Below are 40,615 nucleotides of genomic sequence, written 5' to 3' on the forward strand. Positions count from 1 at the left end.
TTTATCCGGAGTCAATATGGTGATTTGGGTGGATGCCGATGCGTGTCCGAACGTAATCAAAGAAGTGTTATTTCGCGCCGCTGAGCGCACGCAAACCCCGCTGACGCTGGTGGCGAATCAGTCCCTGCGCGTGCCGCCGTCACGTTTTATCCGCACCCTGCGGGTGGAGGCGGGCTTCGACGTGGCCGATAACGAAATTGTGCGCCTGTGCAATCCCGGCGATCTGGTGATCACCGCTGACATTCCGCTGGCGGCGGAAGTGATCGCTAAAGGCGGTGCGGCGCTGAACCCGCGCGGCGAACGCTATACCGAAGCCACCATTCGTGAACGCCTGACGATGCGTGATTTTATGGATACCCTGCGCGCCAGCGGCGTACAGACCGGCGGGCCGGATTCGCTCTCTCAGCGCGATCGCCAGCACTTTGCCGCCGAACTGGATAAATGGCTGCTGGAGGTTAAGCGCCGCCGTGAAAGCAATCAGGGCAGCTGAAAGCTTGTCAACGGACGACGCATTCAGTAAGGTGGGCGTGCCATTTTATCTTTACACTTTAAAGTGCATTTTTCTCGCTAAAATCAATGTTACCGCTGTTTTAAATTTCTCTGTAATTATTTATTTACACTTGCTGGCAGCAGATCATCATTTTTGTTTCATCATATCTCGTTCTGCATTGGGCGGAACCAGGGGGATCACCAGGTCATGACGTTACCCATCTTTCTAACTGGCGCACGCGGTTGCGGAAAAACCACCATCGGCGTTCAGCTCGCCCGGGTCCGCGACTGCCAGTTTGTCGATACCGATCGCGTATTACAGGATCAGGCGCAAATGACCGTTGCCAGTATCGTTGAAAAAGAGGGCTGGTCAGGATTTCGCGCGCGGGAAACTGCCACCCTGCAAAGCGTCACCGCGCCATCGACAGTGATCGCCACCGGCGGCGGGATTATCCTCAGCGAATTTAACCGTCAGTTTATGCACGAACAGGGCATCGTGATTTATCTCTGCGCGCCGGTGGACGTACTGGCGCAGCGGCTGGAAGCCACGCCGAAAGCCACTCAGCGTCCGACGCTAACCGGCAAGCCCATCAGTGAAGAAGTGAGCGATATTCTGGCCGAGCGCGATGCGCTGTATCGCGAGGCGGCGCACTATGTGGTTGATGGCGCTCTGGATCCGGAAAGCGTCGTGGCAGAAATCCAGACGGTATTATTACTGGCGCGCGCAAGCTAAACCTGATGCGCTACCTTTGGCTATACTCCAGGTACGACTGATAAAAACTGATAAAAAAGGAAGTGCTATGCCGACAAGACCGCCGTACCCAAGAGAAGCGCGTATCGTGACCGTTGAAAAAGGAAATCAGGAAGAAACCGTGACCTGGTATCAATTACGATCCGATCACCCGAAGCCCGATTCGCTGATCAGCGAGCATAATACCGAGCAGGAAGCGCTGGATGCTAAGCGCCGCTACGAAGATCCTGATAAATCCTGATCCCTTTCCCCCGCGTCGCGGGGGGAATTTTATAAACCTTTCGGGAAATTACAGACGTTTATGTAAGCGTTTACAAAAATAGTCACGCTCCGGTCATATCTGCTGCTACGCTTTTTTCTGCGACGATCATTGCCGGTTTTACTCCCGCCCTCTGGCGTGAGCAATTGTCAGTCCTGAATAACTGAAGTGAAGAAGGCGGAAAGAACCATGAGTGCGACTCTGGCCATCCTCACCATTGGTGTGGTGCCCCTCAATGCTGTGCTGCCGCTCTTAACTGAGCACATTGCTGAAGATCAGATCACCCACGTTAGTTTGATGGGCAAGATGGATCCTGAAGATGCCCTTGAAGATTACGCCGCCGCGCCGGGCGAGGACGAGATCCGCGCACTGCTGAACAATGGCGAGGTGGTAAAAGTCTCGCGCCAGAAGGTGAAGCGCGATCTGCAAAGCGTCATCGAACTGCTCGATAAGCAGGGCTATGACGTCATCCTGCTGATGTATAACGATAAAATAGAAGGGCTGAAATCCCGCAACGCTATTCTGCTGGAGCCGCAACGCATTATTCCGCCGCTGGTTGCCTCCATTATTGATGGTCATCAGGTGGGCGTGCTGGTGCCGATGGCAGAGATGCTTGGCGAACAGCAGCAAAAATGGCAGGCGCTTTCAAACGAGCCGCTGTACGCCATTGCCAGTCCACAGGACACTATCGGCTCGCAGCTGGTGGACGCAGGTAGAACGCTCATCGATCAGGGCGCTGACGTGCTGATGCTCGACTGCCTCGGTTTTCACCAGGCGCACCGCGATCTGCTGCAAAAATCCCTCGACGTTCCCGTTCTGCTCTCTAACGTGCTGGTCGCCCGTCTTGCCTCTGAGCTGCTGATGTAACAGCGATTTTACGTGACAGTCATAAAGCCTGGCCCCTATAGTGGATTTCCATACACTACACAGATAAGGGCCAGTCTATGCTTCAGAGTAATGAATACTTTTCCGGTAAAGTGAAATCCATTGGTTTTACCAGCAGCAGCACTGGCCGTGCCAGCGTCGGCGTCATGGCGGAAGGCGAATACACCTTCGGAACCGCCCAGCCGGAAGAAATGACGGTGGTCAGCGGCGCGTTAAACGTGCTGCTGCCGGGAGAAACGGAGTGGAAAACCTATGCGGCGGGGGAAGTGTTCAATGTGCCCGGCCACAGCGAATTCCATTTACAGGTGGCCGAGCCGAGCGCTTATCTTTGCCGCTATCTGTAATGCAGCGATCTGTCCCCTCAGGCGAGGGGGCAGATCGACAGGATCAGCGCTGCGCTTCGCCGCCTAATCCTTCCACCAGATTCTGAATTAACGCCGCCAGTTCCCCGGTCATCAGGATAAAGTCAGCATCATAGCGCTGGGCATAATCCTCGCGATCAATGTCTTCATTCTGATCGCGCAGCTCATCGGAAAACTTCAGGCGTTTGATCGAGCCATCGTCGCACATCATAAACTGAATACGCTGCTGCCAGTCGAGCGCAAGCTTAGTGACCAGCTTTCCGGCTTCAATATGCACGGCGATTTCATCGCAGACGAGATCCTGCTTTTTACAGCGGATCACGCCGCCATCTTCAAGGATCGCTTTCAGTTCGGCTTCATCCTGCAACTGGAATCCCTGCGCCGCGCTGCCGGAGCGTACCCATTCGGTCAGCGTCAGTTCAACTGGATTTTCCAGCGTCAGCGGCACCACCGGCAGGGAGCCGAGGCTTTTACGCAGCAGCGCCAGCGTATCTTCCGCTTTTTTGGCGCTGGCGCAGTCCACCATGATCAGGCCGTTAACCGTATCGATCCACATCATCGTCTGGCTGAAGCGGCTGAAGGCGCGCGGCAGCAGCGAATGCAGCACTTCATCTTTCAGCGAATCTTTTTCGGTCTTCTTCAGCTTGCGGCCCTGATCGGCTTCAAGTTTGGCAATTTTGGCTTCCAGCGCCTGTTTGATCACCGGCGACGGCAGGATCTTTTCTTCTTTGCGGGCGCAAATGATGATCTGGCCATTATTGGTATGGGTCAGTGCATCACTGTGCGAACCCATCGGCGGCACCCAACCGGTTTTCGCCATATCCTGGCTACCGCAAGGTGTAAAGGTTAGCGCGGCTAACTGTTTTTCCATCTCTTCAGCGCGCAATGAAACATCGCGGCTAAGACGGTAAACCATCAAATTTTTGAACCACAGCATGATAATTTTCACGGCCTTGTCGTTAAATGCAGCGGGCATGATAACGAATTGTCACTTTCGATGCATTGCTAATACGGGGCAGGGATCCTACTCTGTTGATATTCCGCGAAAAACAAGGAGATTTCCGTGCGTATAGGAATTGATTTAGGTGGTACAAAAACAGAAGTGATTGCGCTCAGCGACAGCGGCGAACAGCTGTTCCGCCACCGTCTGCCAACGCCAAAAAACGACTACGGGCAGACGATTGAAACCGTTGCCACGCTGGTTGAGCTGGCCGAAAAGGAGACCGGGCAAACCGGCACCGTCGGCATGGGGATCCCCGGCTCCATTTCGCCCTATACCGGGGTGGTAAAAAACGCCAACTCCACCTGGCTTAACGGTCAGCCTTTCGATAAAGATCTCAGCAAGCGGCTTAACCGTGAAGTACGGCTGGCGAACGACGCCAACTGCCTGGCGGTATCCGAAGCCGTCGATGGCGCAGCGGCGGGGGCGCAAACCGTGTTCGCGGTGATCATCGGCACCGGCTGCGGTTCCGGCATCGCCCTAAATGGCCATGCGCATATTGGCGGCAACGGCACCGCAGGCGAGTGGGGCCACAACCCGCTGCCGTGGATGGACGAGGACGAACTGCGCTATCGCGATGAAGTGCCGTGCTACTGCGGTAAACAGGGCTGTATCGAGACCTTTATTTCCGGCACCGGTTTTGCCACCGATTACCACCGCTTAAGCGGGCAGTCGCTGAAAGGCAATGAGATTATCCGGCTGGTGGGCGAGCAGGATCCGATCGCTGAACTGGCGCTGAGCCGCCACGAACTGCGGCTGGCGAAATCACTGGCCCATGTGATAAACATTCTGGATCCGGACGTGATCGTGCTGGGCGGCGGCATGAGCAACGTCGATCGTCTGTACAAAACCGTGCCAACGCTGGTGAAAAACTGGGTATTCGGCGGTGAATGCGAAACGCCGATCCGCAAAGCGGTACACGGCGATTCCAGCGGCGTGCGCGGCGCGGCCTGGCTGTGGCCGCAAAATTAATCATTGCACGGCAGCCGCCCCATGACCTTTCAGGCGGCTGTACAACACCAGTGAGATCATGGCCGATAACGACAGCAAGGCTGCCGGTAAGGCCACATATTCATACGTCAGCCCGGCGGTCAGCATCATCCCGCCGCAAAACGCCCCTACCGCGCTGCCCAGATTAAAGGCCATTTGTCCACCCGCCGCTCCCAGCATTTCACCGCCTCTGGCGTTTTGCAGCAGCAGGATTTGCAGCGGCGCAGACAGGGCAAAAAGTCCGGCGCAGCTGATAAAGGCCAGGCTCAGGGACGCGGTTTTGTTCCACGCGAAGAAGAAGATCAGCGCCAGCGCAATGGCAATCACCAGATCGGTCGTCATGGCGATGCGCAGCGGCGTAAACCAGCGCGACAGCTTGCCGCTCAGCATATTACCCAGCACCATTCCCAGTCCCACCAGCATCATGATCGCCGGCATGGTGGTTTCTGCGTAGCCGGAGACGAAGATCATCAGCGGTTTGATATAGCTGAACCAGGCGAAAACCCCGGCGTTGCCGAACAGGGTGGCGGCAAAAATCAGCCAGGGCGCAGGGGATTTGAGGAAGCGGAACTGCGCGGAGAGGGTGGTTTTGGCCTCGTCAGCGATATCCGGGATCCACATCAGGATCGACACCATCACCGCAATGTTAAAGGCCGCAATCAGCCAGAAGGTATAGCGCCAGCTGAATTCATGGCTCAGCCAGGTGCCAATCGGCACGCCGATCAGATTGGCAATGGTCATGCCGGAGATCATCCCTGCGACGGCGGCGGTGACGCGTCCGGGCTGCGCGACTTTGGTGAGAATGATCGCCCCGACGCCAAAAAACGCGCCGTGGGGAAAACCGGACACCAGTCTGCCAATCGCCAGCATTACATAGGACGAGGAGAGGGTGAAGATCACGTTGCCTGCCAGACACAGCAACGCCAGAAACACCATGATATGTTTCAGCGAAAAACGGTTAGAGAACAGGGCGATGATCGGCGCGCCCAGCACCACCCCCAGCGCATACCAGGAGATCATATGGCCCGCGGCGGGAATGCTGATCTGCACATCCTTCGCCAGTTCCGTCAGCACGCCCATAATGCCGAACTCTGCCATTCCCAGCCCGAACGTCCCGAGCGCCAGCGAAACAATGACTTTTTTGATACTACCCGACACGGCAATCATCCTTACGAAAAACCCCCGCCCGGCTGGACGAGGGGAAACGCCTTATTCTACGGCCCAGGCTTTATCCAGCTTGCTGTAACCCAGCCCGTTAATTTTACGTACCTTGATCTGCACCGGGATGCGCTCTTTCATCGCCTCGACGTGGCTTATCACGCCGATGGTTTTCCCGGTGGCGTTAAGGGCGTCCAGCGCATCCAGCGCGGTGTCCAGCGTTTCGCTGTCCAGCGTGCCGAACCCTTCATCAAGGAACAGTGAATCAATACGCGTTTTATGGCTGACCAGATCCGACAGCGCCAGCGCCAGCGCAAGGCTGACGAGGAAACTCTCTCCGCCGGACAGGGTACGGGTATCGCGCACCGCGTCCGCCTGCCAGGTATCCACCACTTCCAGCTCCAGCGCTTCGCTGGCCTTGCGCTTGAGCAGGTATCGCCCGTGCAGGCGGGTGAGCTGATTATTCGCCAGCCACACCAGATTATCGAGCGTCAGCCCTTGGGCGAATTTACGGAATTTATCGCCTTCTTTCGAGCCGATCAGCGCATTGAGATACGCCCAGTCTTCCACATATTCCGCATTTTGCTGGATGCTCTGCATCAGCGCTAACTGCCGCTGGCGGTTTTCGGCGTCCTGTTTCAGTTGCTGGCGGATCTCGCCCTGGCGGGTGGTGTTTTCCCGTAGTTGCTGCACCACTGCGGAAAGCTGCGCGGCCAGCGCATCGATTTCGGCGTCGTCCGCCAGCGTCGGTGGACGGGACGCCAGATGCTGCGCCAGCGTGCTTTCGGCCTGGCTATAGAGCGTGCTTTGCTGCTGATGCGCCCGCTCAAGCTGCTGCTGACGCTGCTCCAGCGCCTGCCGCTGCGCATCGTCCAGCAGCGCGCTCAGGAAAGCGGCCTCGTCTGCAAAAGGACTGGCGGCCAGCGCCGCGCTGAACTGTGAGCGCGCCTGTTCCTGCTGTGTGTCGAGCTGGCGTATCTGCTCCTGCAACAGGCGCAGCTGGCCTTCAAGCGTACTGGCCTCGCTGTAAAGCGTCTGCCAGTTGCCCAGCGCGGCGGCGTGTTGGTGCTCCGGAAGGGGCGGCGGCGTGGTGCCGTCATCGGCGAGCGTTGCCAGCAGGCTGTCGAGGCGGCTCAGTTGTTCCCGCAGCTGTGGCAGTTTGTCATGCTGCTGCTGCCAGCGCTGCGACTCTTCCTGCCGCGCCGCCAGCCAGGCTGCTTCGTCGCTCACTGCCGGCCGCGTCAGGCCCAGCTGTGCCAGCGCGGTGTCCAGCGCGTCCCGCTGCCGGGCGATCTCCGCCGCCAGCTGCGCATCCCGCTGCTGCTCTTTATGCAGCCTTGCTTCCAGGGTTAAGCGTTCATTCAGCTGGCGCAGCTGCTGCTCATGCTGATCCTGCTCCGCCAGCCAGCCGCTCACGTCGTCCTGCGGCGTCAGCGCGATGTTCAGCGCCGCGCACTGCTGCTGCCAGCGGGCGTGAAGCGTGGCGCTTTCCTCCTGAATCGCTGTAAGGGCCGCGGCGAGTTTGTCCCGGTGCTGACGCTGGGTATCCAGCTGGCCTTTCAGGGCAAAACCCTGTTCGCGCAGGCTTTCCACCTCTTTTTTCAGCGCCGCCAGCCGCTGCTGATTTTCGCCCGGCTGCAATGCCTGATAGGCCGCCACGGCAGGATGCGACGTGGATCCGCACAGCGGGCAGGGCGTATCCGGTTGCAGGTTCGCGCGTTCCGCTTCGAGGCGCAGGATCAGCTTTTCCTGCTCCACCAGCTTTTCCACATCGCTTTCATGCTGGCGCTTGTCTTTATATTGCTGACGAATAGCCCCAAGCCGCAGATCCCAGGCGGCGATCTGCGTGTCCATCTCCGCCAGTTCCTGCTGCTGTTGCGCCTGACGTTTTGCCAGCGCAACAAACTGCGGGTGCAGCATTGCCAGCTGTTGACGCCCGCTACGGCCCGCTAAGTGCTGTTGTAAATGAGCGCTTACTTCTTCCAGATTCAGATTCAGCGGGGAAGGCGGCAGGGCGGCGAGCGCCCGTTCTGTTGTACGGAGTGTATTTTGCAGCTCCGCCCGCTGTTTTTCATCCCGCTGCTGCTGGGCAAAGGTCAGACGCCAGCTCGCCAGTTCCGCGCTCCATAAGCGAAAACGATCGTGTTCGCTGAGCCACTGCTGCACCTGTGCCACATCGTTTTTCAGGGTGGTAGCGGTGATATTCGCCAGTTGCCAGGTCTGTTGCAGCCCGGTGCGCACCTGTTGTAAGCGAGTATTCACATTTTCGTGCTGGCCCTGTGCGAGGCGTAACGCCTGCTGGCGCTCCTGTAACTGCTGCCAGTGGGGACGTAATTTTTCCGCAGGCAGGGCGCGGGTCAGCTTTTCCAGTTCCGGGGCGGCGGCCTCTAATGCCGCATGCGCGGCGGTCAGCGCCTCGTGCGCCCGCTGGCGTTCGCCGCTCAGCCGGTGGCTTTCACTCAGCCACTGATGATGTCCCTGCGCCTGCTGCTGCCCGGCGAGCAGCTGTTTTTCTTCGTCAGTAAGTGCCTGCAAACCTGCGCTGAGCGTCTGTGCCTGTTCGTCGCTTAACAGCTGCACGCCGTCGGCCTGGGCCTGGAGTTTTTCCAGCTCCAGTCGCGCGGTTTTATGCTTTTCGAAGACCATCGCGGAGATCTGACCGTAGATCTCGGTGCCGGTCAGCTCTTCCAGTAGTTCGGCGCGCTCGCGGGGTTTGGCATTGAGGAAGGCCGCAAACTGGCCCTGGGAGAGCAGCATCGAGCGGGTGAAACGACCATAGTCCAGCCCGGTCAGGGTGGCGGTCAGATCCAGTTTGTCTTTCACTTTATCGGCAAGGATTTTGCCATCGGCGCACAGCGCCAGCTCCACGCGCGGCGCCTGCAAATTACCGTCCGGTTGATTGCGGGCGCGGTTCTGGCTCCAGAAAGCGCGGTAAGCCACGCCTTTGACCTCAAACTCCACTTCCGCCAGACATTCAGCGGTATCGCGGGTCATCAGATCGTTTTGCGACTGGGAGACGCTGCTCAGACGCGGCGTTTCGTGATACAGCGCCAGACAGATGGCGTCGAGCAGGGTGGTTTTGCCCGCCCCCGTCGGCCCGGTGATGGCAAACAGCCCATTACTGGCGAACGGCTCGGCGGTGAAATCGATTTTCCATTCCCCTTTCAGGGAGTTGATATTTTTCAGGCGCAGACTGAGGATCTTCATGCGTCGTCTTCCTCCGTCAGGGCGTCAACGGTTTGCGCGAACAGCGTCTGTAAACGCGCGTTTTGCGCCTCGTCGAGGCTTTCCAGCGCCAGCCGCCGCTCAAAGACTTCTTCCACCTTCAGCTCACTCAGGGTTTCTCGCAGTTCGCCCGCCAGCAGACGTTCGCGCTGCTCGCGGCTGCGGCGCACCAGCAACACTTCCACCGGCAGATCCCCGGTAAGCGCCTGGATTTTCCGTTGCGCGTCCGCCAGGTATTCGTCGGTGGTGATTTCAATATCCAGCCACACCGGCGGGCTGACCGGCTGGTCGCGCCATTGCTCAAGCTGTTCGCCGATAGCCGCCAGATCGCCTTTGATCACCGCCAGTTGCTGGGTAACCGGCACCGTCAGCGGCGTCACCTCCGCCAGCCTGCCGTCGCTGAAGGTCACCAGGTTGACGCTTTTCGGCCTGCCGGTTTCATCAAAACTTAACGCGATGGGGGAGCCGCAATAACGGATATGTTCCTGACCGCCCACCAGCTGCGGGCGATGAATATGGCCGAGAGCAAGATAATCCACCGGCGGGAAGTTCTGCGCCGGAAAGGCGTCCAGCGTGCCGATATAAATATCACGCACCGCGTCACTTTTGCTGGCCCCGACGGTAGTCAGATGGCCGCTGGCGATAACCGGCAGCCTCTGTTCACCACGCAGGGCGCAGGCGTCCTGATACTGCTGCTGGTAATACGCTGTGATGCTGGTCAGCAAAAGCTGTTGTTTCTGACTGCCGGATAACCCGGCCTGGCTTAGCACGACGTCGCGCGGGCGTAAAAACGGCACCGGGCAGAACACCGCCCCCGGCGTGCCGTCCCGGCGTTTAAGCATAAAGGGCGCGCTGCCGGCGGTGGCGACCACGGTGGTGTTTAAAAAGGCGAGAATTTCGCGGGATTCGTTAAGCGTGGCGACAGAATCGTGGTTACCCGCCAGCACCACCAGGTGACAGCCGGTTTGCTGCAAATTCACCACAAAGCGGTTGTAGAGTTCGCGGGCGTAGCTCGGCGGCGAGCCGGTATCAAAAATGTCGCCTGCGACAATAATCACATCCACCTGCTGTTCTTCCGCGGTTTTCAGCAGCCAGTCAAGAAAGGCGGCATGTTCAGCGGCCCGGCTTTTGCTGTAAAAGTTTTGACCCAGGTGCCAGTCAGAGGTATGAAGAAGACGCATAACGATCCCATGGCAAAAAAGCGTGAAGCCGATTATAAACGTTAAGCGGCGTGAAGATAGTTATCGGTTTTTTCGCGAGTGTCATAAAACAACGGCTTGAGTCATCAGGCAGTCATCATTTTCATAAATCTGTCATAAATCTGACGCATAATGCCACCGCAACATATACTGGCGACTTAATAAATACAGGGCAAATTATGGCGAGACGCATTCTGGTCGTGGAAGATGAAGCTCCAATTCGTGAAATGGTATGCTTTGTCCTCGAGCAAAACGGCTTCCAGCCTGTCGAAGCGGAAGATTATGACAGCGCGGTGAACCAGTTGAATGAACCCTGGCCCGATCTCATTTTGCTCGACTGGATGCTACCGGGCGGTTCCGGTATTCAGTTTATCAAACATGTGAAGCGTGAAGCCCTGACCCGTGATATTCCGGTGATGATGCTTACCGCCCGCGGCGAGGAAGAAGATCGCGTGCGTGGTCTGGAAACCGGGGCGGATGATTACATCACCAAGCCGTTCTCGCCAAAAGAGCTGGTGGCGCGTATTAAAGCCGTGATGCGCCGCATCTCGCCGATGGCGGTAGAAGAGGTGATCGAAATGCAGGGGTTGAGCCTGGATCCCACTTCCCACCGCGTGATGACCGGCGAAAATCCCCTCGATATGGGGCCTACCGAATTTAAGCTTTTACACTTCTTTATGACCCATCCTGAACGTGTCTACAGCCGGGAACAGTTGCTGAACCATGTGTGGGGCACCAACGTTTACGTTGAAGATCGCACGGTTGACGTGCATATTCGCCGCCTGCGTAAAGCGCTGGAACATAGCGGCCACGATCGTATGGTACAGACCGTCCGCGGCACGGGTTATCGTTTTTCGACCCGTTTCTAACATCTGAAGGGAGTGTGACGCGTGCTGGAACGGCTGTCATGGAAAAGGCTGGTGCTGGAGCTGGTGCTGTGTTGCATCCCGGCGCTGGTGCTCGGCGCCATATTTGGTTATCTGCCGTGGTTTTTGCTGGCGGCCGTCACCGGATTACTGGTCTGGCATTTCTGGAACTTACTGCAACTCTCCTGGTGGCTCTGGGTGGACAGAAGCATGACGCCGCCGCCGGGCCACGGTAGCTGGGAGCCGCTGTTATACGGGCTGCACCAGATGCAGATGCGTAACAAAAAACGCCGTCGCGAACTGGGCAGCCTGATCAAACGCTTCCGCAGCGGCGCGGAGTCGCTGCCGGACGCCGTGGTGCTTACCACAGCAGAAGGCGTGATCTTCTGGTGTAACGGTCTGGCGCAGCAACTGCTGGGCCTGCGCTGGCCGGACGATAACGGCCAGAACATCCTTAACCTGCTGCGTTATCCCGAATTCACCCAGTACCTGAAGCGTCAGGAATTCCTTAAGCCCCTCAATCTGGTGCTGAATAATGGCCGCCATCTGGAAATTCGCGTCATGCCCTACAGCGATCAGCAACTGCTGATGGTGGCGCGTGATGTCACGCAGATGCATCAGCTGGAAGGCGCGCGCCGTAACTTCTTCGCCAACGTCAGCCATGAACTGCGCACGCCATTGACGGTGTTACAGGGTTATCTGGAGATGATGCAGGAGCAGACGCTGGAAGGCGCGCCGCGTGAAAAAGCGCTGCATACCATGCGCGAGCAGACCTCACGTATGGAAGGGCTGGTGCGCCAGCTGCTGACGCTCTCTAAAATTGAAGCCTCGCCGGTGCAACTGCTGAACGAAACCATTGATGTGCCGATGATGCTGCGGGTGGTGGAGCGGGAAGCGCAAACCCTCAGCCAGCAAAAGCAGACTATTGAGTTCCACATCGACAGCTCGCTGAAAGTGCTGGGCAGTGAAGATCAGCTGCGTAGCGCCATCTCTAACCTGGTGTATAATGCGGTCAACCATACGCCCCCCGCCACCCATATTGTGGTGAGCTGGAAGCGCGTACCCCACGGCGCAGAATTTTGCGTTGAGGATAACGGACCGGGGATCGCGGCCGAGCACATTCCGCGCCTGACGGAGCGTTTCTACCGGGTGGATAAAGCGCGATCCCGGCAGACCGGCGGCAGCGGGCTGGGGCTGGCCATCGTTAAACATGCGGTCAATCATCACGACAGCCGCCTCAACATTACCAGCACGCCAGGGCAGGGCACGCGTTTCAGTTTTATTCTGCCGGAACGATTGATCGCCAAAAACAGCGCCTGACGCCCCGACTGTCAGCTTATCTTTCCGCAGGCCAGCAATTGCTGGCCTGTTTGCGTTCCGGTTCACCTTTTTCTGACCGATTATTGTACGGCTGATGATTTTTTGTTCGCATGATAAGCCATGTGTTTTTCTTATACATAGCGTTTTGAACTGGTAACCATATAGGTAGCAGCAGATCCATCTGGTTTTACGATCCCGTCTTGCCTTTAAACGTTATAAGCGTTTAAATTGCGCCCCTGATACTGTCATACCGACTGTATTTGCGTGGTAAATCGAAAAACTATTCTTCGCCACGTCATGCGGGAAGCATATCCCGCTGAAATTGAGAGAAATTGCCGTCGTATTGTTCCAAAGGCACTGGCGAACATTTCATCGTTTCCAACACCACATCCACAGGCAGCACACGTTTATGACTCATCGCTTAAAACCACGAGACATCATGGCTCTGGGCTTTATGACTTTCGCCCTCTTTGTCGGCGCAGGTAACATTATTTTTCCGCCAATGGTCGGTTTGCAGGCGGGTGAGCACGTCTGGACGGCGGCGTTCGGCTTTCTGATCACCGCCGTAGGCCTGCCGGTGCTGACCGTAGTCGCGCTGGCGAAAGTGGGCGGCGGCGTGGATAGCCTCAGTATGCCGATTGGCAAAGCGGCGGGCGTGCTGCTGGCTACCGTCTGCTATCTGGCGGTCGGGCCGCTGTTTGCGATCCCGCGTACCACCACCGTCTCCTTTGAAGTAGGTATTGCCCCGCTGACCGGCGACGGCGCGATGCCGCTGATGATTTACAGCCTCGTCTATTTTGCGCTGGTGATCCTGGTATCGCTCTATCCTGGCAAACTGCTGGATACCGTGGGTAACTTCCTCGCGCCGATGAAAATCATCGCCCTGACGGTGCTGTCCGTTGCCGCGCTCGTCTGGCCGGCAGGCCCGATCAGCAGCGCGATGGATGCCTATCAGAATGCCGCGTTCTCTAACGGCTTTGTGAACGGCTATCTCACCATGGATACGCTGGGCGCGATGGTCTTCGGCATCGTCATCGTCAACGCTGCCCGTTCGCGTGGCGTGACCGACTCCCGTCTGCTGACCCGCTACACTATCTGGGCTGGCCTGATTGCCGGTGTGGGTCTGACGCTGCTGTATCTGGCGCTGTTCCGTCTCGGCTCTGACAGCAGCACGCTGGTGGAACAGTCCGCCAACGGCGCGGCCATTCTTCATGCTTACGTACAGCACACCTTTGGCGGCGCGGGTAGCCTGCTGCTGGCGGCGCTGATTTTCCTCGCCTGCCTGGTAACGGCGGTCGGCCTGACCTGCGCCTGCGCGGAGTTCTTCGCCCAGTATCTGCCGTTCTCTTACCGTACGCTGGCCTTTGTGCTCGGCGGCTTCTCGATGCTGGTGTCTAACCTTGGCCTGAGCCACCTGATCCAGATTTCCATTCCGGTGCTGACCGCCATTTATCCGCCGTGTATCGCACTGGTTGTATTAAGCTTTACCCGTTCATGGTGGCATAATTCGTCGCGCATCATCGCGCCGGCGATGTTCATCAGCCTGGCCTTTGGTATCCTTGACGGTATCAAAGCCTCCGCCATTGGCGGGGTGTTGCCAGCCTGGACCCAGCGTTTACCGCTGGCGGAGCAGGGGCTGGCGTGGCTGATGCCAACCGTTGTGATCGTGATACTGGCCGTGGTCTGGGATCGTGCCGCAGGGCGTCAGGTGACTTCCCGCGCACACTGATCAAGGGTTGCTTGTCATAACCACGGGGCTTACCATCCCGTGGTTTTTTTATTTATGTTATGGCACGGGAAACAATGGAAAGTACTAACAAGCTAAAGCGGGGGTTAAGCACCCGACACATCCGCTTTATGGCGCTCGGTTCGGCAATAGGCACAGGCCTGTTCTATGGTTCGGCGGACGCCATCAAAATGGCCGGGCCGAGCGTACTGCTCGCCTATATTATCGGCGGCGCGGCAGCCTATATCATCATGCGTGCGCTGGGCGAGATGTCGGTACATAACCCGGCGGCCAGCTCCTTCTCACGCTATGCCCAGGAAAACCTCGGCCCGCTGGCAGGCTACATCACCGGCTGGACCTACTGTTTTGAGATCCTGATTGTCGCCATCGCTGATGTCACGGCGTTCGGCATCTATATGGGCGTCTGGTTCCCGACGGTGCCGCACTGGATCTGGGTGCTGAGCGTGGTGATGATCATCTGCGCCGTCAACCTGATGAGCGTCAAGGTGTTCGGCGAGCTGGAGTTCTGGTTCTCGTTCTTTAAAGTCGCCACCATTATCGTGATGATCGCGGCGGGCTTTGGCATCATCATCTGGGGCATTGGCAACGGCGGCGAACCGACCGGCATCCACAACCTGTGGAGCAACGGCGGCTTCTTCAGCAACGGCTGGCTCGGCATGGTGATGTCACTGCAAATGGTGATGTTTGCCTACGGCGGCATCGAAATCATCGGCATTACCGCCGGGGAAGCGAAAGATCCGCAGACCTCTATTCCGCGCGCCATCAACTCCGTGCCGATGCGTATTCTGGTGTTTTATGTCGGTACGCTGTTTGTGATCATGTCCATCTACCCCTGGAACCAGGTGGGCACCAACGGCAGCCCGTTCGTGCTGACCTTCCAGCATCTGGGCATCACCTTTGCCGCCAGCATCCTCAACTTTGTGGTGCTGACCGCGTCGCTGTCGGCGATTAACAGCGATGTGTTTGGCGTCGGACGTATGCTGCACGGTATGGCAGAGCAGGGCAGCGCGCCGAAGATGTTTGCGAAAACCTCGCGCAACGGCATTCCGTGGGTGACGGTGGTGGTGATGACGGTCGCGCTGCTGTTCGCCGCCTGGCTGAACTACATCATGCCGGAGAACGTTTTCCTGGTGATCGCCTCGCTGGCGACGTTCGCCACCGTGTGGGTGTGGATCATGATTTTGCTGTCGCAGATCGCTTTCCGTCGCCGTCTGCCGCCGGAAGAAGTGGCGGCGCTGAAGTTTAAAGTGCCGGGCGGCGTACCAACGACCATCGCCGGTCTGCTGTTCCTGGTGTTTATTATCGCGCTGATTGGCTGGCATCCGGAAACCCGCATTTCGCTGTACGTGGGCTTTGCGTGGATCGCGCTGCTGCTCATCGGCTGGATGTTTAAGCGCCGTTACGACCGCAAAACCGCCTGATCTCCTGAACTTTTGCCGGGTGAGCGTCCTGCCGCCCGGCAATGCTTTTTGGCTTCCTCCTCCCCCATGCTCCTCCCCCAATTATCAGCAGTATGATGAGTGAACTTTCACTATGCTGTGGCAAGGTGGCGTCATTTTTCAGCAAGGGGTAAAGCGATGTTGAACGCCTGGCATCTTCCGGTAGCGCCGTTTGTAAAACTCAATAAAGATCAGCTTCTTATAACTTTGTGGCTGGCGGGCAACGATTTGCCTGCGCAGGTTAAACTGCGTACGGAAAAGGACAACGAAGAGACGTCCATCCTGATGCATCCGCTGCGCAGTGCACCGTACCCCGGCGTAACCGCCTGGCGCGCCGCCATCGACGTGTCCGAAGGGCAACCGCGCCGTCGCTACAGCTTTAAACTGCTGTGGGCGGATCGCCAGCGCTGGTTTACGCCGCAGGGCTTCAGCGATTTCCCGCCCGCACGGCTGGAACAGTTTGCCATCGATTGCCCGGATAATGGCCCGCAGTGGGTGGCGGATCAGGTGTTTTATCAGATCTTTCCCGATCGCTTTGCCCGCAGCCAGCCGCGTACGCCGGAGCAGGACAACGTCTATTACCATCACGCCGCCGGGCAGGAGATCGTGCTGCGCGACTGGGATGAACCCCTCACCGGCGAGGCGGGGGGATCGACCTTTTACGGCGGCGATCTGGATGGCATCAGCGAAAAGCTGCCCTATCTGAAAAAACTTGGCGCCACGGCGCTGTACCTCAACCCGGTGTTTGTCGCCCCCAGCGTGCACAAATACGATACTGAAGATTATCGCCACGTCGACCCGCAGTTCGGCGGCGATCAGGCCCTGCTGCGGCTGCGCGCCAACACCCAGCGCGATGGCATCCGCCTGGTGCTCGACGGCGTGTTTAACCACAGCGGCGACTCCCACGCCTGGTTTGACCGGCACAATCGCGGCACCACCGGCGCGTGTCATAATCCGGCCTCCGACTGGCGGGAATGGTACAGCTTTTCCGACGACGGCCACGCTCTCGACTGGCTTGGCTATGCCAGCCTGCCAAAGCTGGATTATCAGTCGGCCTCGCTGGTGGAGGAGATTTACAAAGGCGAAGACAGCATTGTGCGCCACTGGCTGAAAGCGCCGTGGAATATGGACGGCTGGCGGCTGGATGTGGTGCATATGCTGGGCGAGGCGGGCGGGGCGCGGAATAACCTGCTGCACATCAGTGGCATCAGCCAGGCGGCGAAAGAGACGCAGCCGGAAGCCTATATCGTCGGCGAGCATTTTGGCGATGCGCGGCAGTGGTTGCAGGCGGATGCCGAAGACGCCGCCATGAACTACCGGGGCTTTACCATCCCTGTGTGGGGCTTCCTCGCGAACACCGATATTTCTTACGATCCGCAGCATATCGATGCCGCCACCTGCATGGCGTGGATGGATAACTACCGCGCCGGGCTGTCGCATCAGCAACAGTTGCGCATGTTTAACCAGCTCGACAGCCACGATACCTCGCGTTTTAAAACGCTGCTTGGCAAGGACATCGCGCGGATGCCGCTGGCGGTGGTCTGGCTGTTCAGCTGGCCTGGCGTGCCCTGTATCTATTACGGCGATGAAGTGGGGCTGGATGGCAACAACGATCCCTTCTGCCGTAAGCCGTTCCCGTGGGACAAAGAAAAACAGGACGCCACGCTGTTTGCCCTCTATCAGCAGATGGCGGCGCTGCGTAAGAAAAGCCGCGCCCTGCGTCACGGCGGCTGTCAGGTGCTGCATGCGGAAGGCGACGTGGTGGTCTTTGTGCGCGTTTTCCGGCATGAACGCGTGCTGGTGGCAATCAACCGCGGCAAGGCCTGCGAGGTGGTGCTGACGGATTTACCGCTGGTAGACGTCCCGGCCTGGCAGTGCAAAGTGGGCACCGGCACCATCGAGGATAATGTGCTATCGCTACCGGCGATCTCCGCCACGCTGTGGCGCAATCGCTGAACCTGTTGCAACATTTTTATCAGCATTGAAAAGAAATGTAATATCCTTTCGGGAGTGATCACCGAACCGAAGGTAAAACCATGGATGAGCTTTTGCTGGTTGCCGGTCTTGTTCTCTTTTTCGCGCTGATTGTCGCCCCTGCGCTGGCGGTCAGAGCCTGGCGAAAAAGCAGCGATACGCAGCGAGAACTGGGCGTATTGCGTGAACGGCTGACGGCGCTGGAGCAGCAGCTGGCGGGGCAGGCAATTGCGCCTGCGCCGCAGCCGCTGCCTGAACGGATAGCGGAGCCGGAACCTGTTCCTGCGCCTGTCATTGTACCTGCGGCACCACCGCCCGCTGTCGATCCCTGGGCGGCGAGCGTGCCGGAGCCTGAGCCGGTTGCCGTCACCCCGGCGGCGGTCAGCAAACCCGCATCCGCCGAACCGCGCGGTGGCATGATCACCTCGCTGGTGGGCTGGTTTATGCGCGGCAATCCGCTGGCGAAACTCGGCATTCTGCTGCTGTTCTTCGGGCTGGCGTTTCTGTTCCGCTATTCCGTCGAGCGCGATCTCTTCCCGCTGGAACTGCGTCTGTGCGTGGCGGCGCTTGCGGCGGTGCTGCTGCTGGCGCTCGGCTGGCGGCTGCGCCATAAACAACCTGTTTATGCGCTGATTTTGCAGGGCGGGGCCACCGGCGTGCTCTATCTGACGGTATTCGGCGCGTTCCGGCTCTGGCAGATGCTGCCGATGGCGCTGGCCTTCGCCTTGCTGCTGCTGATCTGTGCTGTAAGCGTCGGGCTGGCGGTGTTACAGCGTGCGCTAAGTCTCGCGATGCTCGCCAGCCTCGGTGGTTATCTTGCGCCGTTGCTGCTCTCCACCGGCGGCGGCAGCCACATCGGGCTGTTCTCTTTCTACCTGCTGCTCTCCTGCGGCATTCTGGCTATCAGCGTCTGGCAGCACTGGCGGGTGCTGAATCTGCTCGGTCTGCTTTTTACCTTTGGTGTTGGCGGCCTGTGGGGGCTGTTTAGCTACCGGCCGGAGTTCTACCTCAGCTGCCAGTTGTTCCTGATCGCGAATATTCTGTTGTTTGGCGTCCTGAGCGTTGGACTGTCGCTGCGGGCGCAGGGCGGCAGTAAGCGCATTATTGACGGCGTACTGCTGTTCGCGCCGCCGTTGCTGGGATTTGGTATGCAGTACGCCATCACGCAGGATTTCGCCTATGGACCGGCGTTTTCCGCCCTCGGCTTCGGCGCGTTTTATCTGCTGCTGGCGTGGCTGGTGCTGCGGCGTAAACCTGAACTCGGGCGACCGCTGGTGCTGGCGGCGCTGGCGCTCGGCGGGGCTTTTGTCACGCTGGCCATCCCGCTGGCGCTTTCCGCCCGCTGGACATCAATGGCCTGGGCGCTGGAAGGGCTTGGCATTCTGTGGCTTGGCGTACAGCAACAGCAACGGCGGATGAGCTACAGCGGCACAGGTTTACTGCTGCTGGCGATGGGCAGCGCCCTGTGGGCGATGCAGGATCTGGTTCCGGCGCTGTCGCAGCTGATGATTTTTGCGGTGCTGAGCCTGACATGGATCGCCGCCGCCTGGCTGTGGCGCGGACTGAATATTCAGGGCAGCCACGGCCTGCTGGCGGGCGGGATCCTCTTCTGGCTGCTGGCGCTGCACGGGCTGTCAGCGCTGACCTTAATCCGCTTTATGAATGAGCTGCCGGGCATACTGGCGCTGATCGCCCTCAGCCTCCACGGCTGGCGGGTCGTCGGCCAGCGGCTGCGCTGGCGCGCGCTAAGCGATAGCGTCTGGCTGCTGTGGCCCCTGATGCTGGCGACGCTGGTCTGGCAGATCGCAGCCCAGGGCGCGATCCTCAGCGCCGGCTGGCAGAACCTCGCCTGGTGTCTTGCACTGCCGTCCGCCTTCTGGCTGCTGTATCAACAGCGTACGCCGCCCGTGCCCTGGCTTTCACAGGGGCTGCACCTGTCGCTGTTCTGGATGATCCTCGCCGCGCTGGCGGCCGAGCTGTGGTGGTATACCGATGCGCTGCCGTGGGGGATGTTCCCGTGGCAGGCGGGGCTGGCGATGACCGCGGCGGCGGCGGTCATCATGCTGGTGCGCGCCGGGATCAAGCGTTCGCTGTGGCCGCTGCGCGTCTGGCCGCAGTGGTACGGCACCCTGGCGCTGGCGCCGCCGGGCGTTTTCCTGCTGGTGATGCTGCTGTTGACCAATATCGACGATGGCGTGGTGATGGAACAGGGCTACCGGCCATTGCTCAATCCGCTGGAAGAGGGCGCGGCCTTTGCCTTACTGGCGCTGTTCGCGCTGGCGCGGCTGTGCGCCCGCTATTTCCCGGCGCAGGGGCGTGAGATCCATAAACGTGTGCCGCTGCTGCTGGCGGCGCTCGCCTTCTGGTGGCTGAACGGCCTGCTGTTGCGCAGTCTGGCCTGGTATGGCGATATCGACTGGTCGGTGAGCGCGCTCTGGTCGTCCCGCCTGGTGCAGACCTGTTTCGCGCTGTTCTGGATGCTGGTGGCGCTGCTGGTGATGCTGCGCGCTGCCCGGCAGGCGTCGCGGCATGAATGGCTGGGCGGTGCGGCGCTGCTTGGCGTGGTGATTGTGAAACTGATGCTGGTGGACAGCGCGGGCGGCGGCGGACTGGCGCGCGCGGTGGCCTTTATCGGCGTGGCGGTGCTGGTGCTCATCGTGGGTTATTTCTCGCCGCTGCCGCCGCGGATACAACAGACGCATAACGAGGAACAAGGATAATGACAATCATCAGACGGATACTTTTTTGTGCGTTACTGGGCGCGGCGCTGCCGGGCTGGAGCCAGGACGCCGCGCCGGAAAAACCGCAGGATTATGCCTGGGGCGCGGGGCTGGAGACGACCACGCCATCGCCGCTGTATCAGGTGACCTTACCGGGGCGCATCTATACCGACAGCGTCGCCCCCGATCTGCGTGACGTGCGGGTTTTTAATCAGCAGGGTAACGCCGTGCCTTTTACCCTGATCCCGGCGGTGCAGAAACAGATGCCGCCGCGCACGCTGCCGCTGCGCCTGTTCGCCCTTGATGCGGTACCGGAAAATAATGCCTCGTCAGAAAGCCTGTGGTTGCGCTCGCAGGACGGAATCGAAATCCGTCTGGAGGGAGAAGGGCGGAAAACAGCAGGGAAGAGTTATCTGTTAACCCTGCCTGACACACAAAAAGACGACTTTCCGCTTTCACAGCTGAAGCTGGCCTGGAGCGCCGCGCCCGCCAACTGGCAGGGGCGCGCGGATGTGTACTTCAGCAGCGATCTGAAAAACTGGACGCTGGCGGGCCGGGAGATGCCGCTGATGGATCTTGCCTCCGGCAACGATCGCCTGTTGCTGGACACGCTGGATTTCAGCAGTTCAGCCTACCCGACGGAAATGCGTTATGTGCTGGTGGTGTTCAACGATGCCGCGCACGCGCCTGCGCTGACCGGCGCGACAGCGGTTGAGCAGGTTTACAGCGATACGGCGGTGAACATCCACCTGAATGCGGTGGCGAAAACCGTCTCCCCGGCGGTACAGGAGTTCTCCTGGCAACGGCCACAGCCGCTGGTGTCGGTGATGATTGAAGCCCGGCACGGGCGCGTACTGCCGCTGGCGATCGAGTACCGCAGCGGGGAAAAGGCAGCATGGCAGCCGCTGGCGAAAAGCGTGATTTATCAGCTGAACGGCAAAGCGCCGGAGCCGCTGAAAACCAGCGGGCTGGTGCAGGCGATCCGCGTTACGGCGGTTAATGGCCAACTGGAGGATGGTATCGCCCAGGTGACCGGCGAGCGCGCCAGCCAGACGCTGATCTTTAATGCGCAAGGTAAAGGGCCGTTTTTACTGGCCTGGGGGAATGGCGCTGCACAACCGCAGGCGATGGAGGTGGAGATGCTGGTGCCTGCCGCGCTACGTCAGGAGAATGCGCAACTGCCGGACGCGCTGGTACAGGATCGCGTGGTGCTGGGCGGCGACGCGCGGCTGACGGCGGTGGATCCGGCGCAGCAGCAAAGCCAGTGGAAGAAGATGCTGGTGTGGGCGGCGCTGGTGCTGGGCGTGCTGGTGCTGGTCTGGGTGGGGCTTGGGATCTGGCGCGAGGTACGGCAGAAGTCGGTATAAAAATAAAAATGCCGGGTGGCGCTGACGCTTACCCGGCCTACGTACGACGATCTGCGGAACAATGGTAGGCCCGGCAAGCGCAGCGCCGCCGGGCATTACGTCATCGAACCCCCCCAGGCCCGGCAAGCGCAGCGCCGCCGGGCAAAAACGGATTACAGGCTGGTGAGATTTTCGCTCAGGTATTTCGCCACGCCGTCCGGCGACGCGTTCATCCCTTCTTTGCCTTTTTCCCACTGCGCCGGGCAGACTTCGCCGTGCTCTTCGTGGAATTGCAGGGCATCAACCATACGCAGCATTTCGTCGACGTTACGGCCCAGCGGCAGATCGTTCACCACCTGATGACGCACAATACCGTTAGCGTCAATCAGGAAGGAGCCGCGCAGCGCCACGCCCGCGTCCGGGTGTTCAATGCCGTAGGCTTTCTGGATTTCGCGCTTGATGTCGGCCACCATCGCGTATTTCACCGGGCCAATGCCGCCTTTGTCCACCGGCGTATTACGCCAGGCGTTGTGAACAAATTCAGAGTCAAAAGAAACGCCCACGACTTCCACGCCGCGCTTCTGGAATTCTTCGTAACGCTTGTCAAAAGCGATCAGTTCTGACGGGCAGACGAAGGTGAAGTCCATCGGCCAGAAAAACAGTACCGTCGCTTTGCCCTGGATATGCTGTTTGAAGTTAAAATTTTCCACAATTTCGCCATTGCCAAGCACGGCGGCGGCGGCAAAGTCCGGAGCCGGACGAGTAACCAGTACCATCATAATTCTCCTGTGTGATTGTAGGGGTAAGGCCGCTATCAAGATAATCACCTGCCGGTAAAGCGCAAGCACTAAAGCTGTTTGTTTTTCGCCTGCGCCATCATGCGGGGATAGAACTGAAAGAACAGCTTTTCCAGCGCCTGATAGTGCGTATCCAGATCCTGCCACGAGTCGCGCAGCGCATCGAGGCGGGGCCGCCGCGTCGCCATGCCGTTCAGCACCTGCTGAATAAAATCCATCTCCCGGTAGCGCTCAAGCCATCGCTCTGACCACAAATAGTCATTCAGATTAACGAAGCGCGCCGGCGAGGAGGGCAGAATGGTGGCGACCTGCGCGTGGGCATAGCTGACAAATTCGCTCAGTGGCATGTCCGGCGACATCTGCAACCAGTGGCGCGACAGAAAATGGTCCCACATCACGTCCAGCGTAATGGGCGCGACCCGGCGCGTCTGCGGGCGAAACCACTCCCGCGCCTCGCGGACTTCCGGCAAATTATCGGTCAGCACGTCGATGCGGCGGTGCATGCGAATGCCGTCGACAATCTCAGCCGGATAGCTATCCTGCGGGTTGCCGCGAACGAAATCGCCCAGCAAATTACCGGGAAGCGAGCTTTCTGCGAGGTGCGCAAGATGCAGGTGTGCGAGGAAGTTCATTGTTTAGTTAATCCATAAAGAGGCGTAGCTGTTGCAGCGGAAGCACCGTAGCACTAGACTATCCCGCCTGTTTTTCAGTCTGAGTGTAAGTCATGCGCGTTGCCGATTTTTCCTTTGAATTACCCGAATCCCTGATTGCCCATTACCCTATGCCTGCGCGCAGTAGTTGCCGCCTGTTATCGCTGGACGGGCCGACGGGCGCGCTGACGCATGGTACTTTCACCGATCTGCTCGACAAGCTCAACCCCGGGGATCTGCTGGTCTTTAACAATACCCGCGTGATCCCGGCGCGTCTGTTTGGCCGTAAAGCCAGCGGCGGTAAAATCGAAGTGCTGGTTGAGCGGATGCTGGATGATAAACGTATTCTGGCACATATTCGCGCCTCTAAAGCGCCGAAGCCGGGTGCGGAACTGCTCTTAGGCGACGATGACAGCGTTAAAGCCACCATGGTGGCCCGCCACGATGCGCTGTTTGAAGTTGAGTTTAACGATGAACGCCCGGTGCTGGATATTCTCAACGCCATCGGCCATATGCCGCTGCCGCCCTATATCGATCGTCCGGATGAAGACGCTGACCGCGAACTTTATCAGACGGTTTACAGCCAGAAACCGGGCGCTGTCGCCGCGCCAACCGCGGGTCTGCACTTTGATGAGCCGCTGCTGGCGCGTCTGCGTGAGAAAGGCGTAGAGATGGCGTTCGTAACGCTGCACGTTGGCGCGGGCACCTTCCAGCCGGTGCGCGTGGACAGCATTGAAGATCACATCATGCACTCTGAATATGCTGAAGTGCCGCAGGAAGTGGTTGACGCGGTGCTGGCGGCGAAAGCGCGCGGCAATCGCGTGGTGGCGGTCGGCACCACCTCGGTGCGCTCGCTGGAAAGCGCCGCGAAAGCGGCCAAAAACGATCTCATCGAGCCTTTCTTCGGCGATACGCAGATCTTTATTTATCCTGGCTATCAGTACAGCGTGATTGACGCGCTGGTGACCAACTTCCACCTGCCGGAATCCACCTTGATCATGCTGGTATCGGCCTTTGCCGGTTATAAAGCCACCATGCATGCCTATAAAGAAGCGGTAAAAGCGGAATATCGCTTTTTTAGTTACGGGGATGCAATGTTTATCACGTACAATCCGCAGGCAATTTCTGAGCGCGTCGGGGAATAGTTCCGCGGCGCTTTGATTGACGCGTTGGACTGTTTTTCCGGCGTATGGAGAAAAAATGAAATTCGAATTAGATACGACAGACGGACGCGCCCGCCGTGGCCGCCTGGTGTTTGAGCGCGGCGTGGTGGAAACACCGGCCTTTATGCCCGTGGGCACCTACGGCACCGTAAAAGGCATGACGCCGGAAGAAGTGCAGGACACCGGCGCGCAGATTATCCTCGGCAACACCTTCCACCTGTGGTTGCGTCCGGGTCAGGAGATCATGAAGCTGCACGGCGATCTGCATGACTTTATGCAGTGGAAAGGCCCGATTCTGACCGACTCCGGCGGTTTCCAGGTCTTCAGCCTCGGCGATATTCGTAAGATCACCGAAGCGGGCGTGCATTTCCGCAACCCGATCAACGGCGATCCGATCTTCCTCGATCCGGAAAAATCCATGGAGATCCAGTACGATCTCGGCTCCGACATCGTGATGATCTTCGACGAATGTACGCCATACCCGGCTGACTGGGACTACGCCAAGCGTTCCATGGAAATGTCCTTACGCTGGGCGAAGCGCAGCCGCGACCGTTTCGATTCGCTGCAAAACAAAAATGCGCTGTTCGGTATTATCCAGGGCAGCGTTTACGAAGATTTACGTGATATCTCCGTCAAAGGTCTGGTAGAGATTGGCTTTGATGGCTACGCTGTCGGCGGTCTGGCTGTAGGTGAACCTAAAGCAGACATGCACCGTATTCTGGAGCATGTGTGCCCGCAGATCCCGGCAGACAAACCACGATACCTGATGGGTGTGGGTAAACCCGAAGATCTGGTGGAAGGCGTACGTCGCGGCATTGATATGTTTGACTGCGTGATGCCGACGCGTAATGCGCGTAACGGCCATCTGTTTGTCACCAATGGCGTGGTGAAAATCCGTAACGCGAAGTACAAGAGCGATACCGGCCCGCTTGATGAAGAGTGTGATTGCTATACGTGTCGCAATTATTCACTCGCTTACTTGCATCATCTTGACCGTTGCAACGAAATACTGGGCGCGCGTCTTAATACCATTCATAACCTGCGCTATTACCAGCGCTTAATGGCTGGTTTACGCAAGGCTATCGAAGAGGGTAAATTAGAGAGCTTCGTGACCGATTTTTACCAGCGTCAGGGTCGTGATGTTCCACCTTTGAACGTTGATTAATTTTAATAATGAGGGAATTTGAATGAGCTTTTTTATTTCTGATGCCGTAGCAGCAACGGGCGCACCGGCGCAGGGCAGCCCGATGTCTTTGATCCTGATGCTGGTTGTATTTGGCCTGATCTTCTATTTCATGATCCTGCGCCCACAGCAGAAACGTACCAAAGAGCACAAGAATCTGATGAACTCCATCGCTAAAGGCGATGAAGTGCTGACCAACGGTGGCCTGGTGGGTCGCGTGACCAAAGTAGCGGAAACTGGCTACATTGCTATCGCCCTGAATGACACCACTGAAGTGGTTATCAAACGTGACTTCGTAGCTGCCGTTCTGCCGAAAGGCACGATGAAGGCGCTGTAATCTTTCGTTTTCCCAAAGGGAAGTGCCGTGTTAAACCGTTATCCTTTGTGGAAGTACATCATGCTGGTCGTCGTGATTATCGTCGGCCTGCTATACGCACTTCCCAACCTGTATGGTGAGGATCCGGCAGTTCAGATCACTGGTGCGCGCGGCGTCGCCGCCAGTGAGCAAACGCTGATCCAGGTCCAGAACACCTTAAAACAAGAAAAAATCACTGCTAAGTCTGTGGCACTGGAAGAGGGCGCTATTCTTGCGCGTTTCGACTCCACCGATACGCAGCTGCGCGCGCGTGAAGCGCTGCTCAGCCTGTTGGGTGACAAATATGTCGTGGCGCTGAACCTTGCACCTGCTACTCCGCGCTGGTTATCCTCCATCAAAGCAGAGCCGATGAAACTCGGTCTGGATCTGCGTGGTGGCGTACACTTCCTGATGGAAGTGGATATGGACACCGCGCTCGGCAAACTGCAGGAACAAAATACCGACAGCCTGCGTAGCGATTTACGCGAAAAAGGCATTCCTTACACCAACGTGCGTAAGGAAGATAACTATGGCGTGAGCATTGTGTTCCGCGACAGCGCAGCGCGCGATCAGGCGATTACTTACCTGACTGCCCGTCACCGCGACATGGTGATCACCAGCCAGAGCGGCAACGCCCTGCGCGCGGTCATGACCGATGCGCGTCTGAGCGAAGCGCGTGAATATGCGGTACAGCAGAACATCAACATCCTGCGTAACCGTGTCAACCAACTGGGTGTCGCCGAGCCGCTGGTACAGCGTCAGGGCGCAGACCGCATCGTGGTTGAACTGCCGGGTATTCAGGACACCGCGCGTGCGAAGGAAATTCTTGGCGCAACCGCGACCCTCGAATTCCGTCTGGTGAACACCAACGTCGATCAGTCGGCGGCGGCGTCTGGCCGTGTACCGGGTGATTCAGAAGTGAAACAGATGCGCGAAGGCCAGCCGGTTGTGCTGTACAAACGCGTGATCCTGACCGGTGACCATATCACCGACTCCACTTCCAGCCAGGATGAGTACAACCAGCCGCAGGTTAACATTTCGCTCGACAGCGCTGGTGGCAACATCATGTCTAACTTCACCAAGGACAACATCGGCAAACCGATGGCGACCCTGTTTGTGGAGTACAAAGACAGCGGTAAAAAAGATGCGAACGGTCGTTCCGTACTGGTGAAACAGGAAGAGGTGATTAACGTCGCCAACATCCAGTCTCGCCTCGGCAACAGCTTCCGTATTACCGGCATCAATAACCCTAACGAAGCGCGTCAGCTGTCGCTGCTGCTGCGTGCGGGTGCGTTGATTGCGCCGATTCAGATCGTTGAAGAACGTACCATTGGCCCAACCTTAGGGATGCAGAACATCACTCAGGGTCTGGAAGCCTGTCTGGCGGGTCTGGCGGTCTCCATCATCTTCATGCTGTTCTTCTATAAGAAGTTTGGCCTGATCGCCACCACGGCGCTTATCGCCAACCTGGTGCTGATTGTCGGCATCATGTCCCTGCTGCCAGGGGCGACGCTGACCATGCCGGGTATCGCGGGGATCGTCTTAACCCTTGCGGTAGCGGTGGATGCGAACGTACTGATAAACGAACGTATCAAAGAAGAGCTGAGCAACGGGCGTAGCGTTCAGCAGGCGATTGACGAAGGTTATCGCGGCGCGTTCAGCTCCATTTTTGACGCCAACGTCACGACGCTTATTAAGGTCATCATCCTGTATGCCGTAGGCACCGGGGCCATTAAAGGCTTCGCCATTACTACCGGTATCGGTGTGGCGACGTCAATGTTTACCGCGATCGTCGGCACCCGTGCCATCGTAAACCTGTTGTACGGCGGCAAACGCATCAACAAGCTGTCTATCTGAGGAGTGCGTTGTGGCACAGGAATATACTGTTGAACAATTGAACCACGGCCGTAGAGTCTGGGACTTTATGCGCTGGGATTACTGGGCCTTCGGTATCTCCGGTTTTCTGCTGATCCTGTCAATTATCATTATTGGCGTGAAAGGCTTTAACTGGGGTCTGGATTTTACCGGCGGTACGGTTATCGAAATCTCGCTGGAAAAACCGGCCGATATGGATCAGATGCGTGAAGCGCTGGAAAAAGCCGGCTTTGCCGATCCGCTGTTGCAGAACTTTGGCAGCAGCCGCGACATCATGGTGCGTATGCCGCCTGCCGAGGGTGAAACCGGTGGTCAGGTGCTGGGCAGCAAGGTCGTGAGCGTGATTAACGAAGCGACCAGCCAGAATGCCGCGGTGAAACGTATCGAGTTCGTCGGCCCGAGCGTGGGTGCGGACCTGGCGCAGACCGGTGCGATGGCGCTGATGGTGGCGCTGATTTCCATCCTGGTTTACGTCGGCTTCCGCTTTGAGTGGCGTCTGGCGGCCGGTGTGGTTATCGCGCTGGCGCACGACGTCATCATCACCATGGGCGTACTGTCGCTGTTCCATATCGAAGTGGATCTGACGATTGTCGCCTCGCTGATGTCGGTGATCGGTTACTCGCTGAACGACAGCATCGTGGTCTCGGACCGTATTCGTGAAAACTTCCGCAAGATCCGTCGCGGAACGCCGTACGAAATCTTTAACGTGTCCCTGACCCAGACGCTGCACAGGACGTTGATCACTTCAGGAACCACCTTAGTGGTGATCCTGATGCTCTACCTCTTTGGCGGCGCCATGCTGCAGGGCTTCTCACTGACCATGCTGATCGGTGTGTCCATCGGTACTGCATCGTCGATTTATGTCGCGTCAGCGCTGGCGCTGAAACTGGGCATGAAGCGTGAACACCTGCTGGTGCAGAAAGTCGAGAAAGAAGGCGCGGACCAGCCGTCCATTCTGCCGTAAACCGACGCTCTGCGTTGAAAACCGCAGCCTTAGCGCTGCGGTTTTTTTTCGCCTGCGTTTTACGGGCAAAAAAAAGCCAGCGGTTAAGCTGGCTTTTCGATCGGGCTGACAGACAAATCAGAAGTTATAACCTGCCACCAGGTAACCACCCCAGCCGGTAGAGCGGACGTTTTCTTTCATCCATACCAGGTCTGCATCATCATTCCACTGACCGCCGTTGTGCCAGTAACGCGCTACTACCGAGTAGTGCCAGTGATCGTAGCTCAGGGACAGAATGTGGCTGGAGGCGATGGAGTCGTTGGTACGCTGCTTGATGCCGTTCATCGCATAGCTGCTCTTATCGCCCAGGTCTGAGCCCCAGTCAAAGTTGGTGAAGCCGATGTAGCTCAGGTTACCGCCCCACAGTTGGGTGATCGGCACGAAGTATTTCACTTTGAAACGGTAGCCGTCCCACTCGTTTTCGTTCTCCGCCAGGTAGTTCTGCCACTGGTATTTCGCATATACGTTCAGTGACAGGCTCATCGGCAGGCCGGTATCGATGTCGGTACCGAGACCCATGTACCAGGTGCTCTGACGGCCAGAGGCGTTGCGGCCCATGTCGTAGATGTAGTTGTTCGCGAAATACCACTCTTTGAACGGACCGAAGCTCAGATCGGCGCCGGTCAGCTTATCGATAGAGAAACGCGGTTCGATTTCCATAAACAGCGGCGAACCATGGTTCCAGATCCCGCGGGCATCGGTGTTACCACCGAAGAATACCGGCGCATCCAGGTAACCATAGAAATCAAACCAGTCTTTTTTGGCAAATGCTTCATATTCCAGGTAGGTATCGTTACGGATCTGCGGTCCAAAACGGGTGTGATAGCTGCCCACCACGTTCACGCTCTGGTGCCACCAGTCGGAAACGAACTCCGGCTTGTCATTTTCTGCCGCATAGACTGCGAATGAGGAGGAGAGAGCCAGTGCTGCACCGGCGACGAGTAATGTTTTTTTCATAGTTTAGCCACTGATTAGGTTCCCTTGCGGGAGCGAAAGAACGCGCGTATTGAGTTTCTAAATGTTTCGTATTTCAGCGAGCCTATTATAAGTATCCATGCTCACAAAAATATGTGTTGTTTCACATATCTATTACGCACGTAATCGATTGCGTTCACGTTTGCGTATATAAAACGCAGGGATTGTACTGAGATTCATCTGTCTTGCAAATATTTCGTGGAAAAAGGCGGGAAGGGAGTGAAAAGGGCGAGTGGCTCGCCCTTAAACAGGATCACTGATTTGTGGCGGGCTGAATATCGTGGACGCGCACAAAGCCCAGCTGGTCCGGCGTGATGCCGTTAAGCTGCAGCGGCAGATCAACGTCGCTCGGCGCCAGGGTGCTGGCCGGGGCGTTAATCAGCTGGTTTTGCACGTTCACTTCCTGATAATCGTTGGTGGTGCCCTGGATCTGGCCCCATTCCACCGTACCGCTAAACGCTGGTAGCGGATCGTTCGATTCGCCCTGAATGCGCAGCGTCACGCGCGTGCCGTTCGCATCAGGAGCGATGTTTACCAGCGACATCTTTAGCATACCGATCTGGCTGTGCAGAAGGGCAGGGGTATTCGCGCCAGGCAACAGGTAGACACCGCTGCTGGATTTGGCGTTCAGCGCATTTTGCTGGGTGATTTTCACCGTCTCCTGATTCAGCTTACTCATTTCTTTGTTAAGCGTGCTGACACTTTGATGCAACTGGCGGACTTCGCTCTGCTGCGCGCAGGCGCTGAGGGTAAACAGGCTGCCGACCAGCAAAATTTTCAGGTAACGTCTTGTCATCGTGTTGGTTTCCTTGCAAAGAGCATTGCCTGTAATAGTAGCCTGCACGAACCGGCTTGCCATCGATCCTTTATCTCAAAAGCGGTCTTGCCTTTGTTGTCACGGCAGATCAGGTTAAAATAGATTTCAGCTAATTTTAACGTCAGGACGCCGTATGCATTGCCCATTCTGTTTAGCCGTGGATACCAAAGTAATTGACTCCCGCCTGGTCGGTGAAGGGTCGTCCGTGCGCCGCCGCCGTCAGTGTCTGGTGTGTAATGAACGCTTCACCACTTTTGAGGTGGCAGAACTGGTGATGCCGCGCGTGGTGAAAAGCAACGAGATCCGCGAGCCGTTTAACGAAGAAAAACTGCGTAACGGCATGCTGCGCGCGCTGGAAAAACGCCCGGTAAGCGCCGATGACGTTGAAATGGCGCTGAATCATATCAAATCCCAGCTGCGCGCCACCGGCGAGCGCGAAGTGCCGAGCAAAATGATCGGCAACCTGGTGATGGATCAGCTGAAAAAGCTCGATAAAGTCGCCTATATCCGCTTCGCCTCGGTTTACCGCAGCTTCGAAGACATCCGCGAATTTGGCGAAGAGATCGCCCGCTTACAGGATTAAGCTCATGCATGATGAGATGTACATGGCACGAGCGCTGAAGCTGGCGCAACGCGGGCGTTTTACCACCCATCCTAATCCCAACGTCGGCTGTGTGATCGTCAAAGACGGCGAGATTGTCGGCGAAGGCTATCACCAGCGGGCGGGCGAACCCCATGCTGAAGTCCATGCCCTGCGTATGGCGGGCGAAAAGGCGCGTGGCGCCACCGCCTATGTCACCCTGGAACCCTGTAGCCATCACGGACGCACGCCGCCGTGCTGCGACGCGCTGATCAATGCGGGCGTGTCCCGCGTGGTGGCGGCGATGCAGGATCCCAACCCGCAGGTTGCCGGGCGCGGGCTGTACCGCCTGCAACAGGCAGGCATTGAGGTCAGCCACGGGCTGATGATGAGCGAGGCGGAAAACCTCAACAAAGGTTTCCTGAAGCGTATGCGCACCGGGTTTCCTTATGTGCAGCTGAAGCTGGGCGCGTCGCTGGATGGCCGCACCGCCATGGCCAGCGGCGAAAGCCAGTGGATCACCTCACCGCAGGCAAGGCGCGATGTGCAACGTCTGCGCGCGCAGAGTCATGCTATCCTCACCAGCAGCGCGACGGTGCTGGCGGATAATCCACAGCTTAACGTTCGTTGGGACGAACTCCCGGCAGACGTACAGGCGCAGTATCCGCAGGCGCAGTTACGCCAGCCGCTGCGTATTGTGGTCGACAGCCAGAACCGCGTCACGCCGGAACACCGTCTGATCCAGCAAGCGGGTGAAACCTGGTTTGCCCGCACGCAGCAGGACTCGCGGTCGTGGCCGGATAATGTTCGTCATATCCAGGTGCCTGAACACAACGGCCATCTCGACCTGGTGCTGATGATGATGCTGCTGGGTCGCGAGCAGGTTAACAGCATCTGGGTGGAAGCCGGGGCATCCCTGGCGGGCGCGCTGCTTCAGGCCGGGCTGGTGGATGAACTGGTGGTCTACCTCGCCCCGAAACTTTTAGGCAGCGATGCCCGCGGTCTGTGCGTACTGCCGGGCCTTGAGGCGTTAGCCGATGCGCCGCAGTTTACATTCAGTGAAATTCGTCAGGTTGGACCTGATATTTGCCTGCATTTGACCACTGCGTAATGCCCTCGTAAAAGGGAAGCAGTGCGCAAAGTATTATGATAAAATCCGCCCCCCTGCGGGGCCAAATGAACCCGTAAAGGAAGAGTATGAACATTATTGAAGCTACCGTTGCTGCCCCGGACGCTCGCGTCGCCATCACCATTGCGCGTTTCAACAACTTCATCAACGACAGCCTGCTGGACGGTGCTATCGACGCACTGAAACGTATCGGTCAGGTTAAAGATGAAAACATCACCGTGGTTTGGGTTCCAGGTGCTTATGAGCTGCCGCTGGCGGCTGGCGCACTGGCAAAAACCGGTAAATATGATGCGATTATCGCGCTCGGCACGGTTATCCGTGGCGGTACCGCCCATTTCGAATATGTGGCGGGTGGCGCAAGCAATGGTCTGGCTCATGTCGCTGAACAGAGCGAAATCCCGGTAGCCTTTGGTGTGCTGACCACTGAAAGTATTGAACAAGCCATCGAACGCGCCGGTACCAAAGCCGGTAACAAAGGTGCAGAAGCTGCCCTTACCGCGCTTGAGATGATTAATGTATTGAAGGCCATCAAAGCCTGATTTTTTTGTAAGGGGAATTTCCGTGAAACCTGCTGCTCGTCGCCGCGCCCGTGAGTGTGCCGTCCAGGCGCTTTACTCCTGGCAGTTGTCCCAGAACGACATCGCCGATGTTGAATACCAGTTCCTGTCTGAACAGGATGTCAAAGATGTCGACATCGCGTATTTCCGCGAACTGCTGTCCGGGGTGGCGACTAACAGCGCATATCTCGATGGACTGATGAAGCCCTACCTGTCCCGTCTGCTCGAAGAGCTGGGCCAGGTCGAGAAAGCGGTACTGCGTATCGCGCTGTTTGAACTCTCTAAACGTGCGGATGTGCCGTATAAAGTGGCCATCAACGAAGCTATTGAACTGGCAAAAACGTTTGGCGCAGAAGACAGCCATAAGTTTGTTAACGGCGTGCTGGATAAAGCCGCACCCGCGATCCGCCCCCACAAAAAGTAATCTGCTGGTCCGCGCGGCGAAGTGCAGTTGCCATTTCGCCGCCTCCCCAGTCTCCTGTTTATCATTCTGCTGAGGCATAGCGTATGGCATGCGGCGAGTTTTCCCTTATTGCCCGTTATTTTGACCGCGTAAGACGCGCGCGTCTGGATGTCGAAACCGGCATTGGCGACGATTGCGCACTGCTCAATATTCCTGACAAGCAAACGCTGGCAATCAGTACCGATACCCTGGTTTCGGGCAACCATTTTCTTCCGGATATTTCCCCTGTCGATCTGGCGCACAAAGCGCTGGCCTCCAACCTGAGCGATCTCGCGGCTATGGGCGCGGATCCGGCGTGGCTGACGCTGGCGATCACGTTGCCGGACGTCGATGAAGCCTGGCTGGAAGCCTTTAGCGATAGCCTGTTCGAACAGATTAATTACTACGATATGCAGCTGATTGGCGGCGACACCACCCGTGGGCCGCTGTCGATGACGCTGGGTATCTACGGCTATGTGCCTGCGGGCCGCGCGCTTAAGCGTTCGGGCGCGAAGCCTGGCGACTGGATCTATGTGACTGGCACGCCAGGTGACAGCGCGGCAGGTCTGGCGATCCTGCAGGATCGGCTGCATGTTGATAATGAGCAGGACGCGCAGTGGCTGGTGAAACGCCATCTGCGTCCGACGCCGCGCATTCTGCAGGGGCAGGCGCTGCGCGATCTGGCCAGTGCGGCGATCGATTTATCCGACGGGCTGAGTTCCGATCTCGGGCATATCGTGAAGGCCAGCGACTGCGGCGCGATGCTGGATATGGATGCCATGCCGTTCTCTGACGCCATGCGCCGTCACGTTGAGCCGGAGCAGGCGCTGCGCTGGGCGCTGGCGGGCGGCGAAGATTATGAACTCTGCTTTACCGTGCCGGAACGCAACCGGGGGGCGCTGGACGTGGCCATTGGTCATCTTGGCGTGCCCTTTACCTGCATCGGCCAGATGAGCGCCGATGTGGAAGGCATCCAGTTTACCCGCGACGGAAAACCGGTATCGTTTGATTTAAAAGGATACGATCACTTTGCAACCTCGTAAGGATAGTGCGAAAAGCCGTCTTAGCATGCGCAACCCCTGGCATCTGCTGGCCACCGGTTTTGGCAGCGGCTTAAGTCCGATTATGCCGGGCACGGCGGGTTCCATTGCGGCCATCCCGTTCTGGTTTCTGATGACTTTTCTGCCGTGGCAGCTCTATTCGCTGGTGATCATGCTGTCGATCAGCATCGGCGTTTATCTGTGCCATCAAACGGCGAAAGATATGGGCGTGCACGATCACGGCAGCATCGTCTGGGATGAGTTCATCGGGATGTGGATCACGCTGATGGCGCTGCCGACCCATGACTGGCAGTGGGTAGTGGCTGGTTTTGTGCTGTTCCGCTTTTTCGATATCTGGAAGCCGTGGCCGATCCGCTGGTTTGACCGCAACGTGCACGGCGGAATGGGCATTATTGTCGACGATATTATCGCCGGGATTATCGCGGCGGCGGTGCTGTATGTGATCGGACATCACTGGCCGATTGGCATTATCTAGCAGTTTTCCCCGGCCTGATCTTTTCACAACAGGCCGGGGCAGCGATTATTTAAAACCCACCACGGCATGCTGTTTATACGGCATTTCCATTTCAGCAATCTGCTCTGGCGTCAGTTGCAGATCAACCGCCTGCAACAACTCTTCCAGCTGCTCTTCCCGTGACGTGCCGATAATAGGCGCGGCCACGCCCGGCTTACTCAGCAGCCAGGCCAGCGCCACCTGCGCCCGCGTTGCGCCCACGTCTTCCGCTATCGCGGCCAGGCGTTCGGCGATCTGCGCATCGCTCTGCTCGCTGTCGTCATAGAGTTTTTTACCCACTTCATCGGACACCAGCCGCGCAGTGGTTTCCCCCCATGGGCGCGTCAGACGGCCACGGGCCAGCGGGCTCCATGGGATCACCGCGATGCCTTCCTGATAGCACAGCGGCAGCATGTCGCGCTCTTCTTCTCGGTAGATCAGATTGTAATGGTTTTGCATGGTGACGAAACGCGCCCAGCCGTGCTGTTTTTGCAGATCCAGCGCTTGGGCGAACTGATCGGTGTGCATGGACGATGCGCCTATGTAGCGCGCTTTACCGGCTTTCACCACGTCGTTCAGCGCTTCCAGGGTTTCTTCAATAGGCGTGTTGTAATCCCAGCGATGGATTTGCAGCAGATCGACATACTCCATGCCGAGGCGGCGCAGGCTGTCATCGATGGAACGCAGGATCTGCGCCCGTGACAGGCCTTCGGTGAGATCGCCCGACGGATAATAGACTTTGGTGGCGACCACCACGTCGTCGCGGCGGGCAAAATCTTTCAGCGCGCGGCCGACGATCTCCTCGCTGCTGCCATCGGAATAGCTGTTTGCCGTATCGAAAAAGTTGATGCCGCCTTCCAGGGCGCGCTGAATAATCGGTCGGCTGCTCTCTTCAGGCAGGGTCCAGGCGTGATTGCCCCGATCCGGCTCGCCAAAGGTCATACAGCCCAGACAAAGACGGGAAACCTTAAGGTCCGTTTTTCCTAATGTATTGTATTGCATGGTTCCACTCCTGCTACGGGTACGAGATTACCTAAGCATAGCAGGAGCGGACGGGGGAGTTAGGCGAGCCAGCCTTTGATGCTGGCTTCAATACCGGCAGCGTCCAGACCAATGGCGGCGCGCGCCTCGTCCTGGGTGCCCTGAGGAATAAAATGATCCGGCAGGCCGAGGTTGAGCACCGGCACCAGCGTGCGGTTCGCCATCAGCACTTCGTTCACACCACTGCCTGCGCCACCGATGATGGCGTTTTCTTCCAGCGTCACCAGCGCTTCATGGCTGCGGGCCAGCGACAGGATCAACGACTCGTCCAGCGGCTTCACAAAACGCATGTCCACCAGCGTGGCATTGAGCGATTCCGCGACCTGTGCCGCATCGGCCAGCAGAGTGCCGAAGTTTAAAATCGCCACTTTTTCGCCCTGACGTTTCACCACGCCTTTACCCAACGGCAGCTTTTGCAGCGGCGTCAGTTCCACGCCCAGCGCATTGCCGCGGGGATAACGCACCGCGCTCGGGCCATCGTTATAGTGATAGCCGGTAAACAGCATCTGGCGGCATTCATTTTCATCGCTCGGCGTCATGATCACCATTTCCGGGATACAGCGCAGGAAAGAGATGTCGAACGCGCCCTGATGCGTCTGCCCGTCAGCGCCGACGATGCCTGCGCGGTCAATGGCGAACAGCACCGGCAGCTTCTGGATGGCGACGTCATGGATCACCTGATCGTAAGCCCGTTGCAGGAAGGTGGAGTAAATCGCCACCACCGGCTTGTAACCGCCAATCGCCAGACCCGCCGCGAAGGTCACGGCGTGCTGCTCGGCAATCGCCACGTCAAAATAGCGATCCGGGAATTTACGGGAAAACTCCACCATGCCGGAGCCTTCGCGCATCGCCGGGGTGATTGCCATCAGTTTGCTGTCTTTGGCCGCCGTTTCGCACAGCCAGTCGCCAAAAATTTTGGAGTAGGACGGCATACCGCCGACGCTTTTCGGCAGCGTTCCTTTAGCCGGATCGAATTTCGGCACCGCGTGGAAGGTAATGGGATCTTTTTCCGCCGGCTCATAACCACGGCCTTTTTTGGTCATGATATGCAGGAACTGCGGGCCTTTCAGATCGCGCATGTTTTTCAGCGTCGTCACCAGACCCAGCACATCGTGACCGTCCACCGGGCCGATATAGTTAAAGCCCAGCTCTTCAAACAGCGTGCCCGGTACCACCATGCCTTTAATATGCTCTTCGGTACGTTTGAGCAGCTCTTTGATCGGCGGTACGCCGGAGAAGACTTTTTTACCGCCTTCGCGCAGCGTGGAATAGAGTTTGCCGGACAGCAGCTGCGCCAGATGGTTATTCAGCGCGCCGACGTTCTCGGAAATCGACATTTCGTTGTCGTTGAGCACCACCAGCATATCCGGCCGGATATCGCCCGCGTGGTTCATCGCCTCAAAGGCCATGCCCGCAGTGATCGCGCCATCGCCGATCACACAGACAGTGCGACGCTGCTTGCCTTCTTTCGCCGCCGCAACGGCGATGCCGATCCCGGCGCTGATCGAGGTGGAGGAATGACCGACGCTCAGCACGTCGTATTCGCTCTCGCCGCGCCACGGGAAGGGGTGCAGCCCGTCTTTCTGACGGATGGTATCGATCTTATCGCGCCGTCCGGTGAGGATTTTATGCGGGTAAGCCTGGTGGCCCACGTCCCAGATCAGCTGATCGAAAGGCGTGTTATAGACATAATGCAGCGCCACGGTCAGCTCAATGGTGCCAAGCCCGGAGGCAAAGTGCCCGCTGGAGCGGCTCACGCTGTCGAGCAGGTAGCGACGTAGTTCGTCGCACAGCTTCGGCAGGCTCTCTTTCGGCAGCAGACGTAACTCCGGGGCGGAGTCAACCAGTGCCAGTGTCGGGTATTTGGCTATATCAAAACTCATCGGCCACTCGTCTTACTCGTCATAATTCAGGGGGCAGTTTGTCGCCCTCTGCGTTATCAGGAGCATATAAAAAGTTTATTTATCACGCTGGATTATGTAATTCGCCAGTGCTTCCAGTGCCGTGGTATCCAGTGACTGGGCGGCCAGCGCGTCTAGCGCATGGCGGGCATCGTCAATCAGGTCACGGGCTTTTGTCTGAGCCTGCTCTAAGCCCAGTAGTGCGGGGTAGGTGCTTTTACCTAAATACTGATCGGCACCCTGGCGTTTGCCAAGGGTCGCAGTATCACCCACCACATCCAGAATGTCATCCTGAACCTGGAACGCCAGACCGATGCTTTCGGCGTAGCGATCGAGGATCGGCAGCGCAGCGCGTCCTTTATCACCGGCGCTTAACGCGCCCAGGCGCACCGCGGCGCGGATCAGGGCACCGGTTTTATGCCGGTGAATACGTTCAAGCTCCGCCAGACCAACCTGTTTGCCTTCCGCCTCAAGATCCAGCGCCTGTCCGCCGCACATGCCTGCGACGCCACTGGCCTGCGCCAGTTCAGACACCATGGCCAGGCGATCGCGCGCGTCGACTTCCGGCATGGGCGTATCCGCGAGGATAGAAAACGCCAGCGTTTGCAGCGCATCGCCCGCGAGGATCGCATTCGCTTCGCCGAATTTAATATGGCAGGTCGGCTGACCGCGACGCAGATCGTCATCATCCATCGCCGGGAGATCGTCATGCATCAGCGAATAGGCGTGAATACATTCAATGGCGGCGGCAGGGGCATCGAGCGTGGATGCGCTCACGCCAAACATCTGGCCCGTGGCATACACCAGGAAAGGCCGCAGCCGTTTGCCGCCTAACAGTGTGCCATAGTGCATGGCCTCAACCAGTGGAGTGTTCTGAAAGGGCTGGGGAGAAATAAAGCGGCGCAGGGCGTCATTCGCCTGCTGCACGCAGATTTCAAGTTGCTGTGCAAAATCCATGTTTACTCGGCGTCCGGAGTGAAAGGCGTCAGCGGGGCGTCATCATTATCAGAAAGCAGGATCTGCACGCGCTGCTCTGCCTGTTGCAGTTTAACCTGTCCCTGACGGGCCAGCTGCACGCCGCGCTCAAATTCATTTAAGGCTTCTTCCAGCGGTAAGTTGCCGCTTTCAAGACGGGTGACAATCTGTTCCAGCTCATTGAGCTCCGTTTCGAAACTGGCCGGTGCGTCATTTTTCTTTGGCATGTGAATGTCTGACTCTCTCATTTATTCGGCCCCGCTATGGTAGCGGAGTGGCGCAACTTAGCAAATAAGGCGTAATGGTCATGCAATATGCGCAGGTTGACCACGATGGTGGTATACTTCCGCGCCTGGATGCAGCCGCGGGTATGGGCTGCTGTATATTTCTCTCAACAGATCGCTTGCCTGATCTGCCAACGAACCATTGCCGCCATGAAGTTTATCATTAAATTGTTCCCGGAAATCACCATCAAAAGCCAATCTGTGCGTTTGCGCTTTATTAAGATGCTGACCGGAAATATTCGTAACGTTTTAAAACATTATAACGACGACACGCTCGCCATCGTTCGCCACTGGGATCATATTGAAGTCCGCTCCAGAGACGAAAACCAGCGTCTGACTATTCGCGATGCCCTGACCCGCATTCCGGGGATCCACCATGTGCTGGACGTGGAAGATGTGCCTTTCACTTCACTGCATGACATTTTTGAAAAAGCGCTGGCGCAGTATCGCGACCAGCTGGAAGGCAAAACCTTCTGCGTGCGCGTTAAACGCCGCGGTAAACATGAGTTTAGCTCTATTGAAGCAGAGCGCTACGTGGGCGGCGGACTTAATCAGCATATCGAATCGGCGCGGGTAAAACTGACGCACCCGGATGTGACCGTACATCTGGAAATTGAAGATGACCGTTTGCTGCTGGTGAAAGGCCGCTACGAAGGCATCGGCGGTTTCCCGATCGGTACCCAGGAAGATGTGCTGTCGCTGATCTCCGGCGGTTTCGACTCCGGCGTGTCCAGCTATATGCTGATGCGTCGCGGCTGCCGCGTACACTACTGCTTCTTTAATCTGGGCGGCGCGGCGCATGAAATCGGCGTGCGTCAGGTGGCGTACTACCTGTGGAAACGTTTTGGCAGCTCGCACCGCGTGCGATTTGTGGCGATTAACTTTGAGCCGGTCGTGGGCGAGATCCTCGAAAAAGTGGAAGACGGCCAGATGGGCGTGGTGCTCAAACGCATGATGGTGCGCGCGGCGTCCAAAGTCGCCGAACGTTATGGCGTGCAGGCGCTGGTGACCGGCGAAGCGCTGGGCCAGGTATCGAGCCAGACGCTGACCAACCTGCGTCTGATTGATAATGTTTCCGACACGCTGATCCTGCGTCCGCTGATCTCTCACGATAAAGAACACATTATCGATCTGGCGCGTGAAATCGGCACCGCTGACTTTGCCCGTACCATGCCGGAATACTGCGGTGTGATCTCGAAAAGCCCGACCGTAAAAGCGGTGAAAGCGAAAATCGAAGCGGAAGAAGAAAACTTTAACTTCGACATTCTTGATGAAGTGGTCGCCGCGGCGAGCAATATCGACATCCGCGAAATCGCCGAACAAACCCAGCAGGAAGTAGTGGAAGTGGAAACCGTCACCGGTTTCGGCCCGAACGAGGCGATCCTCGATATTCGTTCCATCGACGAGCAGGACGATAAGCCGTTGCAGGTTGAAGGCGTGGAAGTGGTATCTCTGCCATTCTACAAGCTCAGCACTAAATTCGGCGATCTCGACCAGAGCAAAACCTGGCTGCTGTGGTGTGAGCGCGGCGTGATGAGCCGCCTGCAGGCGCTTTATCTGCGCGAGCAGGGCTTTGAGAACGTGAAGGTTTATCGCCCGTAATG

Annotated in this window: 37 protein-coding genes; 25 read left to right on the top strand and 12 right to left on the bottom strand. The window is 57.8% G+C overall.

Translation table 11 applies throughout. From position 1 onward, the window contains the following. The first annotated feature begins 16 nt into the window (after positions 1–16). The 5 genes from QRD42_RS09355 (at position 17) to ppnP (ending at position 2,728) form a co-directional block, all read left to right on the top strand. A complete protein-coding gene (locus QRD42_RS09355; RefSeq protein ID WP_072567497.1) occupies positions 17–490 on the top strand; it encodes a YaiI/YqxD family protein in 474 nt (157 codons plus the stop codon). Between the two features lie 207 nt (positions 491–697). Beyond that, a complete protein-coding gene (aroL, locus tag QRD42_RS09360) occupies positions 698–1,222 on the top strand; it encodes a shikimate kinase AroL (RefSeq protein WP_321988694.1) in 525 nt (174 codons plus the stop codon). 67 nt (positions 1,223–1,289) lie between these two features. Next, the gene (gene yaiA, locus QRD42_RS09365) at positions 1,290–1,481 is read left to right on the top strand and encodes a protein YaiA (RefSeq protein ID WP_072567499.1); all 192 of its coding nucleotides are present in this window, start codon (positions 1,290–1,292) and stop codon (positions 1,479–1,481) included. 207 nt (positions 1,482–1,688) lie between these two features. Next, complete coding sequence (locus tag QRD42_RS09370) at positions 1,689–2,366, top strand: AroM family protein (RefSeq protein WP_072567500.1); 678 nt, start codon at positions 1,689–1,691, stop codon at positions 2,364–2,366. 77 nt (positions 2,367–2,443) lie between these two features. After that, the gene (gene ppnP, locus QRD42_RS09375) at positions 2,444–2,728 is read left to right on the top strand and encodes a pyrimidine/purine nucleoside phosphorylase (protein WP_072567501.1); all 285 of its coding nucleotides are present in this window, start codon (positions 2,444–2,446) and stop codon (positions 2,726–2,728) included. 43 nt (positions 2,729–2,771) lie between these two features. On the opposite strand, the gene rdgC is transcribed toward ppnP, so the two are convergent. Further along, complete coding sequence (gene rdgC, locus QRD42_RS09380) at positions 2,772–3,683, bottom strand: recombination-associated protein RdgC (protein ID WP_321988695.1); 912 nt, start codon at positions 3,681–3,683, stop codon at positions 2,772–2,774. A 126-nt stretch (positions 3,684–3,809) separates the two neighbouring features. On the opposite strand from rdgC, the gene mak reads away from it, so the two are divergent. Further along, positions 3,810–4,718, top strand: a complete 909-nt coding sequence (gene mak, locus QRD42_RS09385) for a fructokinase (protein ID WP_321988696.1) — start codon at positions 3,810–3,812, stop codon at positions 4,716–4,718. On the opposite strand, the gene araJ is transcribed toward mak, so the two are convergent. The 3 genes from araJ to sbcD form a co-directional block, all read right to left on the bottom strand. Continuing rightward, entirely contained in the window at positions 4,719–5,882 is a 1,164-nt protein-coding gene (araJ, locus tag QRD42_RS09390) for an MFS transporter AraJ (protein ID WP_158684911.1), read from the bottom strand. Between the two features lie 63 nt (positions 5,883–5,945). Continuing rightward, entirely contained in the window at positions 5,946–9,101 is a 3,156-nt protein-coding gene (gene sbcC, locus QRD42_RS09395; RefSeq protein ID WP_321988697.1) for an exonuclease subunit SbcC, read from the bottom strand. Then, positions 9,098–10,300, bottom strand: coding sequence for an exonuclease subunit SbcD (gene sbcD, locus QRD42_RS09400; protein WP_321988698.1), 1,203 nt, complete (start codon positions 10,298–10,300; stop codon positions 9,098–9,100). The genes sbcC and sbcD overlap by 4 nt, the downstream gene beginning before the upstream one ends. A gap of 197 nt (positions 10,301–10,497) precedes the next feature. On the opposite strand from sbcD, the gene phoB reads away from it, so the two are divergent. The 7 genes from phoB (at position 10,498) to QRD42_RS09435 (ending at position 21,751) form a co-directional block, all read left to right on the top strand. Further along, positions 10,498–11,187 carry a phosphate response regulator transcription factor PhoB gene (phoB, locus tag QRD42_RS09405; protein ID WP_072567506.1) on the top strand — a complete coding sequence of 230 codons (690 nt, stop codon included), beginning with the start codon at positions 10,498–10,500 and terminating at the stop codon, positions 11,185–11,187. A 21-nt stretch (positions 11,188–11,208) separates the two neighbouring features. After that, the gene (gene phoR, locus QRD42_RS09410) at positions 11,209–12,504 is read left to right on the top strand and encodes a phosphate regulon sensor histidine kinase PhoR (RefSeq protein ID WP_072567507.1); all 1,296 of its coding nucleotides are present in this window, start codon (positions 11,209–11,211) and stop codon (positions 12,502–12,504) included. Between the two features lie 409 nt (positions 12,505–12,913). Beyond that, a complete protein-coding gene (brnQ, locus tag QRD42_RS09415) occupies positions 12,914–14,233 on the top strand; it encodes a branched-chain amino acid transporter carrier protein BrnQ (protein WP_072567508.1) in 1,320 nt (439 codons plus the stop codon). Positions 14,234–14,307: 74 nt separating this feature from the next. Next, positions 14,308–15,672 carry a proline-specific permease ProY gene (gene proY, locus QRD42_RS09420; RefSeq protein WP_099458748.1) on the top strand — a complete coding sequence of 455 codons (1,365 nt, stop codon included), beginning with the start codon at positions 14,308–14,310 and terminating at the stop codon, positions 15,670–15,672. Between the two features lie 156 nt (positions 15,673–15,828). After that, positions 15,829–17,646 carry a maltodextrin glucosidase gene (malZ, locus tag QRD42_RS09425; RefSeq protein ID WP_321988699.1) on the top strand — a complete coding sequence of 606 codons (1,818 nt, stop codon included), beginning with the start codon at positions 15,829–15,831 and terminating at the stop codon, positions 17,644–17,646. 80 nt (positions 17,647–17,726) lie between these two features. Continuing rightward, on the top strand, positions 17,727–20,384 hold the full coding sequence (locus QRD42_RS09430) for a DUF2339 domain-containing protein (protein ID WP_321988700.1): 2,658 nt from the start codon (positions 17,727–17,729) through the stop codon (positions 20,382–20,384). Beyond that, complete coding sequence (locus QRD42_RS09435; protein ID WP_321988701.1) at positions 20,384–21,751, top strand: DUF3999 family protein; 1,368 nt, start codon at positions 20,384–20,386, stop codon at positions 21,749–21,751. The genes QRD42_RS09430 and QRD42_RS09435 overlap by 1 nt, the downstream gene beginning before the upstream one ends. A 152-nt stretch (positions 21,752–21,903) precedes the next feature. Here the strand turns inward: QRD42_RS09435 and QRD42_RS09440 are convergent, their stop codons facing one another. After that, positions 21,904–22,506: a peroxiredoxin C gene (locus QRD42_RS09440; protein ID WP_321988746.1), complete on the bottom strand. Its 603-nt coding sequence runs from the start codon at positions 22,504–22,506 to the stop codon at positions 21,904–21,906. 71 nt (positions 22,507–22,577) lie between these two features. Next, the gene (acpH, locus tag QRD42_RS09445) at positions 22,578–23,159 is read right to left on the bottom strand and encodes an ACP phosphodiesterase (protein ID WP_072567513.1); all 582 of its coding nucleotides are present in this window, start codon (positions 23,157–23,159) and stop codon (positions 22,578–22,580) included. 92 nt (positions 23,160–23,251) lie between these two features. Here acpH and queA point away from each other — a divergent pair, with 92 nt between their 5' ends. The 5 genes from queA to secF are packed head-to-tail and all read left to right on the top strand — an operon-like array spanning position 23,252 to position 28,717. After that, entirely contained in the window at positions 23,252–24,322 is a 1,071-nt protein-coding gene (gene queA, locus QRD42_RS09450; RefSeq protein WP_318363219.1) for a tRNA preQ1(34) S-adenosylmethionine ribosyltransferase-isomerase QueA, read from the top strand. A gap of 55 nt (positions 24,323–24,377) precedes the next feature. Continuing rightward, on the top strand, positions 24,378–25,505 hold the full coding sequence (tgt, locus tag QRD42_RS09455; RefSeq protein WP_321988702.1) for a tRNA guanosine(34) transglycosylase Tgt: 1,128 nt from the start codon (positions 24,378–24,380) through the stop codon (positions 25,503–25,505). A 22-nt stretch (positions 25,506–25,527) separates the two neighbouring features. After that, positions 25,528–25,860 (top strand): preprotein translocase subunit YajC, encoded by a 333-nt coding sequence (gene yajC / locus QRD42_RS09460; protein ID WP_002890398.1) that lies wholly within the window; start codon positions 25,528–25,530, stop codon positions 25,858–25,860. Positions 25,861–25,887: 27 nt separating this feature from the next. Further along, positions 25,888–27,735, top strand: a complete 1,848-nt coding sequence (secD, locus tag QRD42_RS09465; RefSeq protein WP_072567516.1) for a protein translocase subunit SecD — start codon at positions 25,888–25,890, stop codon at positions 27,733–27,735. Between the two features lie 10 nt (positions 27,736–27,745). Beyond that, complete coding sequence (secF, locus tag QRD42_RS09470) at positions 27,746–28,717, top strand: protein translocase subunit SecF (protein ID WP_072567517.1); 972 nt, start codon at positions 27,746–27,748, stop codon at positions 28,715–28,717. Between the two features lie 117 nt (positions 28,718–28,834). Here the strand turns inward: secF and QRD42_RS09475 are convergent, their stop codons facing one another. After that, the gene (locus QRD42_RS09475) at positions 28,835–29,713 is read right to left on the bottom strand and encodes a nucleoside-specific channel-forming protein Tsx (protein WP_321988704.1); all 879 of its coding nucleotides are present in this window, start codon (positions 29,711–29,713) and stop codon (positions 28,835–28,837) included. A gap of 271 nt (positions 29,714–29,984) precedes the next feature. Next, on the bottom strand, positions 29,985–30,527 hold the full coding sequence (locus QRD42_RS09480) for a DUF3251 domain-containing protein (protein WP_083580893.1): 543 nt from the start codon (positions 30,525–30,527) through the stop codon (positions 29,985–29,987). A 154-nt stretch (positions 30,528–30,681) separates the two neighbouring features. Here QRD42_RS09480 and nrdR point away from each other — a divergent pair, with 154 nt between their 5' ends. The 6 genes from nrdR to pgpA all read left to right on the top strand — a co-directional run bounded on the left by nrdR (position 30,682) and on the right by pgpA (position 34,792). Further along, positions 30,682–31,131: a transcriptional regulator NrdR gene (gene nrdR / locus QRD42_RS09485; protein ID WP_321988705.1), complete on the top strand. Its 450-nt coding sequence runs from the start codon at positions 30,682–30,684 to the stop codon at positions 31,129–31,131. A gap of 4 nt (positions 31,132–31,135) precedes the next feature. Next, positions 31,136–32,239 (top strand): bifunctional diaminohydroxyphosphoribosylaminopyrimidine deaminase/5-amino-6-(5-phosphoribosylamino)uracil reductase RibD, encoded by a 1,104-nt coding sequence (gene ribD, locus QRD42_RS09490; protein WP_321988706.1) that lies wholly within the window; start codon positions 31,136–31,138, stop codon positions 32,237–32,239. An 86-nt stretch (positions 32,240–32,325) separates the two neighbouring features. Beyond that, complete coding sequence (gene ribE, locus QRD42_RS09495) at positions 32,326–32,796, top strand: 6,7-dimethyl-8-ribityllumazine synthase (RefSeq protein WP_072567522.1); 471 nt, start codon at positions 32,326–32,328, stop codon at positions 32,794–32,796. A 22-nt stretch (positions 32,797–32,818) separates the two neighbouring features. Continuing rightward, positions 32,819–33,238 carry a transcription antitermination factor NusB gene (gene nusB, locus QRD42_RS09500; RefSeq protein WP_072567523.1) on the top strand — a complete coding sequence of 140 codons (420 nt, stop codon included), beginning with the start codon at positions 32,819–32,821 and terminating at the stop codon, positions 33,236–33,238. Positions 33,239–33,321: 83 nt separating this feature from the next. Then, positions 33,322–34,299 (top strand): thiamine-phosphate kinase, encoded by a 978-nt coding sequence (gene thiL, locus QRD42_RS09505; RefSeq protein WP_321988707.1) that lies wholly within the window; start codon positions 33,322–33,324, stop codon positions 34,297–34,299. Next, complete coding sequence (gene pgpA, locus QRD42_RS09510) at positions 34,280–34,792, top strand: phosphatidylglycerophosphatase A (protein ID WP_321988748.1); 513 nt, start codon at positions 34,280–34,282, stop codon at positions 34,790–34,792. The genes thiL and pgpA overlap by 20 nt, the downstream gene beginning before the upstream one ends. Positions 34,793–34,837: 45 nt before the next feature. On the opposite strand, the gene QRD42_RS09515 is transcribed toward pgpA, so the two are convergent. From QRD42_RS09515 to xseB, 4 genes are all read right to left on the bottom strand, one after another. Continuing rightward, positions 34,838–35,812, bottom strand: a complete 975-nt coding sequence (locus QRD42_RS09515; protein WP_321988708.1) for an aldo/keto reductase — start codon at positions 35,810–35,812, stop codon at positions 34,838–34,840. Between the two features lie 59 nt (positions 35,813–35,871). Further along, positions 35,872–37,734, bottom strand: coding sequence for a 1-deoxy-D-xylulose-5-phosphate synthase (gene dxs, locus QRD42_RS09520; protein WP_321988709.1), 1,863 nt, complete (start codon positions 37,732–37,734; stop codon positions 35,872–35,874). Between the two features lie 75 nt (positions 37,735–37,809). Beyond that, entirely contained in the window at positions 37,810–38,709 is a 900-nt protein-coding gene (ispA, locus tag QRD42_RS09525; protein ID WP_321988710.1) for a (2E,6E)-farnesyl diphosphate synthase, read from the bottom strand. A gap of 2 nt (positions 38,710–38,711) precedes the next feature. Beyond that, positions 38,712–38,954 (bottom strand): exodeoxyribonuclease VII small subunit, encoded by a 243-nt coding sequence (gene xseB, locus QRD42_RS09530; protein ID WP_072567529.1) that lies wholly within the window; start codon positions 38,952–38,954, stop codon positions 38,712–38,714. A gap of 207 nt (positions 38,955–39,161) precedes the next feature. Here xseB and thiI point away from each other — a divergent pair, with 207 nt between their 5' ends. Further along, complete coding sequence (gene thiI, locus QRD42_RS09535; protein WP_321988711.1) at positions 39,162–40,613, top strand: tRNA uracil 4-sulfurtransferase ThiI; 1,452 nt, start codon at positions 39,162–39,164, stop codon at positions 40,611–40,613. Positions 40,614–40,615 lie beyond the last annotated feature (2 nt).

It is taken from the genome of Enterobacter sp. PGRG2 (assembly GCF_030291195.1).
In the GTDB taxonomy this organism is placed as follows: Bacteria; Pseudomonadota; Gammaproteobacteria; order Enterobacterales; family Enterobacteriaceae; genus Enterobacter_D.

What these genes read in the sequence shown, in the direction of transcription:
- ispA (WP_321988710.1), bottom strand. Translation starts at nt 38,709, where the DNA reads ATGGATTTTGCACAGCAACTTGAAATCTGCGTGCAGCAGGCGAATGAC.
- dxs (WP_321988709.1), bottom strand. Translation starts at nt 37,734, where the DNA reads ATGAGTTTTGATATAGCCAAATACCCGACACTGGCACTGGTTGACTCC.
- QRD42_RS09440 (WP_321988746.1), bottom strand. Translation starts at nt 22,506, where the DNA reads ATGGTACTGGTTACTCGTCCGGCTCCGGACTTTGCCGCCGCCGCCGTG.
- ribD (WP_321988706.1), top strand. Translation starts at nt 31,136, where the DNA reads ATGCATGATGAGATGTACATGGCACGAGCGCTGAAGCTGGCGCAACGC.
- QRD42_RS09370 (WP_072567500.1), top strand. Translation starts at nt 1,689, where the DNA reads ATGAGTGCGACTCTGGCCATCCTCACCATTGGTGTGGTGCCCCTCAAT.
- xseB (WP_072567529.1), bottom strand. Translation starts at nt 38,954, where the DNA reads ATGCCAAAGAAAAATGACGCACCGGCCAGTTTCGAAACGGAGCTCAAT.
- QRD42_RS09435 (WP_321988701.1), top strand. Translation starts at nt 20,384, where the DNA reads ATGACAATCATCAGACGGATACTTTTTTGTGCGTTACTGGGCGCGGCG.
- proY (WP_099458748.1), top strand. Translation starts at nt 14,308, where the DNA reads ATGGAAAGTACTAACAAGCTAAAGCGGGGGTTAAGCACCCGACACATC.
- QRD42_RS09475 (WP_321988704.1), bottom strand. Translation starts at nt 29,713, where the DNA reads ATGAAAAAAACATTACTCGTCGCCGGTGCAGCACTGGCTCTCTCCTCC.
- queA (WP_318363219.1), top strand. Translation starts at nt 23,252, where the DNA reads ATGCGCGTTGCCGATTTTTCCTTTGAATTACCCGAATCCCTGATTGCC.
- sbcC (WP_321988697.1), bottom strand. Translation starts at nt 9,101, where the DNA reads ATGAAGATCCTCAGTCTGCGCCTGAAAAATATCAACTCCCTGAAAGGG.
- sbcD (WP_321988698.1), bottom strand. Translation starts at nt 10,300, where the DNA reads ATGCGTCTTCTTCATACCTCTGACTGGCACCTGGGTCAAAACTTTTAC.
- aroL (WP_321988694.1), top strand. Translation starts at nt 698, where the DNA reads ATGACGTTACCCATCTTTCTAACTGGCGCACGCGGTTGCGGAAAAACC.
- nrdR (WP_321988705.1), top strand. Translation starts at nt 30,682, where the DNA reads ATGCATTGCCCATTCTGTTTAGCCGTGGATACCAAAGTAATTGACTCC.
- QRD42_RS09355 (WP_072567497.1), top strand. Translation starts at nt 17, where the DNA reads ATGGTGATTTGGGTGGATGCCGATGCGTGTCCGAACGTAATCAAAGAA.
- tgt (WP_321988702.1), top strand. Translation starts at nt 24,378, where the DNA reads ATGAAATTCGAATTAGATACGACAGACGGACGCGCCCGCCGTGGCCGC.
- phoB (WP_072567506.1), top strand. Translation starts at nt 10,498, where the DNA reads ATGGCGAGACGCATTCTGGTCGTGGAAGATGAAGCTCCAATTCGTGAA.
- QRD42_RS09515 (WP_321988708.1), bottom strand. Translation starts at nt 35,812, where the DNA reads ATGCAATACAATACATTAGGAAAAACGGACCTTAAGGTTTCCCGTCTT.
- acpH (WP_072567513.1), bottom strand. Translation starts at nt 23,159, where the DNA reads ATGAACTTCCTCGCACACCTGCATCTTGCGCACCTCGCAGAAAGCTCG.
- yajC (WP_002890398.1), top strand. Translation starts at nt 25,528, where the DNA reads ATGAGCTTTTTTATTTCTGATGCCGTAGCAGCAACGGGCGCACCGGCG.
- malZ (WP_321988699.1), top strand. Translation starts at nt 15,829, where the DNA reads ATGTTGAACGCCTGGCATCTTCCGGTAGCGCCGTTTGTAAAACTCAAT.
- QRD42_RS09480 (WP_083580893.1), bottom strand. Translation starts at nt 30,527, where the DNA reads ATGACAAGACGTTACCTGAAAATTTTGCTGGTCGGCAGCCTGTTTACC.
- QRD42_RS09430 (WP_321988700.1), top strand. Translation starts at nt 17,727, where the DNA reads ATGGATGAGCTTTTGCTGGTTGCCGGTCTTGTTCTCTTTTTCGCGCTG.
- rdgC (WP_321988695.1), bottom strand. Translation starts at nt 3,683, where the DNA reads ATGCTGTGGTTCAAAAATTTGATGGTTTACCGTCTTAGCCGCGATGTT.
- yaiA (WP_072567499.1), top strand. Translation starts at nt 1,290, where the DNA reads ATGCCGACAAGACCGCCGTACCCAAGAGAAGCGCGTATCGTGACCGTT.
- brnQ (WP_072567508.1), top strand. Translation starts at nt 12,914, where the DNA reads ATGACTCATCGCTTAAAACCACGAGACATCATGGCTCTGGGCTTTATG.
- thiI (WP_321988711.1), top strand. Translation starts at nt 39,162, where the DNA reads ATGAAGTTTATCATTAAATTGTTCCCGGAAATCACCATCAAAAGCCAA.
- thiL (WP_321988707.1), top strand. Translation starts at nt 33,322, where the DNA reads ATGGCATGCGGCGAGTTTTCCCTTATTGCCCGTTATTTTGACCGCGTA.
- ribE (WP_072567522.1), top strand. Translation starts at nt 32,326, where the DNA reads ATGAACATTATTGAAGCTACCGTTGCTGCCCCGGACGCTCGCGTCGCC.
- ppnP (WP_072567501.1), top strand. Translation starts at nt 2,444, where the DNA reads ATGCTTCAGAGTAATGAATACTTTTCCGGTAAAGTGAAATCCATTGGT.